The organism is Streptococcus sp. NSJ-72 (assembly GCF_014334035.1).
GTDB lineage: Bacteria > Bacillota > Bacilli > Lactobacillales > Streptococcaceae > Streptococcus > Streptococcus constellatus.
The window spans coordinates 115,344-173,014 of record NZ_CP060489.1 but is presented as its reverse complement, the minus strand read 5'-3'; the positions used below and the strand labels follow the sequence as shown (position 1 = coordinate 173,014).

Annotated in this window: 60 protein-coding genes, 3 tRNA genes, 1 other RNA gene and 2 pseudogenes (1 of these 66 only partly in view); 12 read left to right on the top strand and 54 right to left on the bottom strand. The window is 39.2% G+C overall.

Translation table 11 applies throughout. The features are described 5' to 3' along the window. Window positions 1–112: 112 nt before the first annotated feature. The 7 genes from H8787_RS00945 to tsaB form a co-directional block, all read right to left on the bottom strand. Window positions 113–1,339: an MFS transporter gene (locus H8787_RS00945; protein ID WP_187328357.1), complete on the bottom strand. Its 1,227-nt coding sequence runs from the start codon at window positions 1,337–1,339 to the stop codon at window positions 113–115. A gap of 373 nt (window positions 1,340–1,712) precedes the next feature. Beyond that, window positions 1,713–2,624 carry a helix-turn-helix domain-containing protein gene (locus H8787_RS00940; RefSeq protein ID WP_187328032.1) on the bottom strand — a complete coding sequence of 304 codons (912 nt, stop codon included), beginning with the start codon at window positions 2,622–2,624 and terminating at the stop codon, window positions 1,713–1,715. Between the two features lie 17 nt (window positions 2,625–2,641). Further along, window positions 2,642–2,968, bottom strand: coding sequence for an AzlD domain-containing protein (locus tag H8787_RS00935; protein WP_003070962.1), 327 nt, complete (start codon window positions 2,966–2,968; stop codon window positions 2,642–2,644). Continuing rightward, window positions 2,958–3,653 carry an AzlC family ABC transporter permease gene (locus tag H8787_RS00930; RefSeq protein ID WP_187328031.1) on the bottom strand — a complete coding sequence of 232 codons (696 nt, stop codon included), beginning with the start codon at window positions 3,651–3,653 and terminating at the stop codon, window positions 2,958–2,960. The genes H8787_RS00935 and H8787_RS00930 overlap by 11 nt, the downstream gene beginning before the upstream one ends. A 2-nt stretch (window positions 3,654–3,655) precedes the next feature. Then, window positions 3,656–4,669, bottom strand: coding sequence for a tRNA (adenosine(37)-N6)-threonylcarbamoyltransferase complex transferase subunit TsaD (gene tsaD, locus H8787_RS00925; protein ID WP_048800306.1), 1,014 nt, complete (start codon window positions 4,667–4,669; stop codon window positions 3,656–3,658). Beyond that, window positions 4,659–5,102, bottom strand: coding sequence for a ribosomal protein S18-alanine N-acetyltransferase (gene rimI, locus H8787_RS00920; protein ID WP_003070965.1), 444 nt, complete (start codon window positions 5,100–5,102; stop codon window positions 4,659–4,661). The genes tsaD and rimI overlap by 11 nt, the downstream gene beginning before the upstream one ends. Continuing rightward, complete coding sequence (gene tsaB, locus H8787_RS00915) at window positions 5,099–5,782, bottom strand: tRNA (adenosine(37)-N6)-threonylcarbamoyltransferase complex dimerization subunit type 1 TsaB (protein ID WP_119055687.1); 684 nt, start codon at window positions 5,780–5,782, stop codon at window positions 5,099–5,101. Before tsaB ends, rimI begins: the two co-directional genes overlap by 4 nt. A 278-nt stretch (window positions 5,783–6,060) precedes the next feature. On the opposite strand from tsaB, the gene H8787_RS00910 reads away from it, so the two are divergent. Both H8787_RS00910 and rnjA read left to right on the top strand, forming a co-directional pair. After that, window positions 6,061–6,291 carry a DNA-dependent RNA polymerase subunit epsilon gene (locus H8787_RS00910; RefSeq protein WP_003070969.1) on the top strand — a complete coding sequence of 77 codons (231 nt, stop codon included), beginning with the start codon at window positions 6,061–6,063 and terminating at the stop codon, window positions 6,289–6,291. A gap of 3 nt (window positions 6,292–6,294) precedes the next feature. Next, complete coding sequence (gene rnjA, locus H8787_RS00905) at window positions 6,295–7,980, top strand: ribonuclease J1 (RefSeq protein WP_187328030.1); 1,686 nt, start codon at window positions 6,295–6,297, stop codon at window positions 7,978–7,980. Between the two features lie 153 nt (window positions 7,981–8,133). Here the strand turns inward: rnjA and gap are convergent, their stop codons facing one another. The 11 genes from gap to rsgA all read right to left on the bottom strand — a co-directional run bounded on the left by gap (window position 8,134) and on the right by rsgA (window position 18,693). Then, a complete protein-coding gene (gene gap / locus H8787_RS00900) occupies window positions 8,134–9,141 on the bottom strand; it encodes a type I glyceraldehyde-3-phosphate dehydrogenase (RefSeq protein WP_003070973.1) in 1,008 nt (335 codons plus the stop codon). 359 nt (window positions 9,142–9,500) lie between these two features. Beyond that, on the bottom strand, window positions 9,501–11,582 hold the full coding sequence (fusA, locus tag H8787_RS00895; RefSeq protein ID WP_003074701.1) for an elongation factor G: 2,082 nt from the start codon (window positions 11,580–11,582) through the stop codon (window positions 9,501–9,503). A gap of 148 nt (window positions 11,583–11,730) precedes the next feature. Beyond that, window positions 11,731–12,201, bottom strand: a complete 471-nt coding sequence (gene rpsG, locus H8787_RS00890; RefSeq protein WP_003026449.1) for a 30S ribosomal protein S7 — start codon at window positions 12,199–12,201, stop codon at window positions 11,731–11,733. Window positions 12,202–12,220: 19 nt separating this feature from the next. Next, window positions 12,221–12,634: a 30S ribosomal protein S12 gene (gene rpsL / locus H8787_RS00885; RefSeq protein WP_003026451.1), complete on the bottom strand. Its 414-nt coding sequence runs from the start codon at window positions 12,632–12,634 to the stop codon at window positions 12,221–12,223. A 200-nt stretch (window positions 12,635–12,834) separates the two neighbouring features. After that, window positions 12,835–13,401: a hypothetical protein gene (locus H8787_RS00880; RefSeq protein WP_187328029.1), complete on the bottom strand. Its 567-nt coding sequence runs from the start codon at window positions 13,399–13,401 to the stop codon at window positions 12,835–12,837. A 13-nt stretch (window positions 13,402–13,414) separates the two neighbouring features. Next, entirely contained in the window at window positions 13,415–14,233 is an 819-nt protein-coding gene (gene purR / locus H8787_RS00875; protein WP_020997566.1) for a pur operon repressor, read from the bottom strand. 92 nt (window positions 14,234–14,325) lie between these two features. Further along, the gene (locus H8787_RS00870; RefSeq protein ID WP_037596486.1) at window positions 14,326–15,270 is read right to left on the bottom strand and encodes a 3'-5' exoribonuclease YhaM family protein; all 945 of its coding nucleotides are present in this window, start codon (window positions 15,268–15,270) and stop codon (window positions 14,326–14,328) included. Then, window positions 15,260–16,516 carry a DNA recombination protein RmuC gene (rmuC, locus tag H8787_RS00865; RefSeq protein WP_187328028.1) on the bottom strand — a complete coding sequence of 419 codons (1,257 nt, stop codon included), beginning with the start codon at window positions 16,514–16,516 and terminating at the stop codon, window positions 15,260–15,262. The genes H8787_RS00870 and rmuC overlap by 11 nt, the downstream gene beginning before the upstream one ends. A 1-nt stretch (window position 16,517) precedes the next feature. Then, window positions 16,518–17,150, bottom strand: a complete 633-nt coding sequence (locus H8787_RS00860) for a thiamine diphosphokinase (protein ID WP_187328027.1) — start codon at window positions 17,148–17,150, stop codon at window positions 16,518–16,520. After that, the gene (gene rpe / locus H8787_RS00855) at window positions 17,143–17,802 is read right to left on the bottom strand and encodes a ribulose-phosphate 3-epimerase (protein WP_006269426.1); all 660 of its coding nucleotides are present in this window, start codon (window positions 17,800–17,802) and stop codon (window positions 17,143–17,145) included. Before rpe ends, H8787_RS00860 begins: the two co-directional genes overlap by 8 nt. A 12-nt stretch (window positions 17,803–17,814) precedes the next feature. Continuing rightward, a complete protein-coding gene (gene rsgA / locus H8787_RS00850; RefSeq protein ID WP_187328026.1) occupies window positions 17,815–18,693 on the bottom strand; it encodes a ribosome small subunit-dependent GTPase A in 879 nt (292 codons plus the stop codon). Between the two features lie 111 nt (window positions 18,694–18,804). On the opposite strand from rsgA, the gene H8787_RS00845 reads away from it, so the two are divergent. After that, window positions 18,805–18,887: transfer RNA gene (locus tag H8787_RS00845), tRNA-Leu, on the top strand. Window positions 18,888–19,018: 131 nt separating this feature from the next. Continuing rightward, window positions 19,019–19,107, top strand: a tRNA-Ser gene (locus H8787_RS00840). 64 nt (window positions 19,108–19,171) lie between these two features. Here the strand turns inward: H8787_RS00840 and rsmA are convergent. From rsmA to H8787_RS00735, 22 genes and pseudogenes are all read right to left on the bottom strand, one after another. Further along, on the bottom strand, window positions 19,172–20,047 hold the full coding sequence (rsmA, locus tag H8787_RS00835) for a 16S rRNA (adenine(1518)-N(6)/adenine(1519)-N(6))-dimethyltransferase RsmA (protein WP_070668512.1): 876 nt from the start codon (window positions 20,045–20,047) through the stop codon (window positions 19,172–19,174). Between the two features lie 18 nt (window positions 20,048–20,065). Beyond that, window positions 20,066–20,782: a hypothetical protein gene (locus H8787_RS00830; RefSeq protein ID WP_003070999.1), complete on the bottom strand. Its 717-nt coding sequence runs from the start codon at window positions 20,780–20,782 to the stop codon at window positions 20,066–20,068. Next, a complete protein-coding gene (rnmV, locus tag H8787_RS00825) occupies window positions 20,772–21,350 on the bottom strand; it encodes a ribonuclease M5 (protein WP_187328025.1) in 579 nt (192 codons plus the stop codon). The genes H8787_RS00830 and rnmV overlap by 11 nt, the downstream gene beginning before the upstream one ends. Next, window positions 21,351–22,127: a TatD family hydrolase gene (locus H8787_RS00820; RefSeq protein ID WP_187328024.1), complete on the bottom strand. Its 777-nt coding sequence runs from the start codon at window positions 22,125–22,127 to the stop codon at window positions 21,351–21,353. A 133-nt stretch (window positions 22,128–22,260) separates the two neighbouring features. Continuing rightward, window positions 22,261–22,395 carry a 50S ribosomal protein L34 gene (gene rpmH / locus H8787_RS00815; RefSeq protein WP_003026476.1) on the bottom strand — a complete coding sequence of 45 codons (135 nt, stop codon included), beginning with the start codon at window positions 22,393–22,395 and terminating at the stop codon, window positions 22,261–22,263. 136 nt (window positions 22,396–22,531) lie between these two features. Continuing rightward, on the bottom strand, window positions 22,532–23,164 hold the full coding sequence (locus tag H8787_RS00810) for a hypothetical protein (RefSeq protein WP_049476291.1): 633 nt from the start codon (window positions 23,162–23,164) through the stop codon (window positions 22,532–22,534). 17 nt (window positions 23,165–23,181) lie between these two features. Further along, complete coding sequence (locus tag H8787_RS00805; RefSeq protein WP_187328356.1) at window positions 23,182–24,192, bottom strand: DUF6287 domain-containing protein; 1,011 nt, start codon at window positions 24,190–24,192, stop codon at window positions 23,182–23,184. Between the two features lie 55 nt (window positions 24,193–24,247). Continuing rightward, window positions 24,248–25,285 carry an RNA-binding cell elongation regulator Jag/EloR gene (jag, locus tag H8787_RS00800; protein WP_003071016.1) on the bottom strand — a complete coding sequence of 346 codons (1,038 nt, stop codon included), beginning with the start codon at window positions 25,283–25,285 and terminating at the stop codon, window positions 24,248–24,250. Window positions 25,286–25,297: 12 nt separating this feature from the next. After that, window positions 25,298–26,113: a YidC/Oxa1 family membrane protein insertase gene (locus H8787_RS00795; RefSeq protein WP_037596440.1), complete on the bottom strand. Its 816-nt coding sequence runs from the start codon at window positions 26,111–26,113 to the stop codon at window positions 25,298–25,300. Continuing rightward, entirely contained in the window at window positions 26,097–26,456 is a 360-nt protein-coding gene (rnpA, locus tag H8787_RS00790) for a ribonuclease P protein component (protein ID WP_003071021.1), read from the bottom strand. The genes H8787_RS00795 and rnpA overlap by 17 nt, the downstream gene beginning before the upstream one ends. A gap of 265 nt (window positions 26,457–26,721) precedes the next feature. After that, the gene (gene glpK, locus H8787_RS00785) at window positions 26,722–28,233 is read right to left on the bottom strand and encodes a glycerol kinase GlpK (protein WP_187328023.1); all 1,512 of its coding nucleotides are present in this window, start codon (window positions 28,231–28,233) and stop codon (window positions 26,722–26,724) included. 306 nt (window positions 28,234–28,539) lie between these two features. Then, complete coding sequence (locus tag H8787_RS00780) at window positions 28,540–29,889, bottom strand: glucose-6-phosphate isomerase (RefSeq protein ID WP_003071028.1); 1,350 nt, start codon at window positions 29,887–29,889, stop codon at window positions 28,540–28,542. A gap of 89 nt (window positions 29,890–29,978) precedes the next feature. Next, window positions 29,979–30,740 carry a ferredoxin reductase gene (locus H8787_RS00775; RefSeq protein ID WP_187328022.1) on the bottom strand — a complete coding sequence of 254 codons (762 nt, stop codon included), beginning with the start codon at window positions 30,738–30,740 and terminating at the stop codon, window positions 29,979–29,981. An 18-nt stretch (window positions 30,741–30,758) separates the two neighbouring features. Then, window positions 30,759–31,106 (bottom strand): hypothetical protein, encoded by a 348-nt coding sequence (locus H8787_RS00770; RefSeq protein WP_003071033.1) that lies wholly within the window; start codon window positions 31,104–31,106, stop codon window positions 30,759–30,761. 126 nt (window positions 31,107–31,232) lie between these two features. Further along, entirely contained in the window at window positions 31,233–31,799 is a 567-nt protein-coding gene (locus H8787_RS00765) for a TetR/AcrR family transcriptional regulator (RefSeq protein WP_006269728.1), read from the bottom strand. 284 nt (window positions 31,800–32,083) lie between these two features. Next, window positions 32,084–32,170: signal recognition particle sRNA small type (gene ffs / locus H8787_RS00760), an RNA gene on the bottom strand. A gap of 2 nt (window positions 32,171–32,172) precedes the next feature. Then, a pseudogene (locus tag H8787_RS00755) lies at window positions 32,173–32,797 on the bottom strand (hypothetical protein). Next, window positions 32,746–33,216: a tRNA adenosine(34) deaminase TadA gene (tadA, locus tag H8787_RS00750; protein ID WP_006269700.1), complete on the bottom strand. Its 471-nt coding sequence runs from the start codon at window positions 33,214–33,216 to the stop codon at window positions 32,746–32,748. Before tadA ends, H8787_RS00755 begins: the two are co-directional and overlap by 52 nt. Beyond that, a complete protein-coding gene (locus tag H8787_RS09990) occupies window positions 33,213–33,494 on the bottom strand; it encodes a restriction endonuclease (protein ID WP_232565275.1) in 282 nt (93 codons plus the stop codon). The genes tadA and H8787_RS09990 overlap by 4 nt, the downstream gene beginning before the upstream one ends. Window positions 33,495–33,496: 2 nt before the next feature. Continuing rightward, entirely contained in the window at window positions 33,497–33,826 is a 330-nt protein-coding gene (locus H8787_RS09985; protein WP_006269715.1) for a restriction endonuclease, read from the bottom strand. A gap of 145 nt (window positions 33,827–33,971) precedes the next feature. Beyond that, the gene (locus H8787_RS09980; RefSeq protein WP_006269701.1) at window positions 33,972–34,127 is read right to left on the bottom strand and encodes a hypothetical protein; all 156 of its coding nucleotides are present in this window, start codon (window positions 34,125–34,127) and stop codon (window positions 33,972–33,974) included. 254 nt (window positions 34,128–34,381) lie between these two features. Further along, window positions 34,382–35,674, bottom strand: coding sequence for an adenylosuccinate synthase (locus tag H8787_RS00735; RefSeq protein ID WP_187328021.1), 1,293 nt, complete (start codon window positions 35,672–35,674; stop codon window positions 34,382–34,384). A 289-nt stretch (window positions 35,675–35,963) separates the two neighbouring features. Between H8787_RS00735 and gshAB the strand changes: the two genes are divergently transcribed. Beyond that, on the top strand, window positions 35,964–38,216 hold the full coding sequence (gene gshAB, locus H8787_RS00730) for a bifunctional glutamate--cysteine ligase GshA/glutathione synthetase GshB (RefSeq protein ID WP_187328020.1): 2,253 nt from the start codon (window positions 35,964–35,966) through the stop codon (window positions 38,214–38,216). An 88-nt stretch (window positions 38,217–38,304) separates the two neighbouring features. Here the strand turns inward: gshAB and H8787_RS00725 are convergent, their stop codons facing one another. Beyond that, window positions 38,305–38,862 carry a GNAT family N-acetyltransferase gene (locus tag H8787_RS00725; protein WP_006269719.1) on the bottom strand — a complete coding sequence of 186 codons (558 nt, stop codon included), beginning with the start codon at window positions 38,860–38,862 and terminating at the stop codon, window positions 38,305–38,307. A 156-nt stretch (window positions 38,863–39,018) separates the two neighbouring features. Beyond that, a pseudogene (locus tag H8787_RS00720) lies at window positions 39,019–39,292 on the bottom strand (alcohol dehydrogenase); the annotation flags it as partial. Between the two features lie 287 nt (window positions 39,293–39,579). Here H8787_RS00720 and H8787_RS00715 point away from each other — a divergent pair. From H8787_RS00715 to dusB, 4 genes are all read left to right on the top strand, one after another. Beyond that, a complete protein-coding gene (locus H8787_RS00715; RefSeq protein WP_006269727.1) occupies window positions 39,580–40,398 on the top strand; it encodes a hypothetical protein in 819 nt (272 codons plus the stop codon). 18 nt (window positions 40,399–40,416) lie between these two features. Then, entirely contained in the window at window positions 40,417–41,688 is a 1,272-nt protein-coding gene (locus H8787_RS00710) for a toxic anion resistance protein (protein WP_049493814.1), read from the top strand. A gap of 208 nt (window positions 41,689–41,896) precedes the next feature. Next, window positions 41,897–42,769 carry an Hsp33 family molecular chaperone HslO gene (hslO, locus tag H8787_RS00705; RefSeq protein WP_316242644.1) on the top strand — a complete coding sequence of 291 codons (873 nt, stop codon included), beginning with the start codon at window positions 41,897–41,899 and terminating at the stop codon, window positions 42,767–42,769. Continuing rightward, on the top strand, window positions 42,756–43,727 hold the full coding sequence (dusB, locus tag H8787_RS00700) for a tRNA dihydrouridine synthase DusB (RefSeq protein ID WP_162614551.1): 972 nt from the start codon (window positions 42,756–42,758) through the stop codon (window positions 43,725–43,727). The genes hslO and dusB overlap by 14 nt, the downstream gene beginning before the upstream one ends. Window positions 43,728–43,797: 70 nt before the next feature. On the opposite strand, the gene H8787_RS00695 is transcribed toward dusB, so the two are convergent. From H8787_RS00695 to H8787_RS00685, 3 genes are read right to left on the bottom strand one after another with little or no spacing between them, the layout of a single operon-like run. Then, window positions 43,798–44,238, bottom strand: coding sequence for a GNAT family N-acetyltransferase (locus tag H8787_RS00695; protein WP_003071075.1), 441 nt, complete (start codon window positions 44,236–44,238; stop codon window positions 43,798–43,800). Between the two features lie 46 nt (window positions 44,239–44,284). After that, a complete protein-coding gene (locus tag H8787_RS00690; RefSeq protein WP_058670050.1) occupies window positions 44,285–46,714 on the bottom strand; it encodes an ATP-dependent Clp protease ATP-binding subunit in 2,430 nt (809 codons plus the stop codon). Window positions 46,715–46,717: 3 nt separating this feature from the next. Beyond that, on the bottom strand, window positions 46,718–47,179 hold the full coding sequence (locus tag H8787_RS00685; protein ID WP_037597472.1) for a CtsR family transcriptional regulator: 462 nt from the start codon (window positions 47,177–47,179) through the stop codon (window positions 46,718–46,720). Window positions 47,180–47,439: 260 nt separating this feature from the next. Between H8787_RS00685 and H8787_RS00680 the strand changes: the two genes are divergently transcribed. Then, window positions 47,440–47,790 carry a hypothetical protein gene (locus H8787_RS00680; RefSeq protein WP_003071086.1) on the top strand — a complete coding sequence of 117 codons (351 nt, stop codon included), beginning with the start codon at window positions 47,440–47,442 and terminating at the stop codon, window positions 47,788–47,790. 76 nt (window positions 47,791–47,866) lie between these two features. Here the strand turns inward: H8787_RS00680 and tsf are convergent, their stop codons facing one another. Further along, window positions 47,867–48,910, bottom strand: a complete 1,044-nt coding sequence (tsf, locus tag H8787_RS00675; RefSeq protein WP_126441067.1) for a translation elongation factor Ts — start codon at window positions 48,908–48,910, stop codon at window positions 47,867–47,869. 82 nt (window positions 48,911–48,992) lie between these two features. Next, window positions 48,993–49,775: a 30S ribosomal protein S2 gene (rpsB, locus tag H8787_RS00670; protein ID WP_187328018.1), complete on the bottom strand. Its 783-nt coding sequence runs from the start codon at window positions 49,773–49,775 to the stop codon at window positions 48,993–48,995. Window positions 49,776–50,071: 296 nt separating this feature from the next. Here rpsB and H8787_RS00665 point away from each other — a divergent pair. Continuing rightward, window positions 50,072–50,142: transfer RNA gene (locus H8787_RS00665), tRNA-Cys, on the top strand. Window positions 50,143–50,416: 274 nt separating this feature from the next. Here the strand turns inward: H8787_RS00665 and H8787_RS00660 are convergent. The 5 genes from H8787_RS00660 to pbp2a all read right to left on the bottom strand — a co-directional run bounded on the left by H8787_RS00660 (window position 50,417) and on the right by pbp2a (window position 54,698). Then, on the bottom strand, window positions 50,417–51,202 hold the full coding sequence (locus tag H8787_RS00660; RefSeq protein ID WP_187328017.1) for a hypothetical protein: 786 nt from the start codon (window positions 51,200–51,202) through the stop codon (window positions 50,417–50,419). Between the two features lie 207 nt (window positions 51,203–51,409). Further along, window positions 51,410–51,946 (bottom strand): transcription termination/antitermination protein NusG, encoded by a 537-nt coding sequence (gene nusG, locus H8787_RS00655; protein ID WP_003071098.1) that lies wholly within the window; start codon window positions 51,944–51,946, stop codon window positions 51,410–51,412. Between the two features lie 144 nt (window positions 51,947–52,090). Further along, window positions 52,091–52,267 carry a preprotein translocase subunit SecE gene (gene secE / locus H8787_RS00650; RefSeq protein WP_003071100.1) on the bottom strand — a complete coding sequence of 59 codons (177 nt, stop codon included), beginning with the start codon at window positions 52,265–52,267 and terminating at the stop codon, window positions 52,091–52,093. Window positions 52,268–52,276: 9 nt separating this feature from the next. Then, window positions 52,277–52,429: a 50S ribosomal protein L33 gene (gene rpmG, locus H8787_RS00645; RefSeq protein WP_020997544.1), complete on the bottom strand. Its 153-nt coding sequence runs from the start codon at window positions 52,427–52,429 to the stop codon at window positions 52,277–52,279. Window positions 52,430–52,478: 49 nt separating this feature from the next. After that, window positions 52,479–54,698, bottom strand: coding sequence for a penicillin-binding protein PBP2A (gene pbp2a / locus H8787_RS00640; RefSeq protein ID WP_187328016.1), 2,220 nt, complete (start codon window positions 54,696–54,698; stop codon window positions 52,479–52,481). Between the two features lie 137 nt (window positions 54,699–54,835). On the opposite strand from pbp2a, the gene H8787_RS00635 reads away from it, so the two are divergent. After that, complete coding sequence (locus H8787_RS00635; protein ID WP_187328015.1) at window positions 54,836–55,705, top strand: RluA family pseudouridine synthase; 870 nt, start codon at window positions 54,836–54,838, stop codon at window positions 55,703–55,705. A 40-nt stretch (window positions 55,706–55,745) separates the two neighbouring features. Here the strand turns inward: H8787_RS00635 and H8787_RS00630 are convergent, their stop codons facing one another. Both H8787_RS00630 and H8787_RS00625 read right to left on the bottom strand, forming a co-directional pair. Beyond that, entirely contained in the window at window positions 55,746–55,955 is a 210-nt protein-coding gene (locus tag H8787_RS00630) for a heavy-metal-associated domain-containing protein (protein ID WP_006269262.1), read from the bottom strand. Between the two features lie 14 nt (window positions 55,956–55,969). Continuing rightward, window positions 55,970–57,671: the 3' portion of a heavy metal translocating P-type ATPase gene (locus tag H8787_RS00625; protein ID WP_187328014.1), read on the bottom strand. 551 nt of this gene lie beyond the right edge of the window; the window shows 1,702 of its 2,253 coding nt (coding positions 552–2,253); its start codon lies off the right edge, out of view; the stop codon is at window positions 55,970–55,972.

Below are 57,671 nucleotides of genomic sequence, written 5' to 3'. Positions count from 1 at the left end.
TTTTACCAAAAAAATTCTACTTTAGTAATTGATTGCAAATCATTTCCAAAGCAGAATGTTTATTTGATAGATGAAAGTCACAGATTGTCTAAATGATGCCTCACTTTAATTTCTATTCAGCAATATTCTTTATTGAATAAACTAGAAACATTCCTAAAAATAATAGAACTCCTAATGATACAGCAACATATACTCCCCCCAGACTACTTGCTATCCCAACAAGTACTATAGATAAAATTCCTGGTAAAACAATACTGAGCATACTAATCCCAGACTGTACAGCCCCCATTGATTGCTCCGGTACTAATCTAAAAACAGATTGTTGAAGACGAGGGCTTAGTATTCCAATTGAAAATGTATTGCCAAAAGCAGCAAGTAAGACAACTAGAAAATTATTGTTCAAAAATCCGACTAAAATCACGAATTCCATCACTTGGCTAAGATAAACACTTGTTTTTGTTGACATTTTTTTCATCACATTACCACTTAGGAAATTACCGCACACTATACCAATCAATTCAACTGTTGTTAAGATAGCTATGGATTGACCAGTTTCTAAACCAGCGAAAGGATACTTTATTAACAAAAGCGTCGTCACAGGAATCGTTACATTTATGACAGCTTGATTGATGGATAAAATCCCAATCAGTTTAATAATATTTCCAAGGCTTCCTAAAATCTTTAAAGAATCTAACAAGTGTTTCCAAAAATTTTTGCTATCTAAAGCCTGTGTAACTTCAATCTGTTTTTCAAAACGAACAAGATTTGTTCTAATCAATAAGATACCAAAAAACGCAAATAAAAAAGTTAAGGTGTTCATACCAGCAAACATCCCAATATTGATAAAACCAATCAAGGCGCCTCCGCTTAGATTACCAAAGACACGAACTAAATTTGCTGTCGCTTGCTTAAAACCTAACGCAGATGTCATATCATTGTTAATAATTTTTACATAAATAGGCGTTATCATAGCACTTGAAAAATAACCAATCGTATCCGATACAAAATTGATGAGGCAAATAAGAAAAACAGAAACAAGTGAAAATTTTGTCCCGACCAGTATCAATGCTACAGTTGTGTACAGGACAAACTTAACAAACATCAAAACAGAGTACTTTCCAATCCGATTCTTTTGAAAATCCGCTACAACTCCTGTGAATATCTGCATAATTTGCGGCAATGTTTCAGATGTTGTAATCATAAGAATCGCAAGAGGTGCAAAAGCATAAGAAGATACATAATTGATAAACGCTAAGTAAAAAACTGTATCACCAAATGTAGAAATCCATTCATTTATTGAAAGTTGCCTAAAGCTTCGATTTGAAAGAAAAATATTCAATTTCATCCCTCCAAGTGTATTTCAAACGGAAATTTATTCCCCAATAATGTCCAATAAATTCCTAATGTCCCAATTCCAAAGTCAAAAACATCTCGACGATTATCCTCACTTTGAAAAACTAATAAATGATGTTCATCTCGATAAGAACGTGTTATGAATATTCTTTTGATTTTTTCTTGCAACTCTTTATTATCATTTAATGGTTTATCTGTTAGTATACCATTAAATTTCTCCAGTTCTTTAAAATCGCATATTTGACATTTTTATCCTGTAGACTTTCTAATTTGCGATTCTTGCAATTTTCTGAATTTTTAGAGTATACTACTTTTTAAAAAGGAGATCCCAAATGAGCAAACGCAAATTTATCGCCATTCTATTCACTATTATCATGGATATTATTATTTTCTGCCCTGTTATCTTCTGTTTTTAATAATTTTTCATATTGCTGTAATTTCAAAGTTAATAATGCTATTAACTGCGGATTATCCAGTACTTTCAGAGATTGAATGAAATCTTCAATCTCTTTTTGATTTTCTCCTCCTGTCTGAAGATAGATATTGATTTTTCTTAAAAATTGCAAAAGTAATTTTTCAAAGACATCGTAGGGTGTCAGCAACTTTTCTAGCTCACTTTCAAAAATGCTGATGTATTGATAGAGTTCACGTTCCATCATTTCTGAAATGACATTTAAGAAACAACTTTTCATGTAAATTTGATTATAGACTAACTCTTTAAATTCCTTAGATTTCTCCATCAAACTTGTTGAAAGAAAAATTAAATCTTGATTCTCCAAAAAAGGCATAGCATTACAGAAAAGATAGAGCTCAAACCAGGTCCATGAATCAATGGCAAAAAGATAAGCTGTTATAAATTGCTTATCTTCTTCTTTTAAAATATAACTAGAATCCAAGGAGTGCAAGGCATTTTGAATCACAATTTTATTCAGACGGATATATTGTTGAGAGGATACTTTTTCTTGAACTTTGTGAAACAGATCCTCCAAGCCGTCTTTATCCTGATGAACAAATAAATCGACAACTTGATGTCCCAATTGAACATGTTGAGATTCTTGATAACTATTGAGTTTATATGCAAACTCTGCAAATGTCATATTGATTCCTTCAATGGCAAGAAATAATTTATCTGCCGACAGCATAGATTGCCCTAACTCAAACTTAGAAAGCTGTGAAGCCGTCAGTCCTTCACACGCAACTTCATTTTGCTTCACACCTCTTGCTATCCGTAATTCTCTATAAAATTCACCTAGTTCCATTTTATCAATCATAAAGGTTCTCCATCACATCATAAAAACATAAATCGCAGACCAGCTACCAATATCACACCAAAAATCACAGTCACCACTAAGTTACGATAGCGAAAAGCAACATAAATTGTTGGAAAAACAGCTATTAAATCTAGCCATTTGAAGGTTGGAAACTGCCCTATCTTCCCATTTGTAATGCTGGATAAAATTAAAGCAAAAATAATAGAAATTGGTAAATACTGTAAAAACCGCTCTACAATCTTAGGCAAGCCACGATATTTCACCAATATAAATGGACTAATCCGTGATAACCATGTCACCAGGGCTGAGAAAAGAATAGCGACAAAAATATAATTATTTATCATCTAGCATTACCCCCACAGCACAGCCTAATAAGGTCGACATTAGAACAGCTAAAGACGAAGAAACAAGCATACTTAACGCATAAAATGATAAAGCTACTACAGCCAAAATTACGATTAGTTTTTGAAGTTTTGTTTTATGTAGCATCACTAAAAATTGGGAAGAAAAAATGCCAATAAACATGGCAACTAGAGCAAAGTCTAATCCAAACACTTCTGGATTTGGCAAAAGACTTCCTAATGTCGTTCCGAACACCGTTCCTATCATCCAAGCAAGGTAGCTTGTTATATTATTTCCATACATCCATTGAAGCGAAATATCCTTTGTATGAACGTGCTCACTTAGTAAAACGCCGTATGTTTCATCTGTCAAAAGGATTCCGATACCGATATTTTGCCATAGACTTGCATGTCGAAAAAAAGTAGATGTATGAAGTCCCAGCAAAAATAGACGCAAATTGATTAAAAAGACTGTCAGAACAATAGCTGTCACCGATGCATGGATGGCAAGGAGTGCCAGCATAGCAAACTGAGCACTTCCTGCATAGACAAGAATACTCATCAGTGCCATTTCAAGAGGAGTGACATAAGAAGCACCAATAATGCCACAGGCTAACCCAATACTAATATAACCTAGAGCTGTTGGCACGGCTGCCTTAACCCCATCCTTAAAATTTTTTCCTATCATTCTTATTCTTCCATTGTCTCAAACGCCAGACTTGGCTTGGCATTCAGATTTAATGTTGCAAGATTGGCGTTGTTCCACTCACTGACACTGGCATAAGCAATCATTCCTGCATTGTCCCCACAGAGACGCAAAGGCGGTATGATAACTTTAATATCTGTTATTTCAGCTGCTAAACGTTCACGTAAGCCTTGATTAGCTGCAACACCACCCGCAACCACCAAGGTCTTGACAGGATATTTCCCTAAAGCCTTCTTTGTCTTTGCCATGAGAATATCTAAAACAGCAGCTTGAAAACTAGCTGCCAGATCTTCCTTGGAAAGAAACTCACCTTTTTGCTTAGCATTATGATGTAGATTAATAAAGGCTGATTTGAGACCAGAAAATGAGAATTCTAGATTGTCCTCTTTAATCATCGCTCTCGGAAAATCATAAATATCCCGTCCTTTATGAGCCAATTCATCTATCTCACGCCCTGCTGGATAAGTCAAACCCATCACACGACCAACTTTATCATAGGCTTCTCCGACCGCGTCATCACGTGTTTCCCCTACAATCTGATAATCACCGGCTTCGCTAACATAAACCAACTCTGTATGCCCTCCGCTGACTAGTAGTGCTAAAAGAGGATATTCTAAGTTCTCGACATTCTGAGCAGCCATTAGATGTCCCGCCATGTGATTGACAGGAATAAGTGGTAAATGATGTGCCCACGCAAAGGACTTGGCAGCCGCCAATCCAACCAAAAGAGCCCCCACCAAACCAGGTCCATAGGTCACAGCTACGGCTGTCACATCTTGCTCGATAATGCCTGCTTCTGCCAAGGCTTCCTCAATGCAAGCCGTGATAGTTTCCACATGGTGGCGACTGGCCACTTCCGGTACCACGCCGCCGAAACGCTTATGACTCTCAATCTGGCTGGCAATGACATTGCTCAAAAGCTTAGTCTCATTCTTCAGAACCGCCACGCTGGTCTCATCGCAAGACGTTTCAAAAGCTAAAATATATCTATCTTCCATAGTTCTCCCTTTTCATAACGATTGCGTCTTCCACTGGCGCATGGTAATAGGCCTTCCGCCGCGCGATTTCTTCAAATCTTTCTTTTTTGTAGAATAGCAGAGCTGGCTTATTGGACTCCCTCACTTCAAGGAAAATCTCTTTGTTAATTGGCAGATGTTCAAACAAAGCGGTCGCAATTTTCTTACCTTGATAAGCCTTCTTAACCGCAATTTGCAAAACTTCCGCTTCAAAATCTGACTCCTGAAAAGCCAGAAAACCAATTAAATTTTGACCCTCTAGAGCTAAAATATAGCTCGACAAAGGATGTTGTAAATCTTTCTCTATTTGTTCCACACTCCACGGACTGACTGCATACACGTCTTTCAATACCTGATAAATCCGCTCTGTCAAATCAACGGTCTGCTTTTTTTCATCTTTTTTAATCTCAATCATAAGCGTTTGATGTAAGAATCTTTCGTTTCTTCATGGTTTTTCAACCAATTTTCCTCCGCTTCCACTCGCTTGAGGTAGTTTGGCACAAAGTCATGAACAGAGCGAGCTGGTAATTGCAGACCGATTTTAGCAAGGAGTGCAGCGTTTGGCAGAGTTGTTTTGATAAAAGCTTCTGGCAAAACTGCTTGAATCTGCTCCGCAAAATTTTCCACTTCTCCTACAAAGGTTACTTGAGAATCAGGCTTGGCTTTTTCCAAGACCTCTTCAAAAGATAAATGAGCTTCTGGCTGAACGATTCTACCATTTTTATAAAAACCAGCATAAACATTGTTGCGTCTAGCATCCATGAGAGGAATAACCAAGCCATCAATACTTTCTGGTACCAGAATCCGTAAGCTAGAAACTCCAACCAAGCCAATCTTAAGGGTATGAGCCAGAGTTTTAGCTGTTGCTACAGCAATCCGCAAACCTGTATAACTACCCGGACCTTCTGCAACCACAATGCGTTCTAGGTCCGTTGGTTTTAAATCCAAACTTTTCATGAGAAAATCAATTGCTGGCATCAATGTAATGCTATGATTTTTTTTAATATTTATTGTCATCTCAGCAAGCAACTGTTCATCCTCTAAAATAGCAATTGCCAATGCTTTACTAGAGCTATCAAAAGCTAAAATTTTCATTTTTATATTTCCTTCGTGATAATCTAGTTTCTATTATACTACAAAAAATACGGATTTCCTCAATATGATTTCCAAAAAAATAAGACCTTGGTGAAAATCATTTTCCTAGATTTTCCAACTTCTTTCTTTTACTAAATCAGCTTTTTATGATATAATGATTATAATTGTAACGTATCAAAATCAATTTATTACCCGAGAAATTAAATAGATGAAGCCCGCCCTTGAAAATAAGGTGGCTATTTTCTGGTAGATTGATTATGAATGAGAAAGGAAATTAAATGATTTACAAAGTTTTTTATCAAGAAACAAAAGAGCGCAATCCACGACGCGAAAATACACAGTCGCTTTACTTGGATATTGACGCTAAGGATGAATTAGAAGGACGCATTAAAGCGCGTAAACTCGTTGAAGAAAAAACGCCTTACAATGTCGAATTTATCACACGCTTGTCTGATAAACATTTAGAATATGAAAAAGAATCAGGCAACTTTACAATTACGGAGCTCTAAACCATGTCTTATACTTTAAAACCCGAAGAAGTCGGTGTATTTGCCATTGGTGGCTTAGGAGAAATTGGAAAAAATACCTACGGAATTGAATACAAAGATGAAATTATCATCGTTGACGCTGGTATCAAATTTCCTGAAGATGACCTTTTAGGGATTGATTATGTTATTCCTGATTATTCCTATATCGTAGAAAACGTTGACCGTATCAAAGGTGTTCTGATTACTCATGGACATGAAGACCATATCGGTGGGATTCCTTTCCTACTCAAACAAGCCAATATTCCGATTTATGCAGGACCACTCGCTCTAGCACTTATCCGCGGGAAACTAGAAGAACACGGGCTTTTACGTGATGCTAAGCTCTATGAGATCAATCAAAACACTGAACTTCAATTTAAACATTTAAAAGCAACTTTCTTCCGCACAACCCACTCTATTCCAGAGCCGTTAGGAATTGTCATTCACACACCTCAAGGGAAAATAGTATGTACCGGTGATTTTAAATTCGACTTGACCCCCGTTGGAGAGCCCGCTGATTTGCATCGAATGGCAGCTCTTGGCGAGGATGGAGTTCTAGTTCTTCTTTCTGACTCAACCAATGCAGAAATTCCGACTTTTACAAATTCGGAAAAAGTGGTCGGTCAGTCCATTATGAAAATCATTGAAAACATCCATGGACGGATTATTTTTGCTTCCTTTGCTTCCAATATTTTCCGCCTACAACAGGCTACTGATGCGGCTGTCAAAACAGGACGGAAAATTGCAGTCTTTGGTCGTTCAATGGAGAAAGCCATCGCCAATGGAATTGAACTTGGCTACATCAAGGCGCCTAAAGGTACTTTCATCGAGCCAAATGAGATTAAAGACTATCCTGCCGGCGAAATACTTATCATGTGTACAGGAAGCCAAGGAGAGCCAATGGCGGCTCTTTCACGCATCGCCAATGGAACACATCGTCAAGTACAGCTTCAACCAGGTGATACAGTGATTTTCTCTTCTAGTCCTATCCCAGGAAATACTACTAGTGTCAATAAGCTTATCAACACCATTTCAGAAGCTGGTGTTGATGTTATCCACGGTAAAATCAACAATATTCATACTTCTGGACACGGTGGACAGCAAGAACAAAAACTTATGCTTCGTTTGATAAAACCGAAGTATTTCATGCCAGTCCATGGTGAATACCGTATGCAAAAAGTGCATGCGGGACTTGCAATGGATACTGGTGTGCCTAAAGACAATATCTTTATCATGAGTAATGGAGACGTTTTAGCCTTAACTGCTAATTCTGCTCGCATTGCCGGAAGTTTCAATGCACAAGATATTTATGTCGATGGCAATCGTATCGGAGAAATTGGTGCTGCAGTCCTCCGTGACAGACGTGACCTTTCCGAAGATGGCGTTGTCCTTGCAGTCGCTACCGTTGACTTTAAATCGAAGATGATCTTAGCCGGTCCTGACATTCTCAGTCGCGGTTTCATCTATATGCGGGAATCAGGTGAACTGATCCGTCATAGCCAACGTATTCTTTTCAATGCGATACGTATTGCATTGAAAAATAAAGATGCCAGCATCCAGTCTGTCAATGGAGCTATTGTAAATGCTCTTCGACCATTTTTATATGAAAATACAGAGCGTGAGCCTATCATTATTCCAATGATTTTAACACCAGATGAAGATACTTTATAACAGAATTCTTACATAGATATAAAAAGAACTTAAATCTATTTAGATTCAAGTTCTTTTTTTCGTGGAGCAAATCATAATCGGAGTAATTATATACGGTTTTCAAATAACAACAAAAAAGAGAGGGCAAACCTCTCTTCTCTATATACTAATGAATTATTTAGCGATTTTTGCAAAGTATTCAAGAGTACGTACAAGTTGTGCAGTGTATGACATTTCGTTATCATACCAAGATACAACTTTCACCAATTGTTTTCCATCAACGTCAAGAACTTTAGTTTGAGTTGCATCAAACAACGAACCGAATGACATACCTACGATATCTGAAGAAACGATTGGATCTTCAGTATAACCGTATGATTCGTTAGCTGCTGCTTTCATAGCTGCATTTACTTCATCAACAGTAACGTTCTTTTCAAGAACAGCAACCAATTCAGTAACTGATCCAGTTGGAGTTGGAACACGTTGAGCTGAACCATCAAGTTTACCGTTCAATTCTGGAATAACCAAACCGATAGCTTTAGCAGCACCAGTTGAGTTAGGAACGATATTTGCAGCACCAGCACGAGCACGGCGAAGATCACCTTTACGATGTGGACCGTCAAGGATCATTTGGTCACCAGTGTAAGCGTGGATAGTAGTCATCAATCCTTCAACGATACCGAAGTTGTCTTGAAGTGCTTTAGCCATTGGAGCCAAGCAGTTTGTAGTACATGAAGCACCAGAGATAACTGTTTCAGTACCATCAAGAACATCGTGGTTAGTGTTAAATACAATTGTTTTAACGTCACTTCCACCAGGAGCAGTGATAACAACTTTCTTAGCACCACCTTTAAGGTGTTTTTCAGCAGCATCTTTCTTAGCAAAGAAACCAGTTGCTTCCAAAACGATTTCTACACCATCAGTAGCCCAATCGATTTGTTCTGGGTCACGTTCAGCAGAAACCTTAACGAATTTACCGTTAACTTCGAATCCACCTTCTTTAACTTCCACAGTACCGTCGAAACGACCTTGAGTTGTGTCATATTTCAACAAGTGTGCAAGCATTACTGGATCTGTAAGGTCGTTGATACGAGTAACTTCAACACCTTCTACGTTTTGGATACGACGGAATGCAAGACGACCAATACGACCGAAACCGTTAATACCAACTTTAACTACCATTCGTGATTTCCTCCTTATGAAAATCAAAAAAATTTTTATGTGAAAAGAGTAACTTGAGTCGCTACAAATCACCTTTCAACATATCTATTATATACTTTCTCTCTTAAAATTGCAACTGATTTCATTGTTATTAACAAGTATTATGAGTTCTTTCACTAATTTTCATTTCGACTTTCATTGATTTGAAAAAGCAAGGTAATATCTTCTGAAAACGGAAGAACACAACTTACAAAATAGACAAGAATTTATAAATTCAGATTCATCAGATTAATTATTTTTTCTTTTGATTGACAGAGAGATTATTTTCCAAAAAAAGAAAAGGCACTCGCAAATGCGAGTGCCCAGGTTTAATTCAAAGCTTAAGCTTCACCTTTATTTTTCTTAATGATTTCTTCTTGTACTGATTTTGGTACATCTTCGTAGTGGTCAAAGACCATCATGAAAGTACCGCGTCCTTGAGATGCTGAACGAAGAACCGTTGCATAACCGAACATTTCAGCAAGTGGTACATAAGCACGCACGATTTGGCTGTTACCATGAGCTTCCATACCATCAACACGTCCACGACGAGCTGTTACATGTCCCATAACGTCACCAAGGTTTTCTTCTGGAACAGTAATGGTAACAAGCATCATTGGTTCAAGAATGGTTGGTTGTGCAGTCTTGGCAGCTTCTTTCAGAGCAAGTGAAGCTGCAACCTTGAAGGCTGTTTCAGATGAGTCAACATCGTGGTATGAACCATCATACAGTTTTGCCTTCACGTCAACGATTGGATAACCTGCAAGGACACCGTTAGCCATTGACTCAACCAAACCTTTTTCTACGGCTGGGATAAATTCACGTGGAACGACACCACCAACAATAGCATTTTCAAACTCGAAGCCTTTTCCTTCTTCATTTGGAGTAAATTCAATCCAAACATCACCGAATTGACCTTTACCACCTGATTGACGTTTGAAGAATCCACGTGCTGATGTTTGTGCACGGAAAGTTTCACGGTAAGATACTTGAGGAGCACCCACATTTGCTTCCACTTTGAATTCACGACGCATACGGTCTACGAGGACATCCAAGTGAAGCTCACCCATACCAGAGATAACTGTTTCACCAGTTTCAACGTTTGTTTCAACACGGAATGTTGGATCTTCTTCAGCCAATTTTTGAAGAGCAATACCCATCTTGTCTTGGTCAGCTTTAGATTTTGGTTCCACCATCAATTGGATAACTGGCTCTGGGACTTCGATCGATTCAAGGATAATTTTTGCTTTTTCATCCGTCAATGAGTCACCAGTCGTGGTATCTTTCAAACCAACAGCTGCAGCAATATCACCTGCGTAAACAGTTTCGATTTCGTTACGGTGGTTTGCGTGCATCTGCAGGATACGTCCGATACGTTCGCGTTTACCTTTAGAAGTATTCAATACGTATGAACCGCTGTTCAAGACACCTGAGTAAACACGGAAGAATGTCAAACGACCTACAAATGGGTCCGTCATAATCTTGAAAGCAAGTGCTGCAAACGGCTCTTCATCAGATGCTGGACGAGTTTCTTCTTCGTCTGTATCTGGGTTTACACCTTTAATAGCTGGAATATCAAGTGGGCTTGGAAGGTAGTCAATAACTGCATCAAGCATCATTTGAACACCTTTGTTCTTGAAGGCAGAACCAGCAAGAACTGGGAAGAATTCAACATTGATCGTTGCCTTACGGATTGCAGCTTTCAATTCTGCCTCAGTAATTTCTTCACCTTCAAGGTATTTCATCATCAAGTCTTCGTCAGTTTCAGCAACTGCTTCGACTAATTTTTCACGCCATTCTTGAGCTTGTTCAAGGTAATCAGCAGGAATTTCTTCTTCAAGAATATCTGTCCCAAGGTCGTTTGTATAGATTTCAGCTTTCATACGAACCAAGTCAATGATTCCACGGAAGTCGTCCTCTGCACCAATTGGTAATTGAATTGGGTGAGCATTTGCTTGAAGACGATCATGAAGGGTACTTACTGAGTAAAGGAAGTCTGCACCAATTTTATCCATTTTGTTAGCAAATACGATACGTGGAACACCATACTCAGTTGCTTGACGCCAAACTGTTTCCGTTTGAGGTTCAACACCTGATTGTGAATCAAGAACAGTTACAGCACCGTCCAATACACGAAGCGAACGTTGTACTTCAATAGTGAAGTCCACGTGTCCTGGCGTGTCGATAATATTGACACGATAATCTTTCCATTGTGCTGTTGTTGCAGCAGATGTAATTGTAATACCACGTTCTTGTTCTTGTTCCATCCAGTCCATTTGTGAAGCACCTTCGTGTGTTTCACCGATTTTATGGATTTTACCGGTATAGTAAAGAATACGTTCAGTCGTTGTTGTTTTACCAGCATCGACGTGAGCCATGATACCGATGTTACGAGTTTTTTCAAGTGAAAATTCGCGAGCCATTTGCTTATTTCTCCTATTATTTTATTTACAGTTTATTATAACATATTTTAAGAAAAGCGAGTAGGCAAATCCTACCCGCTTGTTGATTACTCATGCTAATTAGTAAGAGTACTGAACTTTTTGCAAGTCTCTAAAAAGAGTAGCAATCTTACCAACGGAAGTGAGCAAAAGCACGGTTAGCTTCAGCCATACGGTGAGTATCTTCACGTTTTTTAACAGCTGCACCAGTATTGTTTGCCGCATCCATAATTTCTTTCGCAAGACGATCTTGCATAGTGTGTTCTCCACGTGAACGTGAAATAGTTACCAACCAACGAAGTCCAAGGGTTGTACGACGTTCTGGACGAACTTCAACTGGAACTTGATAGTTAGACCCACCAACACGGCGAGCACGTACTTCAAGTACAGGCATGATGTTTTCCATAGCTGTTTCAAATACTTCAAGTGCATCGTTTCCAGTAGCTTCTTTGATTTGCTCAAAAGCGCCATATACAATTGAAGCGGCTGTACCACGTTTCCCATCAAGCATAACGCGGTTGATAAGACGTGTCACTAATTTTGAATTGTAGAGCGGATCTGGCAATACTTCGCGCTTAGGCGCACGGTTTTTACGACTCATTTATCTTTATCCCCTTTCCTTATGCTTTTGGTTTTTTGGTACCGTATTTAGAACGGCCTTGCTTACGATCAGTTACACCTGCTGTATCAAGTGCACCACGAACGATGTGATAACGTACCCCTGGAAGGTCTTTTACACGTCCACCACGAAGAAGCACAACACTGTGTTCTTGCAAGTTATGTCCGATACCTGGGATATAAGCGGTTACTTCAATAAGATTGCTCAATCGTACACGAGCAAATTTACGAAGAGCCGAATTCGGTTTTTTAGGTGTCATAGTACCAACACGAGTTGCTACACCACGTTTTTGTGGTGAGTTTTCACGAGTAGGCACACGTTTCAGACTATTATAACCAACGTTTAAAGCTGGTGATTTAGATTTTTCTACTTTTGATTTACGCGGTTTGCGAACCAATTGGTTAATTGTAGGCATCTACATTTCTCCTGTATTTTTTTAATTTTGGTGATGATACACTTGGTGACAGCTATCATCTGCGTGTACTTTTGCAACATTTGTCAGCACGTCTCTGTACACTTTTGAGAGACCAAAAGTAAAAAGTACCGTCTATTAGTATAACACGACGACACTTTCTTTGTCAATATATTTTTATAGTTTTCTTGCTAAGTTCCCATCTATTGCCCCGTAGTATTTGTGGCTGGGACACCTGCTCTGTTAGTCGTTGGAGTTTGAGCTGAATTGGTCTCAGCCTGTCCTGTGGTAGCTGAAGTTGCAGGAGCTTGATAGGTTTGTTGATAAGTTTGCCCTGCATCTGTTTGAGGCGTCACAGCGTTTTGATTTGCTGTAGCAGCTGCTTCATTGGCTTCACGCGCAGCAATCGCATCACTAACTGCCTTAATCCGTTGTTGAAGTTGAGCTTTTTGAGCTTCGTCTTTCAACTTGTCCACTTTTTCTTGAGCAGGCGTTACATTAGCCGTCGTCTGCTCTGTCTCCAATTTTTTAACAGCATCTTCTGCCTCTTGTGCAATTTTGGCTTGCTCTTTTTTCTCTTTTTCTGCTTGCGATTCTGAAGATTTTGATGTTGAAATGGTTCGCCTTACAGTCGGAGCAGCTGCACGCGTCGCATCATCTTGCTTTTTAACGAAAAATAATCCAGCAGCAAGAATGAGCGCCAAAGCTATAACAATCGAAATTCTCAGCCACAAAGAGCTTTGATCCAATTTATCCAATATATTTTTCAAATTCTCACCTCATCTATTTGTCAAAAATATTGCCAACTTCTACACTGATTTTGTTAGACTTCACATCAATATTTGTTACTTTCAACAAAGATTTGTAATCTAAGTGCTCACGCTCTGTCTGTGCATTTTCCGCAAAAACTGCTACACCAGCCAATTCCGAATCAAATTCTCGTAAAAGGCTAATCATGCCGTTGACTGTCCCACCACCTTTTAAGAAATCATCTACGATTAAAACACGGCTTCCAGCTTTTAGGCTGCGTTTCGACAAGAACATCTTTTCAATACGATCCCCACTTGAACCCGACACATAATTGACGCTAACCGTTGAACCCTCTGTAATTTTCAAATCGCGGCGCACGATGACAAATGGGACATTTAATACATTTGCCACTGCATTTGCCAAAGGTACTCCTTTTGTAGCAACGGTCATAACAGCATCAATTTTTTGTTTTCTAAATGTTTTGGCAATAATGCGTCCAATGTTATTTAAAATAGAAGGTGTACTCAACAAATCTGACAAATAAATGTAGCCACCAGGTAGAATCCGATTGCTTTCGGATAATTTCGTACAAAGTTCTTCCACCATTGCTCTAGCTTCTTTATCTGAGATAGAAGGAGTAAAAATAACACCTCCGCCTGCTCCTGTAATGGTTTCGATATATCCGATTTCCATTTCTTCAAAAGCACGTTTAATAATGACAATATCTTCGGAAATGGAGGATTTTGCGGACTCATACTTTTCAGCAAATGTATTGAGACTAGTTAGTTCATAAGGATGATTGATTAGGTAGTTAGAAATGACTACCATGCGTTCACTTCTTCTTAATTTCATTTTTTCACCAATTTTATTTTATTTTCTTCATTATATCATAATAAGACCAAAAAACGAACATTATTTTTGCAATAACATTCGTTTTTCGTTTTTTACTTATCAAAATTTGGTTTATAGAAGGAGCGGTTGTCCATAGCAAAGATTCGATTGGTCATTTCACCTTCACCAACTAAGGCTAAAGCTGAAGTCATCATCATCATTTCCGCATCTAAATTGTCAATCATGTGGATAATCTCTGCTTCCATGATTTTGGGACGAACAGGACTGCCGTATTCCAACAAACCGTGATGGCTTAGTAATACGTGACGGAGAATGATGACATCTTCTTTGGTATCTTCGATTTTTAATTCTACCAATACCTTTGTCATTTCTTCGTCAATCAAGGCAATATGTCCGATGAGATTGCCTCGAACAGTGTATTCTGTCTGTTCAGGACCCGTCAATTCCAGCACTTTTGCTAGATCATGCAACATAATCCCTGCAAACAAAAGACTTTTATTTAACTGCGGATAAATATCTCCGATGCTATCTGCCAACCGCACCATTGTAGCTGTATGAAAAGCAAGTCCTGCTTCAAAAGCATGATGATTCGTTTTAGCAGCAGGATAAGAATAAAATTCTTTATCGTATTTAGCATACAAGGCTCGCACCACACGCTGCCAAATTGGGTTTTCAATTTTGAAGATCATTTGTGACAGATATTCACGTAGTTCTTGGACATCAACTGGCGGCTTTTCTTTAAAATCAGCTGGATTGTTTGGCTCACCAACTTTTGGCAGACGTAGTGTAATTTGATTCACTTGCGGAGTATTGTTATATACTTCTCTGCGCCCTTGCATATGGATGACTTTTCCAGCAGTAAATTCTTCCACATTGTGCGGTTGTGCATCCCACAATTTCCCTTCAATCGTTCCAGTGTCATCTTGAAAGGTGAATGCCAAATAGTTTTTCCCTGCCCTTGTTTGACGAAGTTCAGCAGATTTGATGAGATAAAATCCTTCAAATAGCTCATCTTTTTTCATTTGGTTAATCTTCATATTCTTCCTCTTCATCTTGAAAATCTAATAGACCATCTAAGGCCGACTTATCCGAAATTTCAACATGACGCAAAGTCCTCTCGATAGCATTAGTTCTTCGCGTCAGCAATTCATCAATATTGCCAGATGCATGTTGCAAATGTTTTTGTGCCTTGAGCAAAATACCACCAAATTTATTAAATTCTGATTTGACATTGCCCAGAACCTTGCTGATGTCATCTGCACTTCTTTGAATATTGAGCGTTTTAAAACCGACCGAAAGCGAATTAAGCAAAGCAGATAGCGTAGACGGCCCTGCCACCACAATCTGCTCATCCCGACGCAAATTGTCAAAGAATTCTGGATTGCGAACAATCTCTGAATAAAGCCCTTCCGTTGGCAAAAACATCACTCCAAAATTCGTGGTTGCAGGAGGTGCCAGATATTTTTCCTTAATGTCTTTAGCAAAACGTTTGACGCTAGCTAGCAAAGACTTGCGGTATAAATCAATCTCGTCTTTGTTTCCTGACTCGTAAGCATCCTCTAAGCGATAGTAGTCTGCCAGAGGAAACTTGGAATCAATTGGTAAATAGATGTAGTCTTTTTCCACTTGTCCCGGTAATTTAATTGCATACTCTACACGTTCACTAGAGCCTAGAACCGTTGCAAACTCACGCTCATACTGGCTCGGTGTCAGAATGTCTTCAATGATTTGACCAAGCTGCAATTCGCCTAAAATCCCGCGCGTTTTAGTATTGGAGAGCACCTTGTTTAGAGTGCCCACATCACGTGCCACATTTTGCATTTCTCCTAGACCGCGATTGACCGACTCTAATTGTTTAGAGACTGTTTCAAAGGAGGCTTGCAATCTTGTTTGCAGTGTTTTCTCTAATTTTTCTTCCACCGTTTGGCGCATTTGTTCTAAGCGACGATCGTTTGATTCTTGAATCTGACGCATTCGTTCATCTGTCTTATCACGATTTTGGGTTAGATTTTCACTTATTTCTAAACGCATTTCCGTTAAATTCCGATGTAAATCCGTACGCACCTCACCCAAACGATCTCCCAGAGCCAATTCCAGTTGTTGTTGTGTCAGAAGACTTCGTTGCCGTTCTTGCTCAAAACGGTAATCCAACTGATCAGATAAGTGATCAGCTTGATCTTCCAGCAATTTCTGTACCTGATCTGCCTGTTGCTGATTCTTTTGCCATAAAAGAAAGGTCACAACAAGATTTCCCAGCAATAAGAGGATAATTATAAACTCCATACTAACTCCTGTCTTTGCTATAAATGACAATAACATAACCTGATTGGCACTCTAAAAAAACGGGCTCATCTATAAATTCGTTAGAAGCATACACTTTTTTGAAAAAATAATTGGATTCGTTTAAAGGATATTTGGCTCCTTCAATGGTCAACCGGCTATCGTCCGCAGGCATAAAGGCTAGATAGTTCATACCAGCTACCGGCTTTATCTCGTGACGCCCTTGAGGACAATAGCTGAGCTCATTTTGCGCACTACAAAGCCGAATTTGTTGCATATAAGGCGTGATTTCTGGATCGCTCGGCAAGAAAATATTTGCCAAAGTATGATCCAAGCGCCCGCCAAAAGCACCAAAAATAGTCACTTGTGCCTGCGGATAACGTACAAAAACAGTCTTGACAGCTAGTTCTAAATCTGTGTCGTTTTTTTCAGGTTGTGCTTGAAGTACCTCCTTAGATTGAGAACAAACCAAAGCCAGCTCTTCCTCCGAAACAGAATCAAAGTCACCGACCGCTAAGTCTGGACAAATGCCTTGTTCAATGAGAAACAGGCTTCCTCTGTCCACTCCGATAAAAATGTCAAAATTCACTTGAAAACTATCTATCATCCCGCCAGCAAAAAGAGCAATTTTAGTCATGCAATGCTTCTTTCAATGTTTGAACCTGATGAGCTACATCTCCTTTGAAAACGTAACTGCCCGCTACAAAGACATTGGCACCAGCTTCTTTGGCAACGCGAATGGTTTCATCATCAATACCACCATCTACTTCAATATCAAAGTCTAGTTGGTTCACTTCTCTCAAAACAACTAATTCTCGTACTTTATCCATTGTTTCTGGCAGAAAGGCTTGTCCACCGAAGCCTGGATTGACCGTCATAACCAAGACTTGATCGACTAAATTCAAAACATTTTTCACCACTTCAACAGGCGTCCCTGGATTGATAACGACACTTGCCTTGACACCTGCTGTCCGAATCTTTTGCAAAGCTCCGTGAATATGAGGGGTTGCTTCAGCGTGGATACTGATAATATCTGCACCCGCACGAGCAAATTCTTCAATATGATGTTCTGGATTAGATACCATAAGATGACAATCAAATACCAATCTACTGTGCGGTCGCATGCTCGCGACCACACCCGCACCAAAGCTGATATTGGGCACAAAATGACTATCCATAATATCAATATGAACATATTCTGCACCAGTTGCTTCTAGCTTTTTTAGTTCCGATTCAAAATTAGCATAATCTGCACTTAAAATAGATGGTGCAATTTTATAAGGTTTCATTTGACTTCCTCCTCATTTAGGTTGCTTTTTAGCTACTTTTTTATAGGTTCCACGACGGTTTTCAATTTCACTCAGAAATTGCAAGTAATTCTCGAAACGAAAAGCTGCAATTTGTTCCTTTTCAACGGCAGGTTTTACCGCACAATTCGGTTCATGCGTATGCGTACAGGTCCGGAATTTGCAGCCATGACTGACTTGTGCAATTTCAGGAAATGCTCGATTTAAATCCTCTGCATTGTCCACTTCATAATCCAGCGAAGAAAATCCCGGGGTGTCTGCAATTTTTCCCCCATTGAGATTGTAAAAACTAACCACTCTAGTTGTGTGGCGACCACGACCCAAACTTTCTGAAATTTTTCCGGTTTCCAACTGTAAATCTGGTACCATTTTATTGAGCAGAGTAGATTTGCCAACCCCAGTTTGTCCCATGAAAACAGTCGTCTTAGCTGTTAAAAACGGCAACAGTTCTGTTATTGTCTTGGCAGTATCATAGCCGATAGAGCGATAAATATCAAGGAAAACATCTAACTCCTTGTCGTCCGCCAACAAATCTAATTTACTGATATAGATAATCGGGTGGATAGCTTTCTGCTCCAAGAGGACTAAATAACGGTCCAAAAGATTAGGATTGAAATCTGGCTCTTTAGCACTCATTATTACAACAGCTTGATCTATATTGACAATAGGTGGTCGTACCAGACTGTTTTTTCGCTCTGCTATTTTTAAGATATAACCTTCAGAATCTTTCTCAGCAGAAAATTCGACCTCATCCCCCACATAGGGAGTTTGTCCTTTCTTGCGGAAATTTCCTCTAGCTCTAGTCTGATAAACCTTGCCTTCTGACTCTACATAATAGAAACCTGCTAAGGCTTTCACGATTATTCCTTTCAAATGGACTCCTTTAACGCTTAATAAGTTCATTATAACAAAAAAAGCAGTATTTTGCTTTTTAGTGCAAAAAAATGATGAAAAACGTTTCTAATATGGTATAATAGAAACCAAGCGGAAATGGCGGAACGGCAGACGCGCATGCTTCAGGCGCATGTGTCCATTCGGACGTGAGGGTTCAAATCCCTTTTTCCGCATTTTTATTTCGTTTGAGACTTCGTCAATTGTAGCGCACCTTACTCAAGTTATGCTACGCTTTGTCTTCTCGCCTAAAACGAAATAACATAGTTGGATATACTCCATTCAAAAAGCGCTTATTTTAAATTCTGGAAAGGTGGCCCAGCTTGGTACGGCACCGGACTCGAAATCCGGCAAATGGATTTTATTCATGCGCGGGTTCAAATCCCGTCCTTTCCTTATGAAGAACCTCACTAAGATGAACTTAGCGAGGTTCTTTGTTATATGATACTTATTATTCAGTTTATCTGAATCCCTCATCATATAAGCTATCTGATAAGCGGGAAAATTCTTGCAAATCAAGTGCTTCTCCTCGAACATTTGGAGACAGATCAGCATTATTCAAAGCGATCTCCAGTCTTGTTTTAATTTCATCCGATTTGCCAAAACAACTAGTTAGATTATTCCAGAGGGTTTTCCGACGGTGAGTAAAACTAGCTTTTGAGACCTTGAAGAAGAAGGGTTCATCTTTGACCTCAACTGCCGGCTTGTCTCTACGAGTCATTTTCAGAATTGCCGAATCCACATTTGGGGCGGGAACAAAGACTGTCCGCGGTACGATAAAAGCGACTTTAGCTGTCATGTAATATTGCACAGCTATTGACAAACTACCATAAGACTTACTATTGGGCTGCGCCGAGATGCGATCAGCTACTTCTCGCTGCATCATCACAACAAATTCTGAAAAAGGAATCCGACTTTCTATCAGATGGATCAAAATCGGAGTCGTGATGTAATAAGGCAGATTAGCCACCACTTTGATAGGTAATTCTGGATTGGAAAATTCCTTAATTCGAGCCTGTAAGTCTGACTTAAGAATATCTTCATTGATAATCTTAACATTTTCAAATTCCTGCAGGGTATCTGCCAAAATCGGCATTAGACGCTCATCAATCTCAAAAGCCATGACTTCTGCTGCATTCTCTGCTAAAAACTCAGTCAGTGCCCCAATGCCCGGTCCGATTTCAATCACATTAACATGTTTATCAATTTCAGCTGTATCCACAATTTTTTGTAAAATATTGGTATCTGTCAGGAAGTTCTGACCGAATGATTTTTTAAAAGTAAAACCATGACGCTCAAGTACAGCTCGCGTCACGCTATAATCCGCAATTCTCATAATTCTCATTTCTATCCATTAGCTAAATAAAATATATAAAATCCGCATAATTCCTAGCACAAGCAAAATCCAAAATGCTGGATGAATCCGGCGTTTGTTACCTTTTGAATCGGATTCAATCACATTATCTGCCTGCTTGCTTTCTTGATTTTGCCGCTTCTTCAACTCATCTTGGTAAGCAGCTGATTTTAGAATATTGTCTTCTGGCAACATGTCTGAAGCATAATCATCTGGAAACCCCATAGCTAACCCAAGCAAGTCCTTATCCGTTAGAGAGAAATCTAAATCTTCTGGTTGATTTTGCTGAATAGCACGGATATTTTTTAAAAGTTTATCAGAAGCGATAGGCAATTCGTCCATAGAAACAATTTCTAAAACGTCAAATCCCAGCGTATCATCCTCTTTGACATTTGCAATAATATAGCGAACAAAATCATCATACAGTTGCAACACCTGTGGAGCATGTTGCTCTAAAAAAGACCGATTGTGGCGGGCATTTTGCTGGAATTTTTCAATGGAAAGAGTAACTCCCATATTCTGCTCTTGATAAAATTCTTCTGCTTTCTCTTTATCTTCTTTTTCAAGCTCTTCTACTTTTTTCCACAAATCAATAGCTGCTTGCAAATCTTCTTCATTCCAAAACAGTTGCCAGAAATAGGGAATACTATAAATTCCCTCCGCTAAAACACGTGTCTCATCTCCGTTTTTAAAATAAATATAACTTCTATTTGCCATGTCGCTTCCTTTCGTACTCTTTCATTACATTTTCAACATCTGTCAATCCAATCCCAAACAATTCTAGTCGTTTAAGCAACTGTTTCCCATTTGAATAGCCAATGCGGAGTTCTTCTCCTAAAAATTCACGACGTTTGCGGCTGTCATTGCCTGCCAGAAATCCTAAGCGAATCAAATCTGAACGTGTGATATCAAAATCAGTCTTTTTTTCAAAATGTTTAGTTACCTGAGAAAGAGCAGCTTTTAAATCTTCATATGAAGCATGCTCAATACCTAATGATTTCCCTTTATTTTTAGACTTAGGAGCGGCCTCATCACGCCTTAAAAAAGCATGTTGAACACTAGGAATAGCGATCATGATCATCCTACGAATCCGCTCACCATTGACATCTGGGTCAGTAAAAACGATAACCCCATGTAAATCATGAAGTCTTGCAATTCGCTCTAAATCCTCTTGGTTAATCGCTGAACCTCTGGTTTCATAGGTTTTCACATCAAAATATCGTTGAAGATTAACCGTATCATCTCGTCCTTCAACCACAATGATTTGAGAAATTTTCTCTTTCATTTATTTTTCCTTTAAATCAAAAATGCGCAGAGCATTCTGATAGGTTGCTTCCGCCACTTCTTCCGTCGTCAAGCCGCGAAGCTCTGCTATTTTATCTACAACATAACGAGTATAAGCCGTTCGATTTTCACGACCACGTTTTGGTACAGGGGCTAGATAAGGTGCATCTGTCTCAACTAAAATCTTATCTAAAGGCAACTTCTGCGCAGCTTCTTGCACATCTACAGCCTTTTTAAACGTCACCACACCAGAAAAAGAAATCATCATACCAAGCTCAACAAAACGTTCAGCCATTTCTAAAGAGCCTGAATACGAGTGCATAATACCACCCTGTTCGCCAACACTAGTTTCCTTAATAACTTCATAAGTATCTTCCAGCGCATCACGCGTATGAACAACAAATGGCAAATCGTGGTCTTTCGACAGCTGAATCTGACGTTTGAAGACCTCAATCTGCACATCTTTCGGATCTTCCATCCAGTGATAATCCAGACCAATCTCACCGAGGGCAATAACTTTGGAATCGTGCAAATGACTGACAATCATGTTTTCAACTTCTTGCGTATAAGAGCCTGCCTCAGTTGGATGCCAACCAATCGTGCTGTATAGTTCATCATATTGACGAGACAGCGCTAGCGACTTTTCAATGGTTTCTGTATCAAAACCCACAATATTCATCTTGGTAACACCTAGCTCGCGTGCGAAAGCAATCTCTTCAGCTTCTTTTCCTGCAAAATTATCCACGTTAAGGTGTGTATGTGTATCAAAAATATTCATCAGTTCAATCCTCTTTATATCATTTTCTATTATATCAAAATCTCGTGGTAAATGCAGTTTGTCTCGTTGTTATCCAACAAAAAAACCAGCGGTCTCGAGTTTCCGTTGGTTCTTCATCTTGTATTCGTTTGGATTATGCAGCCAAAACTTTGCGTCCTTTACGACGACGGCTAGCAAGCACGCGACGACCGTTTTTAGTTGCCATACGATGACGGAAACCGTGTTTGCGCGCACGACGGATTTTACTTGGTTGATAAGTACGTTTCACTTTGAATACCTCCTCTTAGATTCTTGTATTCGTTTAGCCGGCTATGTGATCAGTTACTAAACATACTTAACTATTCTATATGATTCTGGGGCTTTTGTCAATACTTACTGAAATAACTTTCTCTTTAAAAACGTAATCATAGGCTTCGAGTCGCTTCGTAAAAGGGAATTAAGCTTGTCATGGCCTCCTGCAACTGGGACAGCACCTGATCCCTTGAAGTGGCTCGATAGAGGGGAATATCGTATTTGACCAGAACCTTGCGAGCCTGACCGGCTGCCACTTGCTGGATAAGAAACTGACGATTTTTCTCCGTACCTTCAAAGCGCTGACTCAGGCCATTGATCTGGACAAAATAGTAAGCTGGTGACTGGATAGGCAGATTCAGTACTCGGTTTTGCTTACTAAGGCTATGCTCATCTTTCTTGCGCTCCATGAAACTCACCTCTAGTGACACCCCAAAGTCTTTTGCAGTTCCATACAAGCGCAGAGCAAACATAGGCTCCGTAATTCCCCCATAACCTTTAAGATAATTCCAAAAATGTGGCCGCAGCATCTGCGCCTGATTCATCCACTGACTAGTTCGCTCCAAGGTCAGCTTGGGATAAAGGCACTGAAAATCCTTGACCAAGTCTGCAAACTCCTTACGCGCTTCCTGTCCATTAGCCTTGAACTCCAGCATGGACTTGCGCAACTGGCCTGCCTTATCTGGAGAAATGTACTTGACTCCCTGATGGGGTAGAAAGCTTTCAATAGCTGGAAAAAGTGACATGAGAACTCCTTTCTTTTTTACTCTTTATAATAGAATGCTTCTGAGTTATTCACGTTAACGCTTTGCGTAATAAGAATCCTGTCCCTCTTACGATTAGAAGCATCCATTATTTTTTGATTATCCAAAGTCATAGACATATCTATACCAGCAGGAATAAATAAGACGGCTGCATCCGGTCCTCCAAAGGATACTCCACCTTGTAAATAAGAATTAATCATTTTAAAATTGTTTCCTAATTTCAAGTCATTATTAACCAAGCCATTTTTATCAAATACTAATTCATTCCCCCACCCATTTCTCCATGTACCTTCAACACTAGAATAATCTCCCTTTTGGATGGCTCCCAAATCCATTTGGGACGAACTATTTTGTTCTTTCTGATTTCTAACACTTGTCGTTGCTTGGTAGTTTTCTATATCTTTCCACCTTAACGAAGATAGATCAAGCTCTTTTTTAGAAGCTAACCCAAAAACTGAACCTACGCTTTTTTCAGAATTTGAATCTACACCAGTTATTTGAAAATCTGCTTCTTTTAGCACATCTATACCACTATTATCAGATTTCAGTTGATAAAGATAACCCTTAGCATCTGGACTTAGAGAATGCCATTGAGCATAAAAGACTGTCCCATCTGTATATATTGTGGCGCTTTCTCGACTTCCACCTACTGAAGCCACTTTTGATTGAGCTAAATAAGTTGATGTCCCTTGATTCAAATAATAAACAGCCGCTAAATAATAAGCCCCGTTAGAATGATGTCCTGTGATTAATTCATCCGTCCCATTTTTATCAATATCATAAAATGTGTATATCTTCGCACGGCCTTCAGAAGTATCTTTCTTTAATTTATCCAAAGTCGAAGCATATAATTTTTCATCTTGTGCTACTGAAATCGAAGCACTCTTTTGCTCTTTGTCTAATGTACTCTTACTCGAGTCAGAAGTATTCTCCTGCTTCTCTATTTTCTTTTGACCACAGGCACCAAGTAGTACTAACCCTAAAATAATTAGAAAAACTCTCTTCTTCATATATCCTTCTCCTAGTTTATTACTACAAAAGCCAGCATCTCTGCCGGCTTTCTCTTTATTCACTATCAATATCCACTACAACATAACGGTTTGGTTCGTCACCCTCTGAATAGCTGGTAAGCCCGTCCATTTTAGAAATAATTCGGTGAATAATTTTCCGCTCATTGTTAGACATAGGATCAGTCTTTTGACTATGTTGGTATTCCAACACACGATCAGCTAGCTTCTGAGCGTAGCTTTGTAGAACTTCTGCTCGATGTTCTACATAATCATTGACATTGATAGAAATGTAAAAACTCTTAGAGTAACGATTATAAAGATAATTCTGTGCCAATAATTGAAGAGCTTTCAGCACTTTTCCGTGATAGCCGATAATGCGACCAGGCTCATTGGTATCAATTTGCATATTGATTGTCCGACGATTATGAGCACTTGCAAGGCTAGCTTCTACGTCCATTTCATCCACGATGTTTTGCACATAACCCGTCACACTCGCAACAACTTCTTCAACATCATAATTTTCTTCAACTTGAATGCCCAAATCTTCAAAATCAGCCGGCTCTTCAGCTATCGGTTGACTTTCCGAGCGCTTTTCTATAGCCTGATCAAAAGAAATAATCTTATCGGTTGTCTTTTCTTCTTGAGCGACCGATTTTTGAAAATTTACGATATCACTATCTTTCAACAAGTCAATCGTTCCTGTCTCTTCAAGAATCGTGCTGGCTTCTTTTTCATGCTTCAAGATTTCAGCTTTGACATCATCTGAAATTTCTTTGCCTTCTTCTTCAACTTTTTTAATAGCTGCAACAACGTGGCCTAAGTCAACAGTTGCTTCACTGACGCTCTTGACAGGTTCATTTTGAGCATTGATTTCTTCTGGAACACCTTTGACAGCCTTTTGATTCGCCTTTACTACTGTCGTTTCGTTGATGGGTTCTACGTCAACTTGGGCTAATTTCTTGCCAAATAATCCCAAAAATCCTTTTTTCTCACGAGAAATCACTTTGATATGTGCTTTCATCCTTGGAATCTCTAACTCACGCAAGCCATTTTGAATAGCTTCTTCAACACTCGCTCCTGTAAATAATACCATACAAGCGCCTCCTTACTTTTTCTTTTTTTGTGCTTTACGATAGGCACGTTTTTTCTTTTCTTCACGTTCACGCTCGGCAGTCGCCTTTGCTTCTCTTTCTGCAATGATTTTATATGGATTGCTCAGTAAAAGCGTTTGGAACACTTGATAAGCATACGACGTACTCCAGTATAATGCAACCCCACTCGCTACGTTGACCGCAAAGAAAAAGACAAAGATTGGCATGATAAACATCATTCCTGTCATCAAACCATTACGTTCTGCCATTCCTTTATTGCTCAACCAAGTACTCAAAAAGGTGAACGCAGCTGCTAAAACTGGCAAAATATAATAAGGATCTGTCGCCCCAAGATTCATCCATAGGAAATGCCCAACTTTAAGAAACTCAACACGGATCAAAGCATGGTATAACGCAATCAGCACAGGCATTTGAATGAGCAAGGGCCAAAATGATGCCGAAGGTTTCACTCCTAATTCTTTATATAGTTTTTGCGTTTCTTGAGCCAGACGATTACGGCTTTCCATATCACGCCCTGGATACTTCGCCTGCAATTCTTTCACCAATGGCTGTGCTTCCTGCATTTTGCGTGAAGCATTGATCTGCAATTGGAAAACTGGCAGAAGAACAGTCCGGATAATTAAAGTGAAGAGGATAATCCCAATCCCCGTACTTCCATTAAAGGAAAGAAACCGAATCGTTACAGCGAAGAAATACACAAATCTTTCCCATAAATCTGGCGAACTCGCTGTAACCTCACTCGTTCCACATGCTGTTAGAATGAGCAAAGCCAGAGCTAAAAGCACCACCAACTTACTTTTCTTTTTCACAACTCAAACCTTCCTGATAAATTTTTGCTATTTTTAGTACATGAAGTAAATTTTGTTCCAATTCTGGATAAGTCAGAATTTCTACACCTTTCCGTGCAATGACGACAAAATCAAGCGTTGCTAACTTTAGTTTATGAGTTATCAAAACGTGTCGAATACGACGTTTAATCTTGTTGCGCATGACCGCGTTTCCTAGTTTTTTACTGACAGATATTCCTACTCGAAAGTGTTTTTGTTTCTTTTCTAATTTATAAATGACGAATTTTCTATTGGCAAAACTTTGCCCAACTTTGAAAATCGCATTAAAATCTTTCTCGCTCTTGACGCGATAGCTTTTCTTCAAAACTCAACTCCATCTACCAAAATTATATCTATTATACCATAATTTTCAAAAAAACCAATAAGAGCAGGTATATTCACCATTTTACTAATTTTCCAAGCTAAATGAGAATGAATTTTGTGAGCTGTTCTGCTTAAAATTTTATGCGAAAGCTATTTAAAATGGTGAACACGAAAAAGCGACTAAGATCTATTCCTAATCGCTTCTCTACGTCTGATACTCAATGATTGCACGTATTTATAAATTTGGGCAACATCATATTTTCCAATTATTTATTAGATTCTTTTGCAAAAAATTGTGTGGCTGCAACTGCTGCTTTCCAGCCTTTGTACAATTTTTGCCGCTCTAGCCCTGACATAGTTGGCTGGAATGTTTCCCCGACCGCATTTAATGTTTTCAACTCCTCCATGTCTTTCCAATAACCAACCGCAAGTCCTGCTAGAAAAGCTGCTCCAAGAGCCGTTGTTTCCAAATTTGCCGCACGCGCTAACTCAATTCCCAGAATATCTGCTTGAAACTGCATGAGGAAATCATTCATGGCAGCACCTCCATCTACCTTCAGGACTTGGATAGCTGTATCTGTGTCCATTTGCATCGTATCAATGATATCGCGCACTTGATAAGCAATGGATTGCAGAGTTGCTTTGATAAAATCTTCTTTACTCGTTCCACGTGTCAATCCAAAAATAGAACCTCTTGCTTCTGGATCCCAATAAGGCGCTCCAAGGCCTGTAAAAGCTGGAACAACATACACTTCATTTTCATTGGTGGAATTTTTTGCATATTTCTCAGATTCAGGTGAGCTAGCAATCATACGAAGGCCGTCACGAAGCCACTGAATGGCACTACCTGCAATGAAAATCGACCCTTCCAAAGCATAAGTCATTTTGCCATTTATCCCATAACCAATGGTTGTCAAAAGATTATTTTTTGATAAATTGCATTCCTGACCAGTATTCATAATGATGAAAGATCCAGTCCCATAAGTATTCTTCACCATTCCCGGTTCAAATGCTAATTGCCCAAAGAGAGCAGCTTGCTGATCGCCTGCCATTCCTGAAATCGGTACTTCTCCGCCATAGAAATGGTAGGGAGCTGTTTTCCCATAAATTTCTGAGTTTGAGCGAACTTCTGGTAGTATAGCCTTAGGAATGTTGAGCAAGGATAAAATCTCGTCGTCCCACTTCAAATCCTTGATGTTGTATAACATGGTCCGCGCTGCATTGGAATAATCAGTCACATGAGCTGCACCATCCGTTAATTTCCAGACCAACCATGTATCAATCGTTCCAAAGAGCAATTCTCCTCGCTCTGCACGTTCCTGTGCTCCTTCCACATGATCTAAAATCCAGCGCACCTTGGTCGCAGAGAAATAAGCATCTATAATCAAACCTGTTTTTCCATGAAAGAAGTCTACATATCCATCTTGTTTGAGCTTTTCTGCTAAAGAAGCTGTTTGCCGAGACTGCCAAACGATCGCATTGTAAATGGGTAATCCGCTTTTTTTATCCCACACAACCGTTGTCTCCCGTTGATTGGTAATCCCAATCGCTTCAATCTGATTTGGCTTAATGCCACTTTCGATAAAGGCACCTGCAATGACCGACTGCACCGAATTCCAAATCTCATTTGCATTATGCTCTACCCAGCCTGCTTGTGGAAAAATCTGAGTAAACTCTTTTTGACTCGTGGCAACTTGTTCGCCCTTTTTATTAAAAATAATCGCCCGTGAACTGGTTGTCCCTTGGTCAATCGCCATGATATAAGTTTCTTGTGACATAAAACGCCTCCATTGTATGTTCTATTTTTATTATACATAATAAAGCGTTTTCTTTCTATCTTTTTCTTCTATTTTTGTGAAAATTTCACTTGAACCCGAGTTCAGACATGTAAAAAGGGAGTGGGACAGAACTCAAAATTAAAAATTTTAAGTTCGTAGTCCCACCCCCGCAAAGATGATTAGGAACTCTTGCGAGCTTGAACAGCGAAGAAAGAGTCCAATCAGCTACTGCGTCATTTGTTTATCACGAAACTCTTTCGGAAGTTGGACACTTTTGTCCCAGCCTCTCCGTCACTCATTTACAAATTACAAACGAGCGTTTAATTCTTTGCTCAATTCTTCAAATCCTGGTTTTCCAAGAAGAGCAAACATATTTTTCTTATAAGCTTCTACGCCCGGTTGGTCAAATGGGTTAATCGCATTCAAGTAACCGGAAAGAGCGATAGCCAGCTCAAAGAAATAAATGGTGTAACCAAGAGTAAAGGCATCTTGCTCAGGAAGCGTTACATACATATTTGGCACGTCACCGTCAGTATGAGCCAGAAGCACACCATCTGTCGCTTTCTTGTTAACGAAGTCAACATCTTTTCCTTGGAGGTAGCCAAGTCCATCTAAGTCTTCTGCCAATTCAGGAATCGTCACGTTCTTGCGTGGTTTGTCCACACGTACAACTGTTTCAAACATAATACGCGCACCTTCTTGGATAAATTGTCCAAGAGAGTGAAGATCTGTCGAGAAGTTGGCAGATGTTGGATAAATACCTTTTTGGTCTTTCCCTTCTGACTCGCCAGCTAATTGTTTCCACCATTCTGAGAAGTATTGAAGTGATGGCTCGTAGTTAACCAAAATTTCAGTTGCATAACCTTTGCGATAAAGGATGTTACGAAGAGCTGCGTATTGATAAGCTTCGTTTTCTGCAATCTTGTCTGAAGTGTAATCCTTACGAGCAGCATTGGCACCTTCCATAAGGGCTTTAATGTCAGCGCCTGATGCAGCAATTGGAAGCAATCCAACTGCTGTCAATACTGAGAAGCGTCCACCAATGTCATCTGGAACCACAAATGTTTCCCAACCGTTAGCATCTGCTTCAACCTTAACAGCACCTTTTTGACGGTCAGTTGTCGCATAGATACGTTTGTTAGCTTCTTCTTGACCGTATTTATTAATCAAGAGTTCTTTGAAGACACGGAATGCGATGGCAGGTTCTGTCGTTGTCCCTGATTTAGAAATCACATTGACTGAGAAATCTTTATCCGAAACGTATTCCACCAAGTCTGCAAGATAAGTAGATGAGATAGAGTTTCCTGCATATAGAATTTGAGGAGCTTTGCGTTCTTCTTTGGTTTGCAAGTTCGCAAAATGATTGTTCAAGAAATCAATCGCTGCTTTTGCTCCAAGGTATGAACCACCAATCCCAATCACCACCAAAACATCACTGTTTGATTTGATTTGTTCTGCTGCTTTCAAAATACGAGCAAATTCTTCTTTATCATAGTTTTCTGGAAGGTCAAGCCAACCACGGAAGTCACTTCCTGCACCAGTTCCTTTGCGCAATAGTTCATCTGCTGCAGAAACTTGCGTTTGCATATAGTCCACTTCATGTGGTGCAACAAATTTTCCAAGAACGTTTGAGTAATTAAATTGAATATGTGTCATTATAGTCCTCCAATTTTTCTTCCCTACTATGATACCGCTTTACCGCTTTTTTATCAAGCGATTTTCTTGACTAAAACGTTTCCAATTTATTATTTTAATCCCCTAAAAGAATCTAACTTAATCTGTTTGCTATCAATCCCCTTGTCTTCAAGAAATTTTTTCATCGCTTCTGTATCACCAGAACGACCAGCCAAGAGATAAATTGCTTTGTTGCCATACTGTTCTGCTGCTTGCTTCAGTCTTTTTTTACTTTGAGAAAGGTTGGCACTTTTGCTATAATCCAAGTTACTATATTTTTGAGCTATTTGAGACAATTTTTTATCAAAAACCAAGACACCTTTGTCCAAGTGGCTGAGAACAATGGAACGTTTACCAGCCCACTCTTTGACAATAGGCTTCATGGCTGCAATACCGACATCAGATGCAAAGCAAACAAGGGGTTCCTTGTCGTTTGCAACTGATAAATTAGAGGTTAACCAACTCATCTCAACTTTACTACCTGCTGGCAAGCTGGTTAAGGTTTTCTTATAAAGACTGCCGTTATTGTGCGTCAGAATAAGTATCTCATTGTCATCAGGATTGGAGGCGATGGTCAGCCAGCGACTCTTTTGTCCGCTCTCTTTAATATTAGGTAAGGCAATCTTAGCATAAGAACCGGCCTTCCAAGTCATATTTTTAGATTTTGTCAGATGAATGAGGTGAATATCGTCGCTAGGATTTTCAATACATTTAACCGATAAAGATTGACTGTCCCCAAAATAGACAATCGCACCCCAAATAATGAGACATCCAAGAAGGCCCACAGCAAGGATTGATACAGTAATCATTAACATTTTAGAACGTCCTTTCATGATTTCTCCTTAAAACTTTTATTTCCAAAATTTAAATGATATCCATAGTGCTAGCGCAATAATCACAATGAAGCTTATTGCCATCACAATAAAATCCATATTAGGCAGACTGTAAATGTAAGCCATAACAGCTACTGCCGCCAACCAAATTCCTACAATTTGATAGATAAATGATAATCGAGGCACCATACAGAGACCTATTGCAAGCAAAATCAGACCACCAGTCGCAAATGACATAAAATCAGGTTTTGCTAGATTAACAGACACTTTGGTAGTTCCCCAAATAATCACTAAAATACCGATTACTGCTAGGCTAAGACCACTAATGGTTAATCCGTTCATTTGTTTTCCTCCGTTCGTATTCATGCTTTTCCTCCTTTTATTTTAAAATTTGAGTGACTACGTAATAATCAATTCATAAAAAAATCTTGAATGAACAAATAATTATATTCATTCATTTTTGTTTAAAAAATAAAGAATCGCAATCCTTTATTAAAAAAGTCCTTTGACAAAGTAAGTCGCCAAGGTTTCAATGGTTTGACTGATATGAGGGAAATCCTCTTCAGTGATATGGGTATCCATATAGTAGAAAAGCTGATAAACCTGCAGCACTTCTTGGATTTTTTCTTGAGAATAGCCTTCTGCCAGCATACGATTGGTAAAGGTTTCCACTAAAAACTGATGAAATGGATTCGCGTCCTTGCCTTTTTCCGAAGAATAATAGCTATGCAGCTCATCAGAAATAGCCGGGTTATACCATTCTGCCAGAATTTTACTGGACGAAACGAGATTTCGCGACTGACTAAAAATCTGCCCGACGAGTTCGACCGCATCTCCTTGCCAATCAATATCGTCTCTCATTGCTTGACGCACACGGTTATTTTCATCAATATAAACATCCAGAAAAATGGCTTCCTTGGAGTCATAATAGTTGTAAAAAGAACCAACCGCCATGCCAGCTTGCTTGGCAATCTCAGAAATTCCTGTTGCCTTATAACCTTTTCTTGAAAAAATGACATAGGCAGCAGATTTTAATCTTTGTTTTTTGTCTTGCGACATAATGAACTCCTTCCTAAGTAGCGTACAATGGCAGGATGTGAATGAATATAAAATATAATTCATTCATATTATAGAGCACTATCAGTTTTTTGTCAATAGTGTCCTTAAAAAGAAACTTTAGAAAGATTCTAATTATTTGTTGACTCCAATCCTCAGTAATCACAGTCACATACTTGACTTATAGGCAATGGGCTATGTAAATAGCTAAAATATTAATAAGTTTGTTCCTGCTTAAACTACATCATTTGACTATACTAAACTTCGTTCTCTAATCCCATTCTTCAAAATAAAAAGAGCACACAATTCACACTCGCTTAGGGCTGCTGGATTCCTCCTCTGACCCGCTTCACGCAGAATTGTTGCTCCATAAACATTATAACATAAAATATCTGAACTGCAAAGTTAGAATTTTTTCTTTTTTTAGAAAAGAGATGGCTAACAGACAAACTACTAATCCTATCAAAGCTAGCTGAATAATTGTCAAACCAGCCTGTCCGCTGTCTACGGACCAAATGATTTTTAAAAAAGCTGTTACAACCAAAATAAGCCCCACCATTTTCCAACTATGCAACCAGGTGGCACGAATCAGCAAAATAAAAAAACTGAGTACAAGAAAAGCAAAGAATAAATTTTCCCCCGTCAAACCAGCCTGTAAAAACTCCCGTTCATAAGTTAAAAATTCTTTAACCAAGAGAAGCGTTGTCCGAGGAACAGGAAACCAAATCATACTGGTAAATAGAGCTAGAATACTGACAAATAACCAAGTATTTGTCGCCGATAAGAAAAAATAAAATTGGAAGGAGTAAAATAGGATGGGTGTGCCAGCTTAACTGGTTTTGGTGGCATTTAAAAGCCCAAGCTTGAAAATCCAAATTCAGCACTAACAAGCTGATAAAAAAGGCTGCCAGTCCAAGTAAGAAAGCTGAAATAAGCCATTGCTTTTGTTTTATCTTTTTTTTCTTCTTTGTCTGAAAAATTCCTGCATGATTGCCGCACATTCGACCTCCAAAATCCCAGTTTCAAGTTCAACTCGGTGATTAAGACGTTCATCCGTTAGAATGTCATAAAGACTGCCTGCTGCGCCGAATTTTGGATTCTTTGCACCATAGATAACCTGTGGAATGCGAGCCAGACCAATAGCACCACTGCACATCACACAAGGTTCAATAGTAACAAAAAGGGTCGTATCCAGCAGACGCCAGCTATGCTCATGCTGATTGGCCTCCTCAATCGCCATCACTTCCGCATGCATAATCGCTCGCTGCAATTCCTCACGTGCATTATGTCCACGACCGATAATCTTCCCGTCCTTGACAATAACACAACCAATCGGAATTTCATCATTAGCAAGCGCAATCTCTGCTTCTTTCAAAGCCTCCCGCATGAAAAACTCTTTTTCTTCAACTGTGTAGTTCATCTTTTAACCGTATAATCCTCTGTATGATAAAAATCTCCTAATTCATAAGTCGTGACTTCTCTGACATGAAGTTTATATTTGGCAACTAGATCCGCAATATCCTCGCTATTGATTAAAGTAATGACTCTAGTCCCTTGACGAACTGCTTCAATAGCACTTCTTGAAAAATCAGAAGTTGTAATAAAAATACCATATTCTGCATTGTATTTATCCATTGCACCACGGAATTTATCAATCTCCGGAGAAGGAACATTGTTTTCCCAACGCTTTGCTTGGATAGCTACACGATTGGTTCTGAAGTCATCTGTACTAGTAATAAGCCAAAACCATCTAAACCACCATCATTAGTATAACTAACTCCAATTTTTTCATCTAGTTTGACACCCATCTCCTTGACTAGACCACGAGCAAAAGTTTCAAATTTTTGTGGTGACATAGATTTTAAAGCTCTTGTCAACTCAACTCTCCAATTTTCTTTTGAGTCATCTAGTGAATGTTTTAATTCCTTTTCAAAGGATAACTTGAAGAATTGTTTTGACTTCTTCTCATTTTTCCAAAATTGAATGGCTTTCTGTTGAATATCGCTAGCAAAATGCTCATCTAGTTTCACTTTTCTACCTAATTCTGTCAATTCAAAAGTCGATTGCTTGGGTTTAGAAAGATAGCCCGTGGTAAGTAAACTTTTGGCTGAAAAATTAAAAGTGTAATCACTAGGTTTATAAATTTTTCCACTTTTTTAAGACACTTTTTCTTCCTCAAAAAAATTTCTCCTCTATCGTATTTTCTCCCTTTTTAATAGCATCTAGCAACTCTCGTTTGGTTGCATAGCCACCTAGCTTTTTTAAATTCCTGATAATTTCACTTATCATTATTTTTTCCTGCTCTTTATTAGATAAATCTGTAAAGTTCATTATTTATCTCCTTTGCTCTCCATTTATTATATCATGTTATAAACCTGAAAATATAAAAAAAGCCACCTTTCGATGGCTTTCAGGAGATTATTATGAAAAAGTTTAGGATTTCTATCAAATAAAGTTAGGAGGTCTTCATCTGATGATTTTAGTATAACCCAGCCAGCTTAAAATTAACTTAAGAGAGAATTATTCTTTAAACTTTTTTATTGCGTCAATAAAAAGCGAGCCGAAACCCGCTTTGTCTACTTCTATTACAAACTTGACCAAACACTTTCCAGGATGTTTGTCTGTTCACGACCAGGACCGACAGAGAAAGTAGAAATACGAACACCGACCAATTCACTGACACGGCGGACATAGTTGCGAGCATTCTCTGGCAACTCTTCTAAACTGCGAACACCTGTAATATCTTCTGACCACCCTGGCAATTCTTCATAGATTGGCTTGCACCGTTTGAGCTGCTCCAGACTAGCTGGATAATGATCAATGCGCTCACCATCTAAATCATAAGCGACACAGATTTTAACTGTATCAAGTCCCGTCAAAACATCAATCGAATTGAGAGAAAGATTGGTAATTCCAGATACACGACGGCTATGGCGCATCACAACTGAGTCAAACCAACCAACACGGCGAGGACGTCCTGTTGTCGTTCCATATTCATGGCCAACTTCACGAATGTGGCTACCTACTTCGTCAAACAATTCTGTTGGAAATGGTCCATCACCAACACGACTGGTGTAAGCTTTACAAACTCCGACAACTTTGTCGATTTTACTTGGTCCTACTCCCGAACCAATCGTCACACCACCTGCAACAGGATTAGATGACGTTACAAATGGATAAGTACCTTGATCGATATCTAGCATCACTCCCTGCGCCCCTTCAAAGAGTACTCGCTTGCCTTGATCAAGAGCATCGTTCAAGATAACAGAAGTATCTGTCACGTATTGTTTAATTTGCTGACCATATGCATAGTATTCCTCAAACATATCCTCAAATCTGATAGCTGTGCTATCGTAGAGTTTTTCAAACAGACGATTCTTCTCAGCCAAATTCCTTTGCAAACGCTCTCTGAAAATATCCTTATCCAAAAGATCAGCAATTCGAATTCCCACACGAGCAGCTTTGTCCATGTAAGCTGGTCCAATTCCCTTAATAGTCGTCCCGATTTTGTTATCACCTTTTGCTTCTTCTTGTAAGCGATCTAATTCAATATGATAAGGTAGGATAACATGAGCACGATCTGAAATCCGAAGATTATCCGTCGTAACCCCTTCTTCGTGCAAATAAGCCAATTCATGTACCAAAGATTTTGGATTGACCACCATTCCATTTCCAATCACAGAGATTTTTTCTGGGAAGAAAATCCCTGATGGAATCAGGTGCAGCTTGTACTTCTTACCGCCAATTACAATAGTATGACCCGCATTATCTCCGCCTTGATAACGGGCAATGACTTCGGCATTGGCTGAAAGGAAATCTGTAATCTTTCCTTTTCCTTCATCTCCCCACTGGGTCCCTACAACAACAACTGATGTCATAATCTTGTCTGAGCTAAGTGCTCGTCCTTTCTTGTCTACATGGCAGGAGTCTCACCCGCAATTATATCTTACACTTTATTATAAGAAAAATTCCTTCTTTTTTCAAGATAAGACCGCCATCGTTATTTGCAAATGACGAAGTTTGAACATCTCACCTTTGTAAAATCTGTATCTTATCTAAAATTATGATCATTTTCTTTTAAAAAAGTTCGGAAAACGTAGTAGAAATTTGTCTTCTAAGCATTTTTATAATAGACTAAAAGTATTAGAAAACAAACAGGGATTTACCATGAACATCAATCACTTATTCGAAAAATTAGCAGCAGATGCACCTATTTTACAAGCTACTTTCGGGTTGGAAAGGGAGGGCTTGCGTGTCAATCAAAACGGGAAATTAGCACAAACTCCTCATCCTCAAGCATTTGGAAGCCGTAATTTTCACCCGACGATTCAGACCGATTTTAGTGAGCAGCAATTAGAACTCATCACCCCAATTGCTCCTTCTACAAAAGAAGCAAGGCGTTTTCTCGCTGCCATTACTGATGTAGCTGGACGCACCATCCAAAAAAATGAAGCAATCTGGCCACTCTCTATGCCCCCAAAATTGTCACCAGCAGAAATTCAAATCGCTCATTTAGAAAACGATTTTGAGCGTCATTATCGAGAAAGTTTAGCAGAAAAATATGGAAAAACGCTACAAGCCATCTCAGGCATTCACTACAACATGGAGTTGGGACCAGACTTGATCCAAGCTCTTTTCAAGGTCAGTGATTACAAGAATATTCGTCTGTTTAAAAATGACCTCTATCTCAAATTGGCTCGAAACTTTTTACGTTTTCGCTGGTTTCTGACTTATTTATACGGGGCAGCACCAATTGCTGAGGAAGGATTCTTGACAAGGGAGATTTCTCAGCCTGTTCGCTCTATCCGCAATAGTGATCTTGGTTATGTCAATGATCAAAAGATTCATATCTCTTATACCTCACTAGAATCTTATGTGAGCGATATAGAGAAATACGTAGCACAAGGCGATTTAATTGCTGAGAAAGAATGCTACATGCCTGTTCGTTTCCGTGGGCAAAAAGAAAATCGACTTTACTTAGAAAAAGGAATCACTTATTTAGAATTCCGCTGCTTTGACCTTGATCCTTTTGAGGTGCTGGGAATCAGTCAGGAGACAATGGACACGGTTCATCTCTTTTTGCTTGCCTTGCTCTGGCTCGATGATATAGCAGAACCTGATGAACTTCTAAATCAAGCCCATGCTCTAAATGAGCAAATCGCTCTTAGCCACCCTCTGGCTCCGCTACCAGTTGAAGCTGATACCGACTTACTTCTTGAATCCATGCAAGCTGTTATTCATCATTTTGAACTAAGTCCCTACTATCAAAACTTGCTTCAACATGCAAGAAATGCAGTAGCTGATCCCAACCTGACCCTTGCCGCTCAGCTCTTGCCTTATCTTCGAAACCAGTCCTTAGAAGCCTTTGGTTTAGAAAAAGCCAAGGAATACCACAACTACGCTTGGCATGCACATTATGCGCTGAAAGGCTATGAAAATATGGAACTCTCCACTCAAATGCTCCTCTTTGATGCTATTCAAAAAGGAGTACAAGTAGAAATCTTAGACGAAAGTGACCAGTTTTTAAAGCTTCAACATAAAGATCATATCGAGTATGTCAAAAATGGCAATATGACTTCTAAAGATAACTACATTGTACCCTTAGCCATGGCAAATAAGACGGTAACCAAGAAAATTTTATCTGCTGCTGGTTTTCCTGTTCCTGCTGGAGCCGAATTTTCCACTCTAGAAGAAGGTATAGCTTACTATTCTTTTATCAAGGACAAATCGATTGTCATCAAGCCTAAATCCACTAACTTCGGTTTAGGAATTTCTATTTTTCAAGAACCTACCAATCTAGATAGTTACCAAAAAGCATTGGAAATTGCCTTTTCAGAAGACAGCTCTGTTCTTGTTGAGGAATTTATCGCAGGAACCGAGTACCGCTTTTTCGTCCTAGATGGCAAATGTGAGGCGGTGCTCCTACGTTTGCCGGCAAACGTTAGAGGAGACGGTCAGCACACTATTCGAGAGTTGGTCGCTACGAAAAATACCAATCCCCTGCGCGGTCGAGATCACCGCTCTCCTTTGGAAAGAATCAAACTAGGAGAGATCGAGCTACTCATGCTAGAACAGCAAGGTTATAAAGCAGACGATATCTTACCAAAAGGAGGTCAAGTCTTTCTCCGTCGCAATTCTAATATTTCTACTGGCGGAGATTCAATAGATATGACTGAAGCTATGCATCCTTCCTACAAGAAACTAGCAGCAGAAATGGCAACTGCTATAGGAGCTTGGGTCTGCGGTGTAGATCTCATTATCCCAGATAGCACATTGCCAGCCAGCAAAAAAGAGCCCAACTGTACTTGCATTGAGCTTAATTTTAACCCATCCATGTATATGCACACCTATTGTACAGAAGGACCCGGTCAAAGCATTACGCCTAACATTTTAGCGAAACTTTTCCCAGAAATCTATTAATCTTTATACCACAAAAAACGAGCAAAACAGCTCGTTTTTATATATAACTTTCGGATAAAAATAGAACGGTTTGATAATGCTTCGCAGCTTACTCCCAGTCTCTTCCATGACCATGTTTGATTTCAAATTCAAAATAGCCATCTTCTTGAATCTTTTTGAAAATGTCCCGATAGGCTTCCTCATCAAAAAACGCTCCTTTATAAAGGATTTCAAAACTCAACCCATCGTATTCTAAATAGGCGTGCGAAGAGCAAAAACCGTTTCGCTTGTAGAAATCCATTCGAGCTTTTCGTTGTTCTAGATTATCACAAGGCTCATCCAGACGTTCTACTTCTAAAACCATGGTTCTTTGATAAAAATCCACCAACTTATCAATAATCTTCCCGCCATAACCATGACTACGCAAATGAGGCATAATCGCAAAAAAGCTGATATAAAAGGCTCTTTCATTGTAAACTGAAAAGGCAAAACCGACAAATTCATTGCCATCATAAAAGGCAAAAAAATGAGAATATTCCCCATCTCCATAGCGTAGCAACTCGGATAGCGGTGCACGCTCCTCCTCAGGAAAGGCTTCTGTATTGAGTTGTTCTACTTTTTCTAAATCCGGAAATTCGGCTGTAATAATTTGACTAGTTAAGGACATCGCTTTCCTCTTTCTAACCCATTTTTCTTTTATTTTACCAAAAATTAAGATATTTGAGAACTTTGGGGCAAAAATGCAAACGATAAAAAAGTGATCGAGACAATGTCGTCGACCGCTCATTAAATTGAGATTGAATTGCAAAAATAGGAACCGCTCTTACTCCATCACAATCATAGCTTTAATCGTTTTTCTGTCAGCCATGTCTTTGTAGGCTTGGTCAATCTCGTCCAATTTGTAAGATTGAGTGAACACTTTTCCAGGATTGATTTGACCGTCTAGAACTGCTTTTAGCAAGACTTCTTTGTCATAAGTGGTGCAAGAAGCTTCCGCCAGCCATTGCCAAGTTGGCCATCCAATAGTCACCAATATTGATGTCTCCTGTATGAGGTACGCCGACTCGTCCGACAATAGCGCCTGGACGCGTAACTTCCTATACTTCCATTCTCCCCAGCTTCACAAATACTGCTGCTTTCATCTTATTTCCCCTTTCTCTATTAAAAAGATGAAACTTCATACCCATCAAGAAGATGAAACAGTTATATTTTCGTTATATACCTTAGAGTTAACTCTAAGTCAAGAATTTTTTGAAAAATCTTGCTAGCCTTTGCTTATATTCAACTAAACTTTTTATTAAACATATCGTTCAGTACCGTCTTTTATACATTTTTATGCTAAAATAGACTTAGAAATTTCAGAAGAAACAGGATTAGATACTTTATGCCCAGAAGAAATTATAACAATGTACGTTCTAGAAGATGGATCGGTATACTGCTTATTCTTATCGCAGTTGGTATTATTATACAGTACCTCATTCCAATCCTTCTTTCCATCGGCATAGGCTACGGAATTTACTACTATGCAACTCATAAACCGAAAAAAATCACAGAGCCCAGCGCCAGTCAGCAAATTGAAGATTTGAAACAGGAAATCAGAGCTGCAGATAGTCGAATCAAACAGCTGGACAATTATCTGAAAGAAAAATCTTATGCAAATTACCAACAATTAGCTGATCAGCTCTTGCCTCAATTGAGTTATATTCAAGGCCGAGCTGACACCTTAAAAAAATATATCTCGCCTGAAATTTACCAGCGAATTCAACGGAAAGTGCAAAATGTAACAACCGATATCCATGAGCAACTACACAATCTTCGCGCTCAAACTTCCGAAAGTTTAAAATCAAACTTGGAGGAATTAGCACCTGAATTACTTGAAACTATTCACAATATTCAAATCGACCACGAAGCGATTCTCAAGAAAATTTCTCAGTCAGAAAGCAACAACAAGGAAGAATTAACTGCGATCCATCAGTCTCAAATGGAGCATTATGAGGATATTTTGGAAGGCTACCTAAAAATCAAGACTTCACCGAAAGATTTTTATAATGCAGAAGAACGACTTTCTAGCGCCAAAGCAGCTATTGAGCAGTTTGATTTAGACTTGGATGAAACACTCCGTCAACTCAATGAAGCAGATCTACGAGATTTTGATATCAGCTTGAGGATTTTAAGTAAAAAAGAACCCAATACCGAACTATAACCATCAAAAGGAGACCTTATGAGCCAAGAATTTAACTTTGACATCGACAAAATCGCTAATAATGCCATTTCCAAAACAGACAGAACTACTGAAATCATCGAATCAACCGAAACACAAGCAAACGGACAGATGAACTTTTTGGAGAAATTAACTCCTGAACAACAAGATGCGATCATAGCAAAAGCCCCTCAGCTGGTAGATAACTTTATTTCCGATCAAAATACTCTTTTAGATTTTGGGCAGGCTGCAGTCGAAGAAGTTAATAATACTGTTAATCGCATTTTAGCCGAACAAAAGAAACTTCAAATCCCACAAGTAGATGAATTGTTAAAAAACACCAACAAAGAGTTAAATGGTTTTGTTGCTAAATATAAGGATACTCAAATTGCAGAACTAGATAAAAAGCCAAATTTTTTAGAAAAACTCTTTAAACAAAGTAAGAACACCTTGCAAGAGTTCTATTTTGATTCACAAAATATTGAGCAAAAAATGGATAGTATGGCTGCCACTGTCGTCAAGCAAGAAGATCTGCTCGCACGCAATATCGTTTCTGCCGAAATGTTAATTGAAGACAACACCAAATCCATTGAAAATCTAGTCGGTGTCATTTCCTTTATCGAAGCCACTCAAAAAGAAGCTGGTGCGCGTGCCTCGACTCTTCAAAATGAGGTGGCACAATTAGATACTGCCACTCTCGATTACCAAACCAAATCACAAGAATTGGCTCGCTTAACTGAGGTTGTTAATACATTAGAACAACAACATACAGAATACATCAGCCGTCTATATGTCGCTTGGGCCACTACCCCGCAAATGCGTAATCTCGTAAAAGTATCTTCTGATATGCGCCAAAAACTTGGCATGCTCCGTCGCAATACCATTCCGACTATGAAGCTCTCTATCGCTCAACTAGGAATCCTGCAGCAATCAATGAAATCTGGTCAAGTAGCAGACGCTATTTCTAATGCCAACAATGCAGCGCTGCAAATGCTAGCTGAAACCAGCAAAGAAGTCATTCCACAAATGGAGAGGATTTCCCAAAATCCAACAATCGCTGTCGAATCCGTCACCAAATTAGCTGAAAGCTTAGTCGCTCAAAACCAAGGAATCATCTCTGCCATTGATAAAGGACGGGAAAAACGCGCTCTCCTTGAAGCAACTGTAATCAAATCCGCTGAAACCATTAATGACTCTGTTAAACTACGCGACCAAAAAATTATCCAAGCTTTGCTAGATCAGGGAAAAGAAATCCAAAAAGAAGTGGATGAACCGACTACAAGTGAGAAATAACGGGCTGAAACATGGAAGTAAGACAAAAATAAACTCTTGTGGTATGCTGTTTCATCCAAACAAAGTAACAGTATATAGCACTAACTCTTTGCCATGTAAATAATGACCAACCTCGTCAATTATGTGGGGCAGGACAACAAAATCACTTTCTTACGAAATACTGATTTTTGTCCCGCTCCCTTTTCTTTTTTATGTTACAATAAAAGGTATGGATAAGATTATTAAAACTATTTCAGAAAACGGAGCTTTCCGAGCTTATGTACTAGATAGTACCGAAACTGTTCGAACGGCTCAGGAAAAACACCAGACCCTTGCTAGCTCAACCGTAGCGTTAGGCCGCACACTCATTGCCAGTCAAATCCTTGCCGCAAACGAAAAAGGAGATACAAAAATCACCGTCAAAGTACTAGGGACAAGCTCTCTCGGTGCGATTATCACCGTCGCAGATACAAAAGGTACTGTCAAAGGCTATGTGCAAAATTCCGGTGTGGACATTAAAAAAACTGCAACAGGTGAAGTGTTGGTTGGACCATTCGTTGGAAATGGCGAATTTCTCGTTATTACGGATTATGGAACTGGAAATCCTTATCATTCTATGACTCCACTCGTTTCTGGTGAGATTGGAGAAGACCTTGCATTCTATCTAACAGAAAGTCAACAGACTCCTTCAGCTGTTGGCTTGAACGTTCTACTAGATACCAACGACAAGGTCAAGGTTGCTGGCGGATTTCTCTTGCAAGTTCTCCCTGGTGCCAAAGAAGAAGAAATCACCCGCTTTGAAAAACGAATCCAAGAAATGCCTGCTATTTCAACACTTTTGGAATCTGAAAACCATATTGAAGCCTTGCTTTCAGCTATCTATGGCAACGATCCCTACAAACGTTTGTCAGAAGAAGAGCTCCGCTTCCAATGCGATTGCAGCAAAGATCGGTTTTTAAATGCCCTCTCAAGTCTACCTAAGTCAGATCTTGAAGAAATGCGAGATGAAGACCACGGTGCTGAAATCACTTGCCAATTCTGCCAAAGCACATATCATTTTGACGAAAAAGACTTGGAGGAACTCATTCGTGACAAATCTTAACACCCCTTTTCTGATTGGCGATGTAAAAATTCCCAACCGAACTGTTCTCGCTCCTATGGCAGGAGTGACCAATTCAGCTTTTCGGACAATTGCAAAAGAGCTTGGCGCAGGACTTGTCGTCATGGAAATGGTTTCAGACAAGGGCATTCAATACAACAACGAAAAAACACTCCACATGCTGCATATTGACGAAGAAGAACATCCCGTTTCCATTCAGTTGTTTGGCAGTGACGAAGATAGTTTGGCGCGCGCAGCCGAATTTATCCAAGAAAATACCCAAACAGATATTGTGGACATCAATATGGGCTGTCCCGTCAATAAAATTGTTAAAAACGAAGCTGGGGCAAAATGGCTCAAAGATCCAGAAAAAATCTATTCTATTATCAATAAAGTTCGTTCTGTTCTAGATATTCCGTTAACCGTGAAAATGCGTACTGGTTGGGCAGATGCCTCACTAGCTGTGGAAAATGCTCTTGCAGCTGAAGCTGCTGGTGCGGCAGCGCTGGCTATGCATGGACGTACACGCGAGCAGATGTATACTGGTCACGCTGATCTTGAAACCCTCCACAATGTTGCGCAAGCCTTAACCAAGATTCCTTTTATTGCCAATGGCGATATTCGTACTGTCCAAGATGCTCAACAGCGTATAGAAGAAGTGGGGGCAGATGCTGTCATGATTGGGCGCGCTGCTATGGGCAATCCGTATCTTTTTCATCAGATTAACCACTATTTTGAAACAGGAGAAATCCTGCCTGATCTCAGCTTTGAGGATAAAATGCAAGTCGCTTACGATCATTTGAAACGTCTAATTGACCTCAAGGGCGAGCATATCGCCATTAGAGAATTTCGTGGCTTAGCACCTCATTACCTCCGCGGAACAGCTGGTGCTGCCAAACTCCGCAGCGCTATTTCCCAAGCCAACAGTCTTGCAGAAATTGAAGAATTGCTACAAGTTTAAACATTAAAAAAACACCAATCATCTGGGAAATTATTCCTAAATGGTTGATGTTTTTTATTAGTCATTTCTACTAGGTATCCAGCCGAACCATTTCAGTCCTTGCTTGATTGCGGTAAATGAGATCTTCTCGAACAGAGAATCCTAATTTCTCCCAAAACTTGTTTCCTTCTGCATTCCTTTTAAAGACAACCAAGGCAACCTTATGAATTTTCAACTCATCTAAGACAGTTAAAACTGTTTCAACCAACTGTCGAGCAATCCATCTCCTACGGTAATTCGGATGAACAGCTGTATGATAGATATACGCCCTTCGACCATCAAAGCCAACTAAAATCGCTCCAATAATTATTTGATTTTCTACTGCTACCAGACAAGTTTGAGGGTTCCTTTTTAGAAACTGTGCAATCCCCTCCTTAGAATCATCCAAATGATTTAAGCCCATACCTGCACATGACAGCCATAATTGGTAAACTTGGTCGTAATCTGCTTCTACCATTTCACGAATATCCATATTAAAATACCTTATCTATTCCCTGATGAATGCTTCGAATAAAAACTCAGAGCACTTCAAACTTCAATTTTCCAGCCTTGACACCGACTTTCAAGCTTTGTCCCGTTTTTAGCTCACCTGCTAAAAGTAATTCTGATAAATGGTCTTCCACCCGAGTTTGTAGAATTCGACGCAATGGACGAGCTCCCATTTCAGGATCATAGCCCTCTTGAGCTAGAAGCTTCAAAGCACTCGGCTGGAATTTGAGTTTAATTCCTTTTTCTGCAAGACTAGAAATGAGCGGTTGCACCATAATTTTCACCACTTCCTGCATGTCTTCGCTAGTCAAACTGTGAAAAACAACCTTTTCATCAATTCGGTTAATAAATTCTGGACGATAAGCTTTCTTTAGCTCTTCCATCATTCGTTTTTCCATATTTTCATGATCAAAACGAACATCTCTTGCTCCAAAACCAACCGTCTTGTCGTCCCGCAAACTTGTCGCACCAAGATTGCTGGTCATAATGATAATGGTATTGGAAAAATCCACCTTACGCCCCTTGCTGTCTGTCAGCACCCCGTCATCTAAGACTTGGAGAAGCACATTGAAAATATCAGGATGAGCTTTTTCTACCTCATCAAAGAGGAGCACAGAGTACGGACGATTGCGAACTTTTTCAGTCAATTCGCCCCCTTCTTCATAACCAACATAACCTGGAGGCGCTCCATTGAGGCGACTGGCAGCAAATTTTTCCATGTATTCACTCATATCAAAACGAATCAGTGCTGTTTCGTCATCAAAGAGAACTTCTGCCAAAGCCTTAGCTAGCTCAGTTTTTCCGACTCCGGTTGGCCCTAAGAACATAAAGGAGCCAATTGGACGCTTGCTAGTGCGGATACCAGATTGATTGCGCCTAATCGCTCGACTAATAGCAGAAATTGCTTCATTTTGCCCAATGACCCGCTTGTGCAGTTCCTTTTCTAAATTGAGGTATTTCTTCGCATCTGTTTGCGTCAACTTTTGCACGGGAATACCTGATAAACTGCTGAGCGTTGCCAAAACATCCTCGTCTTTCACTCTTAATTTATAGACAATCGGCTGACTCTCTTTCTCCAACAACGTACTAACTTTGTTCCAATTGCCTGCCATTAAAGCCTCGTCTGCTGCACTCAATTCGACTTTTACGTGATTTTGCGGACCTTTATTTTGTACTGTTGCAGCGGCTTCATCTAGCAAATCAATGGCCGAATCCGGTAGATGTTTGCTTGTTAGATAACGATGAGCATACTTAACAGCCGTCTCAATGGCCGAATCCGTAATCACGACCTTGTGGTGATCTTCATAAGTTTTCTTTAGCCCTTGTAAAATCGCAATACTATCAGCTACTGTTGGCTCTTCAATAGCAACCTTAGCAAAGCGCCGTGAAAGAGCTGCGTCCTTTTCAATATATTTCTGGTACTCTTCTTGTGTCGTTGCGCCGACCGTTCTGAGTGTCCCTCTGGCCAAAGCCGGCTTGAGAATATTTGCTGCATCTAATGTCGAGTCAATCCCGCTACCCGACCCCATAATAGTATGAAGCTCATCAATGAAAAGAATGACATGTCCATCTGCTTCAATATCATTGATAATATTGTTCATCCGTTCCTCAAAATCACCACGAAAACGAGTTCCAGCCACCACATTCATTAAATCTAGCTCTAAAACTCTCATCTTTGCAAGCTCATTTGGAACTTGACCAGCTGCCACACGTTGCGCCAAACCAAGGGCTAATGCTGTCTTCCCAACTCCTGCATCTCCTACCAAAACTGGATTATTTTTCGTCTTGCGACTTAAAATCTGAAGCATGCGAGAAATCTCTTTATCCCGCCCAATGACCGGTTCTAAAAGACCCGTATGAGCCATTTCGGTTAAATCACGAGTATAATCTTCTAGTCCGCCACTGGTTGCAGGAGGCATTCCCATCATATTAGCCATCGTTTGTCTTGTTGCTGCAGCATTTTTATTTAGGTGACGAATCGCCTTTAAATCCTCTTTATTCCAGCTTGCCTTATGCTCTAAATTTTTCCGAAGATCTGTCATGCGTAGAGCACCTTCTTTATCTTCGTAACTAAAACCAATAAATTCAAGAATACGCGCTGCCAAACTTCCTCGGTCAAATAACATAGCTAGCAACACATGCTCTGTCCCAAGGTTCTTGGCATGAACCGCCTCTGCAATTTGTTCAGCAGTCAAAAATAACACTTTCATGCGATAAGAAAACGGCCAAATAGTAAAAGCTCCCTCTTGTTGATAGACTTTCCCCGTGATATGAAAAGCCGCCTTTTCAAAATCATCAATTTCAAGTGGATAATCATTTAAAACTGAACCAGCAACACTATAAGGATTATTTGCCATAGCAATCAACAGCTGCCAAGACTCTAAATAATCCGTTTCAAAATGACTTGCTAATAACTGTGCTGATTCAATACTTTCTGTCAAAGCTTTTGAATGTTTCATATATTAGTTTTTCCCTTTTCTATCAACTTGCTGTAAAATTTTCTTTAACATCCGCGCACGAATCTGTGCAGCATTTGTCCCCAATACCCTGTCTGTTGTCGTTGCTAAAAGAAGATTCCCTTCTCGTTCTGTCATGATCTGTTCATCAAATAACAGCTGAATAATATCTGTAAAGATCTGATGGCTAATCTGCTCACCAACGCTATGCAACAAATCACAAAGCAACTCATGGTGATTGGAAAATTCAATTCGACCAATCCGAATATAGCCTCCTCCACCACGCTTACTTTCAACAACATAGCCACGACTCTCCGTAAAGCGCGTCTTTATTACATAATTTATCTGGCTAGGAACAACCTGAAAAACGTCCGCAATTTCGCTTCGCTTCAGCTCCGCAATCCCTGCCTGTGCCAAAAGAGTTTTAATATATTCTTCAATATTATCTGATGTATTTTTATTACTCATGACAACTCCTTTCTTTTTGGTCTCAGTCTATAAACAACTACCCACAACTGACATTGACTATCTTTGACTAATATTATACCGAAATTCTTCTCTTTTTAAAAGAAAAAGAGCTAAATGAAAAACTGAAAAGTCTGATTATTCAAGCAAGTGAAAAAGCTTATCTATCAGCAAAAATTCAAGTGTAAACGCTTGCCTTTTAATTTTAAAGCGTTATAATATAGATGAAAATTTGACGATATCAATAAAAGGAGGCCAAATGAATGAAAATGGATTGGTTCAAATATACACGTCATATACTGGTTTGGTTGTTTTCAACTTTATTCTTTTTTACAATTATTTCTGCTGACTATGTAGATGTTCAAGTCGCCACATTAGTCGCCTGTTTATTTGCCCCGTTTTTATTTGAACCGTCTTCAATAAAACCTAAAACAAAATGGACAATTGATTTAGCCATCGTTGTTACCAGTGTTTTTGCTATTCTTTTTACACAAACTTATCGAATTGCTTTCACCTACTCTGAAATTACTTATCTACTTATCTCCTTAGTTGTTTTAATCTTTGTAGACTTAGTCATTTCACACAAAGGATTCACGAAACGAATTGTAAAATAGTAACCGCAGCTAAAAAAGGTTAGAGAACTTCATCTGTTCTCTAACCTTTTGTTTGCCATTTACATAATTGATTAACTTAGTTTTGTCCAAGTGCAGCAGCCATTGTAGCAGCTACTTCTGATTCAAAATCATTGGCAGCTTTTTCAATACCGTCACCTACTTCAAAACGTGTAAAGCTAGCGATTGTAGCCCCTTGACTTTCAAGGAATGCTTCAACAGTTTTGCTGTCATCCATAATATAAATTTGGGCTAAGAGTGTATATTGTTGGTCAACTTTTGTGTTATCTAACATAAAGCGATCCATCTTACCAGGGATGATTTTGTCCCAGATTTTTTCTGGCTTACCTTCAGCCGCAAGACCTGCTTTAATATCTTCTTCAGCTTGTGCAATCACTTCATCTGTCAATTGAAGTTTAGAACCAAATTTGTAGTGTGGAAGTGCTGGTTTACCAACCATTGCACGGCTTTCATTGTCTTGGTCAATTTTATGGTTCATTTGAGCCAATTCATCATGGATAAATTCTTCGCTCAATTCTTTGTATGAAAGAACGGAAGGTTTCATAGCGGCAACATGCATTGCCACGTGTTTTGCAAGATCTTCGTCACTGCCAGAAAGAACTGTGATAACGCCGATACGTCCACCATTGTGTTGGTAAGCTCCAAATACTTGATCATCTGCTTTTTCAACAACTGCAAAACGACGGAATGAGATTTTTTCTCCGATTGTAGCAGTTGCACTAACATAAGCAGCTTCAAGTGTTTCACCTGAAGGCATTGTCAAAGCAAGTGCTTCTTCATTGTTCGCTGGTTTGCCTTCTGCAATCACTTTAGCCGTTTCGTTTACTAATTCAACAAATTGAGCATTTTTTGCTACAAAATCTGTTTCTGAATTCACTTCAACGATAGCAGCGATATTGCCACTCACATAGACACCAGTCAATCCTTCAGCAGCAACACGATCTGCTTTTTTAGCAGCTTTTGCCATACCTTTTTCACGAAGCAATTCGATTGCTTTTTCGATATCGCCATCTACTTCTACAAGTGCTTTTTTTGCATCCATGACACCAGCACCAGATTTTTCACGCAATTCTTTTACAAGCTTAGCTGTAATTTCTGCCATTTTGATCCTCCAATTAAGATATTACGATTTGATTGAATAAAAAGGGGAGGGCTAGGCCCCGCCCCATAGGTTCGTTACTTGATTATTCGTTTGAGCCTTCAACAACTTCAACGATTTCTTCGATAGAATCAGCTTGTGTATCAGTTGCAGCTAATTCTGCTTCTACTGATTCAACGTTATCTTCACCTTGACGCCCTTCGATAATCGCATCAGCCATTTTCGCAGTGATTAATTTAACAGCGCGGATAGCATCATCATTTGCTGGAATAATCACATCAATGTCATCTGGATCTGTATTCGTGTCGATCATCGCAACCACTGGAATACCAAGCTTCTTAGCTTCTTTTACAGCGATTTGTTCTTTATGTGGATCAACAACGTACATTACGTCTGGGATGCGAGGCATTTCTTCGATACCACCCAAGAATTTTTCAAGACGAGCGCGTTGTTTATTCAAAAGAGCGACTTCTTTCTTAGGAAGCACGTCAAAAATTCCGTCTTCTTCCATGCGTTTGATTTCTTTCAAACGAGCAACACGTTTTTGGATCGTTTCCCAGTTAGTGAGAGTTCCACCCAACCAACGGTGGTTGATGTAGTATTGACCTGCACGTTCTGCTTCATCTTTTACAGCATCAGCAGCTTGCTTTTTCGTACCAACAAACAAGATAACCGCATCGTTAGCAGCAGCATCGCGCATAAAATCATATGCTTGATCTGCAAATTTTACAGTTTGCTGAAGGTCAATTACGTGGATACCGTTACGTTCTGTAAAGATGTATTTCGCCATCTTAGGGTTCCAGCGACGAGTTTGGTGACCAAAGTGCACACCAGCCTCAAGAAGTTGTTTCATTGAAATTACTGCCATGAGTAAGATCTCCTTTTTGTTTTTTCCTCTTTCAGATTTCAACTTGCAAAATCACCCGTAGGCAACAATTTCACAATTCATCTGAAATGAGTATTTGCCGATTACACGACATCTACTATCATATCAAAAGTTCTTCTATTTTACAAGAGGTATTCTTCTTTTTTATAGTCTTCTCAATCTCCATCCGTTTATTCTATAGTTTAATCTTAGATGATGAAGCGCTACAATTTTACCGATAGAAACAAATCTACACTCTTGACGAAAACGATTTTTTACGATAAAATAGTAAAAGTTGTGGCGGTATAGCCAAGTGGTAAGGCACGGCTCTGCAAAAGCTTGATCGTCGGTTCAAATCCGTCTACCGCCTTTCAATACCTGACCTGTCAGGAATCAACCGAACAAAAAGCCTGTGAAATCAGGCTTTTTGTTTTACTTTGAAACTAATCTGGGAATAAATTTGAGGCTATCTATTTGGTAACACTTTATTTTGTTTATACATAAAAAGCGGACATCGCTGACCGCTTCTATTTTATTCACGTAATTCTGTACGGATTGCTTACTGTAATAGCTGACTAAAGTTCATTTTATTTCCTTTTTCTATCTCTACAAAGCAACTTATATGTAAAAATTATACTCTCAATCTACAATACCCATTCTAATAAAGTTGCAAGGTCATATTTGTATGCACTCATTCTATCATAGATTTGTTTTTGCCATTCTTTATCAAGAGTTCCATCACTATTGACAAAAAAGTTAGCATCCATGTAACGAATAATCATAAATTCAGAAGTCTTTTGATCAAAACCGTTTCCACGACTGAAATCTATTCCCTTCCCTGTATTTTTAGTAACAATCGCTTCAAATAAAGGTAAAGTAATTTCATTACAAGGAACCTTCATATCAGGCATATCCCAAAATGTCTTTTTATCACTTTTGTACAGTGCAAGATTTGAAATCGTACCATTTGTTACACATTGTACTCTACGAATATCTTCAATACTAATTTTATGCTTTGAGCCATAAATGATACCACTGGCAATACGGATTGCTTTTTCTTTCATGCTAAAAGCCAGTGTTATATCAAGATCCCTTAGGTTATTTGGGAAATCTTTTGTAAGTTTACTTGCTGCAAAAGCCAGTAGGATTGCTTTCGTTTCTAAAATGTTATGGCCATTATTGTAAATGGTGGTATCTGTATCAAATTCAGCCATATTCTTTCCATTCTTATCTCGAAAAATGAGATTATAACTTGAATTAGAGTTACAATAACGAAGTGACAAGATAGTAGAAACTTTATCAAATGAAATATTCAGATTTTTCTTTTCACTTTTTGCATCTAGATAAGAAAAACCATCATTTCTAACAATGACCGTACTTCCATTTTTACGGTTCAATTTGACTTCTTGATTTTCAAAAATAGTCTTCATAACTTCTCCTTAAAGATGATTTTTTTGTTCTATCAATCCTTATTATAACATTTTCAAAGAATTCTGTATTCGTTTTCAACAACTAGAAATCTATCATTATCAAGAGCATAAGCTCTTAGCGAGAATATCAAAACTTGCAAGTAAGCTAAAATAGCATATAAAAAGAGCTGGAAATTTTTCCCAACCCTTTTTATGTTTTTCAAGGAATTATAGCTCTGCAATTTGATTCAGATTTACTTCTGCAACCGTGTCATTGCCAAACATAGAGATAATCATTTTAACTTTGTTGTTGTCAATTTCGGTGATTTTACCTGTATAATCTGCAAAAGCTCCATCAATGATACGCACAGTATCGCCAACTTTCACATGAATATCGAATTCTTGAACGGTTTGTCCCATTGAAATCAAAATTTGGCGGATTTCCTCTTCCAAAAGCGGAGTTGGTTTAGAGCGATTTCCGTGTGAACCGACAAAACCAGTTACGTTTGGTGTGTTCCGTACGACAAACCACGCTTCATCTGTCATCACCATTTCTACCAAGACATAACCTGGAAAACGATTTTCTTCAACTTCTTTCGTTTTTCCATTTTTCTCTACTTGTACCGTTTGTGTTGGGATTTCCACGCGCAAAATGTTTTCCAACATATTGTAGGTTTGCGCACGTTGCAAAAGATTTTCTTTTACTTTATTTTCATAACCCGAGTAGGTTTGCAAAACAAACCAGCCTTTATCAAAACTGTCCATGAGTTCTTCCTTTCCTAAATAAAAAAGCCTGTGGGCTTCGGTTTCTTTCTAACCCTATTATACCATAAAAATAGCCAATGCAACCTTTTTACTGCTATTTTTTACAATAAAAACCTACTTGACAAATAGCAAGCAGGTTAAAAATTAAAAGATATTTAACAATCGTACTAAACCTCTTGTAACAAAGAGATCGAAAAGATAAATAATAACAACAAAGAAAGCGGTGTATTCCATGACTGAGATAAAATCTATCCAGCTTTGCTTTCTAGTTGGCCAAGTTGTATCTTTTAACACTTGAAATGTATCTCTGATGAATTTCACAACTTTCTCCTATCTAGTTTCTTTATGAATTGTATATTTACTGCAATGTTTACAATACTTATTTACTTCCAGACGTTTTGGTTTTGGCGTACTACTCAATTTAATTGAATAGTTTCTCGATCCACAAACCGTGCACGCCAGACTTGCTCTTTTTAGTGCCATAACGCCTCCATTCTATTTATTATATCAGGAAAGCCCGTTTTTGACAAGTCTATTGGAACCAACTCTTGACTGTATCCCAAAGATTTTTCGCTTTTTCAGGAATTTTAGCATCATCAATTGCTTTTTTAGCTTGGTCAACCAAGTTCTTAGCTTTATCCTGCACATCTTTCAAGACATCTGAACGATTGTCACTTTGATTCGTAGTGTTATTTGTACCACTCGTATCAACCGGTGCAATACCATTTTTTGCATAGGCATTTTCATCACCGAACTTCGTACCCTTTGTATACGGTAAGATACTATTTGCCACACTTCGGAAAATAGCTGAAGCTTCATTGGCACTTGTGCCTGTTAGATAATGATTTTCATCTGTCTTTGGAAAACCTAACCACTGACTGATAACCACATCTGGCGTGTAACCAATAACCCATTGGTCTCCTGATAAATCTGGATTAAAGTTAGTTTCTGTCGTTCCCGTCTTTCCAGCCATAGTATAGCCATAAGGTGCTGCATACACACCAGTACCATTGGTAAATGTTCCCAGCATCATACTCGTCATTTTTTCTGTTGTTGAGCGGTTGAGTACTCGAGTCGAGGTGGATTTATGAGTTTTAACGACTTGCCCACTAGCATTTTCAATTTTGGTAATCAAATGCGCATCATTCATAACCCCATTATTTGCAAAAGTAGAATAAGCTTGTGCCATTTGCAGTGGATTAGTTGTTACGCCACTACCAAGAGCTACCCCAAGGGTCTGACTCACTTTATCCATATTCAGGCCAAATTTTTTACCATATTCAAAAACCTTTTTCAGCCCCAATTCATTGGCAGCCGCAACTGCGGGAATATTTAAGGATTGTGCTAAAGCCTGATACATTGGTACAGTCGGACTGGATTGAATCCCAGCATAGTTATTCACGGTATAATTTCCATACGTTGTTGTACTATTATCCAATTCTTTATTGATAGACCAACCTGCATCAACTGCGGGGCTGTACACAACCAAGGGCTTAATGGTAGAGCCCGGACTTCTTGAAGATTGTGTGGCATAGTTGAAACTTCTAAAACCAGCACTGGTACTATTGATTTGGCCGACAAGAGCACGAACACCACCTGTCTTTGGATCAAGTGCTACACTTCCTGATTGAGCTCGTGTACCATCTGCTGCTTGTGGAAATAAATCTTTACGATCATAGATAACTTGCATGCTAGCTTGGTAATTTTGATCTAGCTCTGTGTAAATGCGATAGCCGTTATTGACAATATCAGCTTCTGTCAAGCCATAATCACGTACTGCTTCATTGATAACCGCATCAAAGTAAGACGGATAACGATAATCTGCCGATTTTCCTGTATAAGCATCTACCAATTGACTACCTAAACCATTTGCTGCTGCTTGGTTTGCAGTATTTTGATTGATATAACCTGCTGCTACCATATTTTGTAAAACGGTATTGCGTCGATTCGTTGCGTTTTTGATAGAAGCAAGCGGATTATATAGTTCCGGTCCTTTGAGCATTCCTGCTAAAGTAGCAGATTGGTCGAGGGTCAACTGACTGGCAGATACGCCGAAGTACTTTTTAGAGGCATCTTCTACACCCCACACACCATTCCCAAAGTAAGAATTGTTGAGGTACATAGTGAGAATCTGCTTTTTACTATATTTTTTAGTTAATTCTAAAGCTAGGAAAAACTCTTTTGCCTTCCGCTCAATGGTCTGATCCTGAGATAAGTAAGCATTTTTAGCTAATTGTTGTGTAATGGTAGAACCACCACCAGAACGCCCAGCCGTTAAAATTGCTAGAATAAAACGACCGTAGTTAATACCACTATTTTTATAGAAAGAGCGATCTTCTGTCGCAATGACGGCATGTTGTAAGTTTGGACTAATTTTGGACAATTCTACGTAAGTACCCTTTTGCCCCGACAAACTTCCAGCTTTTTTTCCATCCTTATCATAAATTGATGTCGTTGCTTTCAACGCATTCTGTAAATCATTCACATTAGTGGATTTGGCAACATAAAAGAGATAGCCCCCTGTCACCAAACCAAAACCAAGTCCCAGAATCAAAACAATCTTCGTCAGGTGATAGCGACGCCAAAATCGACGAAATGGATGCTGAGAAATTGGCTTTTTTCGGCTTTTCCCAGAACGACTCAAATGTGATTCGCTTTCTTCCACCTCTGTCACCTCTTGATGGTTGCACTCAGGACTGTCCTTTTTAAAATGATTCACTACTATTTCAAATAATTCACTCAATTTTTTCATATCCCTATTCTATCACCTTCTCCATATCCAGACAAGAAAGGACCTCTTATCAAGCGTTTCGTTTAGAAAACTTTAAGAAATTGTTCAAGAGTTAGCTGACTATTTGCAATCATCTACTATTTTGTTACAATAAAATCATGCATTTTACAATTACGATTCCACAAGGTCTGCCAGAGATGACAGTCAAAGAACTGCTGGAAAAACAGTTTCTGATTCCACGGAAGATTCGCCATTTTTTGCGTATCAAAAAACATGTCTTCGTCAATCAAAAACCGATTAACTGGCAGAGCATTGTCCACCTACATGATAAAATTACATTGATTTTTGACGAAGAAGATTGTCCGGAAAAGTCTATTTTAATGGGTAAAGCTAATCTTGTGGAAGAATTATATCAAGATGAACACATCATCATTGTCAATAAACCTGAAGGTATGAAAACACATGCCAATGAACCGACAGAGCTGGCGCTTTTAAATCATGTCTCTGCTTATGTTGGAAGTACGTGCTATGTCGTTCATCGCTTGGACAAGGAAACTAGTGGGGCTGTCCTTTTTGCTAAAAATCCATTTATCCTGCCAATCTTAAATCGATTGCTAGAAAACAAAGAAATTTCTCGCGAATATTGGGCTTTGGTACAAGGAACTTTCCCAAAAAAACATCAAATCTATACGGATAAAATCGGGCGCAATCGTCATGATCGCAGAAAACGTCTGGTGGATCACAAGAACGGTCAATACGCTGAAACACAGGTCACCAAGCTCAAAGAGATTGGAAACAATACCCTCATCAAGTGCCAGCTTAAAACTGGACGAACTCATCAAATTCGGGTACATCTAGCTCACCACGGATATCCTATCATTGGTGATCCACTGTACAATTCGCAAAATACAGAGCGTCTCATGCTCCATGCTCATCGCTTAACGTTCACACATCCTTTTACACTTGAAAAACTAAGTATTGAAGCCTTTTCCGAAAGTTTTGAAGAGGGATTAAAGAAAGAAAACTAAAAACGGACAGGCGTCAGTATATTTGCCTGTCCGTTTTTAATTATGCAACATCAACAACTTTATAAATTGTTTTAGCAAGTGCTGCTTGGTAGTCTTCTGCGCTGTAAATGTGATCCGTGGTTACAGTAGCAACCTTTGTGTCTAAATCAATTTGAACATCCGATACACCTTCCATTTTCAGAAAGTGCTCAGTGACGTGTTTTACGCAATTTTGACAAGATATATTTTCTAAAGTGATGATTTGTTTCACGATGAATTCTCCTTTTATGATTTTATTTTAAAACGCCGCAAACGTAGCGCATTGGTGACGACAGAAACCGAGCTAAAGCTCATGGCAAGACCAGCTAACATAGGATTAAGCAGCGGACCGCCAAATACATGCAAGAGTCCCATTGCGACCGGTATTCCTAGAGTATTGTAGGCAAAGGCCCAGAAAAGATTTTCTTTGATATTTTTAATCGTGGCTTGACTAAGTCGAATGGCTGTCACCACGTCTAAAAGGTCGCTATGCATCAAGACAATGTCGGCTGAATCAATAGCCACATCGGTTCCAGAACCAATGGCAATCCCAACTTCGGCCTGTACAAGAGCAGGTGCATCATTAATCCCGTCACCTACCATAGCAACTTTCTTTCCTTGAGTTTGCAAAGTTCTTACGACATCTGCTTTGCCGTCTGGAAATACTTCTGCAATCACTTGATCGACACCAGCTTCTCTTGCAATAGCTTGAGCTGTTTCCTCACGATCCCCTGTCAACATCACCACTTCTAAGCCCATTTTTTGCAATTTTGCAATAGCTTCACGACTATTTTTTTTGATTTGGTCAGCGACTGCTACCAGCCCAACCAATTGCCTATCCAAAGCGACAAACATAGCTGTCTTTCCTTGATGTGATAAGAAAATCAAATCAGAAATATGTTCTCCAAGCTCAATTTGGTATTGTCTCATCAGACTTTCATTCCCAATCAACACTTCTTGCGCTTCTACTTGGGCTATAATTCCTTTACCTGAAATCGCTTGAAAATCTGTTACCGGCGCCAAAGATAAGTCTTCTGCTTGAGCTGCTTGCAAAACGGCAATTGCTAGCGGATGCTCTGAATGTTGCTCACTACTTGCTACCAAACTAAGTAAAGCCTCTCGCGAAATAGTGCTAAAAGTCAGTACATCAGTCAAACTGGGCTTTCCTTCTGTAATCGTACCTGTTTTATCTAGAACAATAACATCTACCAAATGAGCCGCTTCAAGAGCTTCCCCAGACTTAATCAAGACACCATTTTCAGCTCCTTTTCCCGTACCTACCATAATAGCCGTCGGAGTAGCTAAGCCAAGCGCACAAGGACAAGCAATAACCAACACCGCAATAAAGATAGAAAGTGAGAATTGCAAACTCTCTCCCGCCAGAAAGTACCACAACAGAGCTGCTAAAACTGCCAAGCCTAAGACAAGTGGCACAAAGTAAAGCGAGATTTTATCTGCCATAGCCGCAATAGGCGCTTTTGACCCTTGCGCTTCCTCTACCAAATGAACAATCTGAGCTAAAGTCGTGTCTGAACTGACTTTGGTTGCTTTATAATCAATAGAACCCGTTTGATTTATAGTGGCACTCGTAATCACATCTCCGACATTTTTTTCAACAGGAACACTTTCACCTGTCATCATAGACTCATCCACATAGGTTTGTCCAGATATAACCACACCGTCAACCGGCATACGTTCTCCCGGCTTAATTCGAACAATGTCTCCCACCTTGATGTCTTCCGTATCAATTGTTACGACTTCGCCATAACGGATCACAGTTGCCTGATTGGGTACTAAGCTCATCAAACTTTGAATCGCTTGTGAGGTTCGTCCTTTGGCATTGTCTTCCAGATATTTCCCCAGTAAAACAAGAGTGATAATCACACCAACTGATTCAAAATACAATTGGTGTACAAAAGTATGATGCCCAAATAACACTTGAACGACC

Bases quoted from the DNA above. Each gene is read 5' to 3' on its own strand.
- H8787_RS00775 (WP_187328022.1), bottom strand. From the start codon at position 30,740: ATGAAAGGACGTTCTAAAATGTTAATGATTACTGTATCAATCCTTGCT.
- nusG (WP_003071098.1), bottom strand. From the start codon at position 51,946: ATGGACAGTTTTGATAAAGGCTGGTTTGTTTTGCAAACCTACTCGGGT.
- tsaD (WP_048800306.1), bottom strand. From the start codon at position 4,669: ATGGAAGATAGATATATTTTAGCTTTTGAAACGTCTTGCGATGAGACC.
- H8787_RS00910 (WP_003070969.1), top strand. From the start codon at position 6,061: ATGATTTACAAAGTTTTTTATCAAGAAACAAAAGAGCGCAATCCACGA.
- rpsB (WP_187328018.1), bottom strand. From the start codon at position 49,775: ATGGCAGTAATTTCAATGAAACAACTTCTTGAGGCTGGTGTGCACTTT.
- rimI (WP_003070965.1), bottom strand. From the start codon at position 5,102: ATGATTGAGATTAAAAAAGATGAAAAAAAGCAGACCGTTGATTTGACA.
- jag (WP_003071016.1), bottom strand. From the start codon at position 25,285: ATGGTATTATTTACAGGAGCGAGTGTTGAAGAAGCTATTCAAAATGGC.
- rpsG (WP_003026449.1), bottom strand. From the start codon at position 12,201: ATGAGTCGTAAAAACCGTGCGCCTAAGCGCGAAGTATTGCCAGATCCG.
- H8787_RS00715 (WP_006269727.1), top strand. From the start codon at position 39,580: ATGCCCAGAAGAAATTATAACAATGTACGTTCTAGAAGATGGATCGGT.
- H8787_RS00725 (WP_006269719.1), bottom strand. From the start codon at position 38,862: ATGTCCTTAACTAGTCAAATTATTACAGCCGAATTTCCGGATTTAGAA.
- H8787_RS00685 (WP_037597472.1), bottom strand. From the start codon at position 47,179: ATGAGTAATAAAAATACATCAGATAATATTGAAGAATATATTAAAACT.
- H8787_RS00765 (WP_006269728.1), bottom strand. From the start codon at position 31,799: ATGTCGCAAGACAAAAAACAAAGATTAAAATCTGCTGCCTATGTCATT.
- rpe (WP_006269426.1), bottom strand. From the start codon at position 17,802: ATGAAACCTTATAAAATTGCACCATCTATTTTAAGTGCAGATTATGCT.
- hslO (WP_316242644.1), top strand. From the start codon at position 41,897: ATGGATAAGATTATTAAAACTATTTCAGAAAACGGAGCTTTCCGAGCT.
- tadA (WP_006269700.1), bottom strand. From the start codon at position 33,216: ATGAACTACACAGTTGAAGAAAAAGAGTTTTTCATGCGGGAGGCTTTG.
- H8787_RS00940 (WP_187328032.1), bottom strand. From the start codon at position 2,624: ATGATTGATAAAATGGAACTAGGTGAATTTTATAGAGAATTACGGATA.
- gshAB (WP_187328020.1), top strand. From the start codon at position 35,964: ATGAACATCAATCACTTATTCGAAAAATTAGCAGCAGATGCACCTATT.
- rmuC (WP_187328028.1), bottom strand. From the start codon at position 16,516: ATGGAGTTTATAATTATCCTCTTATTGCTGGGAAATCTTGTTGTGACC.
- H8787_RS00830 (WP_003070999.1), bottom strand. From the start codon at position 20,782: ATGGCAAATAGAAGTTATATTTATTTTAAAAACGGAGATGAGACACGT.
- pbp2a (WP_187328016.1), bottom strand. From the start codon at position 54,698: ATGAAAAAATTGAGTGAATTATTTGAAATAGTAGTGAATCATTTTAAA.
- glpK (WP_187328023.1), bottom strand. From the start codon at position 28,233: ATGTCACAAGAAACTTATATCATGGCGATTGACCAAGGGACAACCAGT.
- tsaB (WP_119055687.1), bottom strand. From the start codon at position 5,782: ATGAAAATTTTAGCTTTTGATAGCTCTAGTAAAGCATTGGCAATTGCT.
- H8787_RS00780 (WP_003071028.1), bottom strand. From the start codon at position 29,889: ATGACACATATTCAATTTAATTACTCAAACGTTCTTGGAAAATTTGTT.
- H8787_RS00935 (WP_003070962.1), bottom strand. From the start codon at position 2,968: ATGATAAATAATTATATTTTTGTCGCTATTCTTTTCTCAGCCCTGGTG.
- rpsL (WP_003026451.1), bottom strand. From the start codon at position 12,634: ATGCCTACAATTAACCAATTGGTTCGCAAACCGCGTAAATCAAAAGTA.
- purR (WP_020997566.1), bottom strand. From the start codon at position 14,233: ATGAAATTAAGAAGAAGTGAACGCATGGTAGTCATTTCTAACTACCTA.
- H8787_RS00870 (WP_037596486.1), bottom strand. From the start codon at position 15,270: ATGAAGATTAACCAAATGAAAAAAGATGAGCTATTTGAAGGATTTTAT.
- H8787_RS00735 (WP_187328021.1), bottom strand. From the start codon at position 35,674: ATGACATCAGTTGTTGTTGTAGGGACCCAGTGGGGAGATGAAGGAAAA.
- rnmV (WP_187328025.1), bottom strand. From the start codon at position 21,350: ATGAAAGAGAAAATTTCTCAAATCATTGTGGTTGAAGGACGAGATGAT.
- H8787_RS00805 (WP_187328356.1), bottom strand. From the start codon at position 24,192: ATGAAGAAGAGAGTTTTTCTAATTATTTTAGGGTTAGTACTACTTGGT.
- H8787_RS09980 (WP_006269701.1), bottom strand. From the start codon at position 34,127: ATGAACTTTACAGATTTATCTAATAAAGAGCAGGAAAAAATAATGATA.
- H8787_RS00820 (WP_187328024.1), bottom strand. From the start codon at position 22,127: ATGAATATTTTTGATACACATACACACCTTAACGTGGATAATTTTGCA.
- H8787_RS00770 (WP_003071033.1), bottom strand. From the start codon at position 31,106: ATGAATACGAACGGAGGAAAACAAATGAACGGATTAACCATTAGTGGT.
- rnjA (WP_187328030.1), top strand. From the start codon at position 6,295: ATGTCTTATACTTTAAAACCCGAAGAAGTCGGTGTATTTGCCATTGGT.
- H8787_RS00860 (WP_187328027.1), bottom strand. From the start codon at position 17,150: ATGACTAAAATTGCTCTTTTTGCTGGCGGGATGATAGATAGTTTTCAA.
- H8787_RS00690 (WP_058670050.1), bottom strand. From the start codon at position 46,714: ATGAAACATTCAAAAGCTTTGACAGAAAGTATTGAATCAGCACAGTTA.
- H8787_RS00635 (WP_187328015.1), top strand. From the start codon at position 54,836: ATGCATTTTACAATTACGATTCCACAAGGTCTGCCAGAGATGACAGTC.
- rpmG (WP_020997544.1), bottom strand. From the start codon at position 52,429: ATGGCACTAAAAAGAGCAAGTCTGGCGTGCACGGTTTGTGGATCGAGA.
- H8787_RS00660 (WP_187328017.1), bottom strand. From the start codon at position 51,202: ATGAAGACTATTTTTGAAAATCAAGAAGTCAAATTGAACCGTAAAAAT.
- tsf (WP_126441067.1), bottom strand. From the start codon at position 48,910: ATGGCAGAAATTACAGCTAAGCTTGTAAAAGAATTGCGTGAAAAATCT.
- H8787_RS00680 (WP_003071086.1), top strand. From the start codon at position 47,440: ATGAAAATGGATTGGTTCAAATATACACGTCATATACTGGTTTGGTTG.
- H8787_RS00810 (WP_049476291.1), bottom strand. From the start codon at position 23,164: ATGTCACTTTTTCCAGCTATTGAAAGCTTTCTACCCCATCAGGGAGTC.
- fusA (WP_003074701.1), bottom strand. From the start codon at position 11,582: ATGGCTCGCGAATTTTCACTTGAAAAAACTCGTAACATCGGTATCATG.
- gap (WP_003070973.1), bottom strand. From the start codon at position 9,141: ATGGTAGTTAAAGTTGGTATTAACGGTTTCGGTCGTATTGGTCGTCTT.
- H8787_RS00930 (WP_187328031.1), bottom strand. From the start codon at position 3,653: ATGATAGGAAAAAATTTTAAGGATGGGGTTAAGGCAGCCGTGCCAACA.
- rsmA (WP_070668512.1), bottom strand. From the start codon at position 20,047: ATGAGAATTGCGGATTATAGCGTGACGCGAGCTGTACTTGAGCGTCAT.
- H8787_RS00710 (WP_049493814.1), top strand. From the start codon at position 40,417: ATGAGCCAAGAATTTAACTTTGACATCGACAAAATCGCTAATAATGCC.
- H8787_RS00695 (WP_003071075.1), bottom strand. From the start codon at position 44,238: ATGGATATTCGTGAAATGGTAGAAGCAGATTACGACCAAGTTTACCAA.